This window comes from Paraburkholderia sp. SARCC-3016 (genome assembly GCF_031119615.1).
In the GTDB taxonomy this organism is placed as follows: Bacteria; Pseudomonadota; Gammaproteobacteria; order Burkholderiales; family Burkholderiaceae; genus Paraburkholderia.
The window spans coordinates 57,672-114,135 of sequence record NZ_JAVHZD010000024.1; the positions used below are offsets into that span (position 1 = coordinate 57,672).

Below are 56,464 nucleotides of genomic sequence, written 5' to 3' on the forward strand. Positions count from 1 at the left end.
GTATTGAACGCGCGTCGGCATCCCGGCGCGGGCGAGGAAGCGCTCGACCGACGGCCACCAGATATGCACGCCGTCCCGATCGCCGACGAGGCGATGCGCGTCGTTCTTGTACATGCCGAAGTCGACCATCTTCGCGCCGGCGCCGTGCGCTTCGAACGCCGCGTACATCTGCCCGACCAGCTCCGGCGACCAGATCGAATCGTTATCGCCGTACAGCCACAGGGAAGGCACACGCACCTTTTCGCCGTAGGTGCCGAATGCACGCGTCAGGTTGCCCTGCCAGTCGATGCACGCGTCCTGCCGCAGGCCGCCCGAGAAGTTGATGAGGCCGCGCACGCCCGGCGCGGCTTCGACGCCGTACGCGATCGTCGCGAGACCGCCATGCGACGTGCCCGCGATCACGATGTGTTTCGCGTCGACGTAGGGTTCCTTGGACATGAAGTCGACCGTCGAGGCGACGTCCGCCGCCTGGCTGATGCCGTTGCGCTCGACGTCGCAGCCGTCCTGCACGTAAGTGCCGCCCGACTGTGCGAAACCTTGCCGGTTCGGCGCGACGACGACGTAACCACGCCGCACGAACTCGCGCGCGAACGAAACGGGATCGCTGCGCGCCTGCGTGCGCGGGTCGCCGTGGATCTTGCCGTGATTGAAAACGACGAGCGGGAACGGGCCCGGGCCATCGGGCTTGTAGATCGTGGTTTGCAGGGTGATCTTGCCGTCCGGGCCGGCTGGAATGCCGATAATCTGTTCGTTCAGGTGGACGGTGGGCAGATAGTGGTCGTCATCGAGCGCGATTCGCGGCACGGTGGCGTTTGCAAGCGGTCCGCCGTCGACATCCACGGATGTGCCTGCCTGTGCAACCGTGGCGGCCAGTGCCACGAGGCACGCCGCAACCATCACACACCCCGTTTGGAGTTTTCTCAACATCATCCGCTGTACCTGCTTCGAAATAACGCCTGATTACTTGCCCGGTTCGGGTTATTTGTCTCTTTTGCCGCGCATGCTGCGCTGCAAAAAACAAAACAGCCCGCCCGCGTGCGGAACTTGCATTCGCACGCCAGTGAAAAAATCGCACCGAGTGAATCGGAAACCAAAGTCGACGCCACCCCACGCGCCGATGAAGAGCATCACGCGATACTTCGGAAGCATGCCGCTGCGACTCGCTTTCGCGGCATGTCTGAAGTTCCTGCGGGGCCGGTTGGGCCGGACCTCCGCGACGGACGCTCAGGACTATGGCTCGATCCTGGCACGACAATTTCCCTTTGTGCAATTCAGTAGAAACCCCTGCCGTACGAATTGCCGTTGCGGACTGTGGGAAATCAGCGTGTGAGCCGCGCCGTTGCTGGCGCTGGTAAATGTTGCGGGCTGTTTTTTTTGTCGCGGACAACCAACGATTCCGGTCAATAAAAATCAACGTTTTTTAGGGGCGATATCGGAGAGCGGCCGCGGATTTTTCAGTGACACGAAATAGATCTGACATAAGGAACGATCAAGGCGTCTGACGGCAGCAATCATCGGCGACGGACCGGAGTCGGGGTAAACGCGGTGGTGGATGTCTGCGTAACCAGTTTCAACGCGGCGGTTGGCAACCGCCGTTTGCACGGCGCGTCAGCGGTCGCTTACGTCGCCGTCGACGTAGCGCCAGCGGCCATCGTCGCCGCGCAGAAAGCGGCTCGATTCATGCAGCCGATGCGCTCGTCCGCCGGTTTTGTATCGTGCGACGAATTCGACTTCGGCGTGCGTGTCGTCGAGCGGGGTAAAGCGTTTGATCTGCAAACCAAGCCAGCGCGGCGAATCGGGCGCGCCGGGATCGACATCGAGATCGGCGGGGCACGTGTGAGGCGCCCACGTCGCGCGCAGGTAACCGGTATCGCCAAGCACATACGCGCTATAGCGCGAGCGCATCAGTTCGAGCGCGCGTGGCGCGGGCACGCCGGAATCGATATAGCGGCCGCAGCAGTCGGAAAAGCGCGGCGCTTGCGCGGATGCGTTGCCGCGTTTGCGTTTCTGCGCGGATTGCGCGGCTGTCTCGGGTTCCGCGCCGCCGCATGGACATGCCTCGGGGCGCTGCGTGGCTGCAGCATGCGGCTTTTCAGCGTTCGGATCGGCGTGCGTCGTCATCGTGTGTCAGCTCAGTGTGTTAGCTCAGTCCTCGTGCGATGAGAATCTTCTGGATATCGCTTGTGCCTTCGTAGATCTGGCACACGCGCACATCGCGATAGATGCGTTCGACCGGAAAGTCGCTCAGATACCCGTAGCCGCCATGAATCTGCAGCGCGGCCGAGCAGATCCGCTCCGCCGCTTCGGACGCAAAGAGCTTTGCCATCGCGGCTTCCGTGAGGCACGGCTGACCCGCGTCCTTCAACGATGCCGCGTGCCAGACCAGTTGCCGCGCCGCTTCGAGTTGCGTCGCCATGTCGGCGAGCCGGAACTGCACGGCCTGGTGGTCGAACAGCGGCTGGCCGAAGCTCTCGCGCTCCTTCGCGTACGCGAGCGCCGCTTCGAGCGCCGCGCGCGCCATGCCGACGCTTTGCGCGGCGATGCCGATGCGGCCGCCTTCGAGCCCCGACAGCGCAATGCGATACCCCTCGCCCACGCCGCCGATCAGGTTTACCGCCGGCACACGGCACTGTTCGAACACGATCTGCGCAGTATCGGACGAATGCTGACCGAGCTTGTCCTCGACGCGCGCGACGATATAGCCGGGCGTAGCGGTCGGCACGATAAACGCGCTGATGCCGCGCTTGCCGGCCTCGCGGTCGGTGACGGCCATCACGATCGCGACATCGCCGTTTTTGCCGCTCGTGATGAATTGCTTGACGCCGTTCAGCATGTACGCGCTGCCGCCTTCGACCGCTTGCGCCGTCGTGCGCAACGCGGACGCGTCGGAACCGGCCTGCGGTTCCGTCAGGCAGAATGCGCCGAGCATCTCGCCGCGCGCGAGCGGCGTGAGCCAGTCGCGCTTCTGCGCATCGTTGCCATAGGTGAGAAGAATGCTGCACACAGGGCAGTTGTTGACCGAAATCGCCGTCGATGTACCGCCGTCGCCCGCGGCAATTTCTTCGAGAATCAGCGCGAGCGCCAGCGCGTCGAGCCCGGCGCCGCCGTACGCTTCCGGCACGAGCACGCCATACGCGCCGAGCGCGGCAAGCTGGCGGTGCACGTCGGCTGGAAACGTGCGGTCGCGATCCCATTGCGCAGCATGCGGCATCACTTCATCGCGCACGAATTCGCGCACCGCGTCGCGAATCATCGTGTGATCCTGATCAAGCACCATGAGTGCGTTCCTCCGGTTTAGGGTCTGCCCGTTCGTCCGTTCGTCCGTTCGTGCGTCCGGTTATGCGCCAATCGATCGAAATGTCACCAGTCGAGCGCCGTGCCGTCGTATTGCCAGAACCGGCCATGAAAAGACGCGTGTGCACCGGCCGCCTGCGCGAGTACTTCGCGCATGGCGGCAACGCTATGTTCGACGGCGAGCGGTGCGCGCGGCCCGCCCATATCGGTGCGCACCCAGCTCGGGTGCAGTGCGATGCAGGTTGCCGCACGCGTTTGCAGCGACGCGATCTTCAGCACGTCGTTGACGGCCGCCTTGCTCGCGCGATAAAGCCAGCCCGTCGTGCCCGTCGCATCGGCAATGCTGCCCATGCCGCTCGACAGCACCGCAAGCACGCCGTTCGCGTCCTCGACGAGCGGCAGCAGGATCGGGATCAACTGCATCGGCCCGCGCACGTTGGTGTTCATCACGTATGCGAAGTCCTCGGCGGACGGCATGTCGATACCTTCGGTGCGCGAGCCATAAACGCCCGCATTGAGCAGCGCTGCGTCAAGCCGCTCGCCGTCGAGCTTCCAGCCGAGCGCGGCGATCTCGTCCGGCACCGTGACGTCGACCGGAAACACCTCGGCGCCGAGCCCGGCGAGCGCGCCGAGCGATGCTTCGTCGCGTGCGCTTGCGAGCACTCGCCAGCCGGCCTGCCGATACTGCCGCGCGAATTCCCAGCCGATGCCGCGCGACGCACCGACGATCAACACGGTCTTCATTCGATACGGTCTCCGTCGAGGTTCGCGAGGCGGGGCGCGCGGTCAGACGAGTTCGATACCCATCGCCGTCGCTTCGCCGCCGCCGATGCACAGGCTCGCCACGCCGCGCCTGAGCCCGCGATGCCGCAACGCGCCGAGCAGCGTGACGACAATGCGCGCACCCGACGCACCGATCGGATGACCGAGCGCGCAGGCGCCGCCGTTCACGTTGACCTTCTCGTGCGGCAAGCCGTGCTCCTTCATGGCCGCCATCGTGACGACCGCGAATGCTTCGTTGATCTCGTAGAGGTCGACGTCATTCGCGCGCCAGCCGTTTCTGTCGAACAGTTTGCGCAGCGCGCCGATCGGCGCGGTGGTGAACTTTGCCGGTTCCTGCGCGAAGGTCGTATGGCCGACCACGCGCGCAAGCGGTTTGACGCCGAGGCGCCCGGCGGTCGAGGCGCGCATCATCACGAGCGCCGCGGCGCCGTCCGAAATCGACGACGAGTTCGCCGCCGTGACCGTGCCGCTCTTGCTGAATGCGGGCTTCAACGTCGGGATCTTGTCCAGGTTGGCCTTGAACGGCTGCTCGTCGCGCTCGACCCGCGTCTCGCCTTTACGCGTGGTCACCTTGACCGGTGCAATTTCCCACGCAAACGAGCCGTCTTCGTTTGCGCGTTTGGCGCGCGTCAGCGATTCGATCGCGAACGCGTCCTGCGCTTCGCGCGTGAAATCGAACGACGCCGCGCATTCCTCGGCGAACGTGCCCATCAGACGCCCCTTGTCGTATGCATCTTCGAGGCCGTCGAGAAACATATGGTCGAGCACCTGGCCGTGACCCATGCGCATGCCGGCGCGCGCCTTGGGCAGCAGATACGGCGCGTTCGACATGCTTTCCATGCCGCCCGCGACGATCACGTCGGCCGAGCCCGCGGCCAGCATGTCGTGCGCAAACATCGCCGCGCGCATGCCCGAGCCGCACATCTTGTTGACGGTCGTGCTGCCGGTCGAAAGCGGCAGGCCCGCGCCGAGCGCGGCCTGGCGCGCCGGCGCCTGGCCCTGGCCCGCGGGCAGCACGCAGCCCATCACGGCTTCGTCGATCTGCCCGGGTTGGAGACCCGCGCGCTGCACCGCGGCCTCGATGGCGGCCGCGCCGAGCTGCGGCGCGGTCAGCGCCGCGAAGTCGCCCTGGAACGCGGCGATCGGCGTGCGTGCGGCCGCGACGATGACAATCGGATCGTTCGTGTCACTCATGTTTGAGCTCCTTGATAACGCCCTGGACGACAGCGGGTATGTCGCCGAGCCTGGCGGCGTCGGCGGCGACGACATCGTTTTCGGCCTCATGCGCGTGGTTTGCCGAGACCGCCGCGACGCAATGCGCGTAGGTCGCGTCGAGTGCCTCGGGGTGGTCGATCGTCATGCCGAGGTCGCGCACGCGGCCGTCATGCACACCGTACGCCCAGCCGTGAATGGTGAGTTCCTGGCCGCGCGCCCATGCATCGGTGACGCTGGTCGTGCGGCACACGTTGACGACCTGTTCGATCGCGTTCAGCTCGACGAGGCGCCGATGCCGCGCTTCGCCGATCGGCCATTGATCGAGCAGACCGGCGTGCTTCGCGCGCACGTCCTGCACGTGATGCAGCCAGTTGTCCGCGAGGCCGACGCGGCGGCCGAGCAGCGCCGCGCCGACGCCCGAGCAGCCGTAATGGCCGACCACGAGGATATGTTTGACCTTGAGCAGATCGACCGCGAACTGGATCACCGACAGGCAGTTCAGATCGCTATGGACGACGACGTTCGCGATGTTTCTGTGCACGAACACCTCGCCCGGCGGCAAGCCGATGATCTGATTCGCCGGCACGCGGGAGTCCGAACAGCCGATCCACAGGTATTCGGGCGTCTGCTGATGGACGAGACGCGAGAAGTAGTCGGGGTCTTCGGCGAGCTTGCGCTTCGCCCACGCGTCGTTGTTGTCGAACAGATGAGCGAGCGGGTGTGCAGCAGGGGTAGCGTTCGTATTCATGATCGGTCAAAGCCGTGGTAAAGGGTGTAATGCGCGGTGTGACGGGCGGTGTGACGGGCTGTATGAGGCGGGTTTCGCCAGCGAGCGTCAAGCGGCTCGCGCGGCCCGCGCCGTCGCATCCGTCGCGGAAATTTCGGTCGCAAAGCCGGCCGCGAACCGTTCGGGATAGCGGTTGCAAAAGCGCAGGCCGCGTTCGTAGGGATAAAAGTCGGGCAGTTCGCCTTTGAGAATGTGATCCTTATGCCGCTGCCATAACGCAGGGTCGAAAAAATCCGCGTGATGCCGGATAAACGATTGGCGCACGCGCGGGTCGCCGAGCAAAAACGTACCGTAGGTCTCCGGAAAGATATCGTGCGCGCCGACCGTATACCACGGCTCGTCCGACATTTCGTCTTCTTCGTTACGCGGTGCGGGCACCGCGCGCACATTGCAGTCGGTCAGATATTCGATTTCGTCGTAGTCGTAGAACACGACGCGGCCGTGACGCGTCACGCCGAAGTTCTTGTACAGCATGTCGCCGGGGAAGATGTTGGCCTGCATCAGTTCCTTCACCGCGTCGCCGTACTCCTTGATCGCGTGATCGATGTCGTCGTCGGTGCCGCTTTGCAGGAACAGGTTCAGCGGCACCATGCGCCGCTCGATGTACAGATGCTCGATCACGAGATTGTCGCCTTCGTATTCGAGCAGCGACGGCACTTCCTTTTGCAGTTCGCGCAGCAGCGCGTCGTCGATGCGCGACAGCGGCAGCGCGACGCTCGAATACTCGAGCGTGTCGGCCATGCGGCCCAGCCGGTCGTGACGTTTGACGAGCTGATACTTCTGCTGGATCTGCGCGCGCGTCGTGTCTTTCGGCGGCGGAAAGTGATCCTTGATCAGCTTGAATACATACGGAAACGACGGCAGCGTGAATACGAGCATCACAAGGCCCTTGATGCCGGGTGCAATCGTGAACAGATCGCTCGAATGCGACAGGTGGTGCAGCAGATCGCGATAGAACAGATTCTTGCCCTGCTTCTGCAGGCCGACCGACGTGTAAATCTCCGCTTTCGGCTTGCCCGGCATTACCGTGCCGAGAAACTCGACGAATGCGGACGGCACTTCCATGTCGACGAGAAAATACGAATGCGAGAAGCTGAAGATGATCAGCAACTGTTCGCGTTTGAGCAGCACCGTATCGAGCGCGAGCACGCCGGGCCGGACATGGTGAACCGGAATCGCGAACGGCACGAGCAGGTCGCCGTTGATGATGCGGCCGACGATATACGCTGCCTTGTTCCGGTAGAACAGCGACGACAGCACGTGAATCTGGAAGTTTGGCGCTTCGACGAACGTGCCGAACGTATCGTGAATCGACTGCAACACGCAGCCGACGTCGCGCTGCAGGTCTTCGAACGGCGGATCGAGCTGAAAATTCGTGACGATACGCTCGAGCGTTTGCGCAAAGCCGTCCTTGCCCGGGTAATACGCGCGGTAGGTGGGCTTGGCCGCCGGCTCGTCGTTTTCGATGTACTCGGTCGAGATCGCCGGGCGCACGAATATGAAGTCGTTGTTGAAATACGAGCGGTGCAGAATCTTGCAGCAGACGGAATTGAAGAACGTCTCCGCGCATTCGGGCTGACGGTGCGCGGTCAGCAGACCGATGTAGTGCAGTTTGATCTGTTGCCAGATTTCGTTGTCGATGCTTTCCGCGTCGTATTCGTCTTCGAGCAGTTCGACGCATTCCTTTACGCGCTCGTCGTATGACGTAATGCGCTCGCGCGCGAGCCGCTGGATGGCGTGCCAGTCTGCCGCTTCGAACAGCGTTTTCGCGCGGATCGCCGCATCGCGGAAAATCCGGTAATGCCGGTCGAAACCCTCGAGCATCGTCTTCGCGACGTCGAAGCCGATTTGCGAGGACAGCAGTTTAGGAAAGTGATTCATGTCGACCGTGCATTCGTTCAATGTCGTGAAGACAGCTGCAATTGTAACGTTCGGACGGGACCAAGGGCTTCTGTTCTTGCGGATCGGGTGTGCTCACGTGCGTTCGGTTGCGTTCGCGTCGCGTTCGAGCAGCGCACGCGCCTGCGCTTCATATTGCGCGAGGTCTTCGAGCGTCGCATCCAGATCTTCGCGCTGCCGCTCGAGCACCTCGCGATGTCGGGCGAGCGTCGCGAGAAATGCCTGCAATTGTGCGGACGTGTCGGTCGGCGAGTCATACAGATCGAGCAGGTCGCGAATTTCGGACAGCGTGAAGCCGAGGCGCTTGCCGCGCAACGTCAGCTTCAGACGCGTGCGGTCGCGCGTCGAATAAACTCGGCGCAAGCCGCTCGATCCTTCGCGGCTCGGTGAGAGTAAACCCTGGTCTTCGTAGAAGCGGATCGCGCGCGGTGTGACGTCGAATTCGCGCGCGAGCTCGGTGATCGTGTATTGCACGCTCATTTGTTCTGATTCCGGTGTAACGGGCGGCTTGCCATGGCTGACGCGGTTGTGGCCGAAGCCGCGGACCGTGTGCAGCCCGTTTGGGCACCATTTGCGAGCCCGTTTGCGAGCCCGGCACGATGCCGGCCTCGACGATAAAATCGACGTTTACGTTATCGTCAACCTGCGCAAAGCGCAACGGAGCCGGTACCCGGCGCCGGCGCGATGTCGCTCCAACCCCGCAATGGAAAGCCTGCCACGATGAATGAACTCGAACACCAGCTCGACTACCCTTTCGCCGATACGCTTCCCGAAGCAGGCGCCGCGCATGAAGTCGCACCGGGCGTTTACTGGGTGCGCATGCCATTGCCGTTTGCGCTCAACCACATCAACTTGTGGCTGCTGCGCGATGAGGTCGAGGGGCAGCAGGGGTGGACGATCGTCGATTGCGGCATTGCGTCCGATACGATCAGGGAGAACTGGGAGCGCGTGTTCGATACGGTGCTCGGCGGTTTGCCGGTGCTGCGCGTGATCGTTACGCATTGCCACCCCGATCACCTTGGCCTCGCGAACTGGCTATGCGAGGGCGGCGACCGTCAACGCTGGCAGGTGCGGCTGTGGATGTCGCTCGGCGAATACATGTACGGCCGCGTGATGGCGGCCGGAGAAGGGTCGAACGCGGGCGGCGAACGCGCGGCGCGACACTTCGGGCGGCACGGGCTCGTGGATCCCGAACTGCTCGACCAGCTGCGTAATCGTAAAAGCTATTACACGAGCCTTGTCCCGTCGACGCCGAGTCATTACCGGCGTATGCGCGAAGGCGACGAGATTGCGATCGGCGGCCGCACATGGCGGGTCGTGACCGGTTTCGGCCATTCCCCCGAGCACTGCGCGCTGCATAGCGAAGGAGCGGGGCTGCTGATTTCCGGGGACATGGTGTTGCCGCGCATTTCGACGAACGTGTCGGTGTTCGATATCGAACCGGAAGGCAACCCGCTTGCGCTGTACCTCGAGGCGTTGACGCGCTACGAGCCGATGGCAGCCGATACACTCGTGCTGCCGTCACACGGCAAGCCGTTTCGCGGCTTGCGTACGCGCATTGCGCAATTGCGCGATCACCATGCGGCGCGCCTTGCCGAAGTGCGCGCGGCTTGCGTCGAACGACCGCACAGCGCGGCGGATATCGTGCCGCTGATGTTCCGCCGCGCACTCGACTTGCATCAGCTGACGTTCGCGATGGGCGAGGCGCTCGCGCATCTGCATCTGCTGTGGCATGCAGGCGAACTGCGCCGCGTCAGCGGCGAAGACGGTGTGATCCGCTTTCTCGCATGATTCGGCGAAATCGCACCGCGTCGCCTGCTGTAGCGAGCGCTTTCGGAAAAGCGCTACGACAATGCGTTCCGATTGTCGATTAATCGCTCGTGCCTCGCTAACGCAAGTGCCGCGCCTGACGCTCATTCGGCCGCCGCGGCACTGCGCTCACGGCTCATGGCGCAAATACCCGACCTTCGACGGGTCGCGCATCGTGAAAGAGACGAGAAGCCCGATCGCGCACATTGCCGTGACGTACCAGTAGAAGGTTGTTTCGCTACCCGCCTGCTTGAGCCACAGCGCGACATATTCGGCAGAGCCGCCGAAGATCGCATTGGCGACCGCATACGAAAGCCCGACGCCCAGCGCGCGCACTTCAGGCGGAAACATCTCCGCCTTGATCAGACCGCTGATCGACGTGTAGAAGCTCACGATCGCGAGCGCCGCCACGACGAGCACGAACGCCATATACGGGCTCGTCACATCCTTGAGCGCATGCAGCAGCGGCACCGTGCCGATCGTTGCGAAGAAGCCGAACAGGACCATCGATTGACGGCGGCCGATGCGGTCCGATAGCGCGCCGAACAGCGGTTGCATCAGCATGAAGACGAAGAGCGCCGCGGTCATCACATTGCTTGCGGTCTTCGCATGCATGCCCGCGGTATTCACAAGGTATTTCTGCATATAGGTCGTGAACGTGTAGAAGATCAGCGAGCCGCCTGCCGTGAAACCGACTACCGTCAAAAAAGCGCGCTTATGCTTCCACATGCCGGCGAGCGTGCCCGCGTCGCTGCGCTGACGGCTCGCCGCCGTCGACGTTTCGTCGAGCGACTTGCGCAGATACAGCGCGACAAGCGCGGCGAGAGCGCCGACCACGAACGGCACGCGCCAGCCCCATGCCTTGAGCTCGTCGGTGGTCAGCGTCTGTTGCAGGATCACGAGCACGAGCAGCGCGCACAGCTGGCCGCCGATCAGCGTCACGTACTGGAACGACGCGAAAAAGCCGCGACGGCCCTGCAGGGCGACTTCACTCATGTACGTCGCGCTCGTGCCGTATTCGCCGCCCACCGAGAGCCCCTGGAACAGGCGCGCCACGAGCAGCAGCGCCGGCGCAAGCACGCCGATCTCCGCATACGGCGGCAGCACGGCAATGACGAGCGAGCCGCCGCACATCATGAACACCGACACCATCATCGCAAAGCGCCGGCCGCGCTTGTCGGCAAGGCGTCCGAAGAACCAGCCGCCGATCGGGCGCATCAGGAAGCCCGCGGCGAACACGCCCGCGGTGTTGAGCAGCTGGGTGGTCGTATCGCCCTTCGGAAAGAACGCGGGCGCGAAATACAGCGCGCAGAACGAGTAGACGTAGAAGTCGAACCACTCGACGAGATTGCCCGATGAGGCGCCGACGATGGCCATCACACGACGGCGTGTATCGCGAGCAGTGATTTCGTTTGGAATATTGAGATTGGTCATTTGTCAGTGTTCTCCTTCATGTTCCCCTGCGTATTCTGATAGGCATGAATTGTTTTTAAGACACTCTGATGGTGACTTGATTTGGCATTCTAAATGATTCGACGAAGTAGTTTGAAAAATATCTTCGCTTTACGAAACGACAGCCGGAAACGACAGCCGGACACGGTGCGATGCTGCAAGCCGAACGCGGACATGCGGACACAAAATGCATAGTCACGTCCGGTCCGGTTCGAGCGGGACGCAAAATAAAACGACGCGTTCGACGTGGTGCTCGGCGCCACGATCTATCCATATATCGACAACGGAGACTCCGATGAGAACCGATGAAACGCAACACGACAACGCTTCGTCGACGTATCAAGCCGACGCGCGGAAAGCGGGCCAGCATGAGCTGGCGGTCGCACCGCCGTCGCAAGTCGCGGACCGCTCGAACGCGACCAGCACCGCACCACCGCATGCTGTCCAGAGTGTCGGGCCGAAGAATGCCGCCAAGCCAAATCCGCTTGGCCAATACAGCGCTTACGCGAAATACGCGAGTACCATCGTCCGGCAGATATTGTTCAGCGACAGCCGGTTCAATAATTCGAAGCTCGTGATGGACTCGATGCTCAAGCCGTTGCAGACCAAAAACGGCTTTGTGCCGCCGAACATGCGGCTCGGCACACTCGGCTTGACGCGACTCAATTCGGCGACCGCGAATTTCTCGAAAGCGTTCGGTTACATCACGAGCGCCCTCGATAAGAGGAAGGCGGGAAACGATGCGAACGACGACATCGTCAGCGCGACCGCGCTGATCGGCGAGGGCCTGACGGAGACGTTCGCTGGCCTCGGCGCGGACGTCGGCAACTATCTGGTCAAGCAATGGCAAACGCAGTTGGGCGCAACGAGCAGCACGATCGGTTCGCTCGCAGCGCCGCCGTCGCCGGCACAAAGCGAGTCGCTTTCCGAAGCGGGAACGGGAACGCCGATACCGGCAAGCTCGATCGAGTCCGAAACCGATGCCGCACTGGCTCATCTTCCACCGATGTCGCCGGAGCAACACGACGCGTTGATGGCGCAAAGCGCGAACGCGTACAAGGACAAGCTCGATTCGCAGCTCGCCTCGATGCACGAGCGCGAGCTTCAGGGCATCGTCGCGCAGCTCGAAGAGACGCCACAGGCGAATCAGCCCGCGCGGCTCGCGGAGTTGTCCAGTGAGGCGCAGCGAAGGATCGAAACGGCCACTCAGCTGGCCACTGCGGCGAAGCAGGATGTCTCGGCGAGGAAGGCTCAATCGTTAGGCGACTTCATCGAACTGGAGTCGCAGATGAAGGACGTTCGCGACCAGTTGAAGTTCGGCAAATACACCGATCCGAGCGTCGCTGGTCTGACCCACGAAGAGGCAGCAAAAAGTCTCGGCGCGAAGCTGCTCGGCTACCGGCGTCTCGAAGAGGAAACCGCACAACGCTTCGAAATGCTGACCGAGGATGCTTCACCGAACCTCGAGGAGATGGTGCGACAGATCGACACGGCGAAAAGCATCGGAAGTCTCGAAGGTCTATCGGAAGGGGAACGGTGGGCCAAGCTCGACAAACTGAAAACAGCGTATCGCGAGCGCTTCATGGCGTATCAGAGTGCGATTTCGAAGCCGACCGCCGATTTGCCTGAGTGGCTGAAAATCTCGCCTGCGTTGAAGGCACAGCTTGGCCCTGCGGTGCTCAATACGGCATTCGCCGCCGCCGATTTCGGCGCGAGGATCGACGACTACATCAAGAAGGTCGCGGCTGGCTCCGCGTCGGAGGCCGACCGATGGAAGCTGGCCGGCAGCACGGTCGGGCTGGTCGGCGGCATGGCGTCGTTCATTCCGGTCGTCGGGCCGATTGTCTCGATCGCACTCGCGCTGGCGGGCATCGGCATCAGCAATACCGCGGACGGTCTCGCCGATGCGGCCGCGCGCGAAAAGGCGAACGCGCTGCGTGACGAAGCCGTTCGGGCCTATCGGAAGAAGCATCCCGGCACGGAGAACTACGTTTATGAATCGGATGTGGGCGCGGGAGCGTAGCAGGTAGTGATGCGGGTCGTGTTGTGGCCGCTTGCGAACAGTCGGCGCGACACAAGCAGTGTGCCGTACCCGATCACTTCCTGTTTATCGGGCGCCACGATTTGCAGCGCTCGTGCCCGAATATTAGGTAAGCGGACCATGGCGCAAGTTGGCGGCCTCGCGCTTTAACCGGCCGCCCGGTGACTGCCGCGCGAGACACCGCGCAAAGACGTCGTGCAAAGACGTCGTGTAAAGACGTCGCGCAGATGAGCCAGCAGTCACGACCATGCTGAAACGTCAGGTGGCGCTACCGCCGCCGAGGCCCGACATCATACCGCCGCCGAGCATCGGCGCGATCGCGCTTGCCATGGGCGCCAGTGCCTGCAACAGCTGCTGCAGTATCTGGCCCGTGTCCCCGCCGCCGCCCGACGAACATTTGCCGCCCGCACACTTGCCGTCCGAGGCAGCGGCGTTGTCGCCACCGTCGCCGCCCGAGGTACCGCCATCGCCCCCGGCACCGCTTCGCGCTTCGTCCGGCGAGAAGATGGGGGGACCATCGTCAAGTGCCTGCGCCGCGGCCGCCGCGCCCTCTCGCTGCCCCTGCATGTATGCCATGCCGGCATGAAGGTCAGTCACCCCGCCGCTCGCAAAACCGTCATTACCTGCAAAACGTTGACCCGCATGAAATAGAGTCGAGGAATCTTGAATAGGCATGAATGTATTTTCCGTTTCTGAAAGAGTGCCCTGAGTATCGTCAGAGCTGGTTTTGAATGATTCGTGAGTCTTGTGTCGCAAGTCTCTTTACATGGAAGCCTCCTGATTGCCGTTGCGGATTCAGTTCGGCTTGCGGCGCGACCGCATGCTTCATTGCATGTCGCGAGTGTTCGCGAGGTCCGGCGCACCGGCGTTCCCCTCGATCGGCATCGAACCTGCGCGCTTCATCAACTGCACCACGCAAATTACGCGTACATAGCCGGTGAAGTTCCATACATCCTCGTGTGCGAGATCCATCTCGAGCGCCCAGCGTGAAATGAGCTTTCCCACGGTGAGCGATTCTTCGCGTGCGAGTTTTTCGATGATCGTCCAGTAGACCTCTTCAAGCCTTAGACAGGTTGCGAGACCATTGACGCGCACCGACCGCTGTCGCGGCCGCGCGAGGTCTGCGCTGAAATTGCAATACTGTGTAATGGGCATTTGAACCTGCTCAGAAATTTCGAAGCTGCTCAAAGTTATCGTTTGAATGCAAAGTGGAACTTTCTGCAATCGCTGATCCAGCGACAATTGCTTAGGCATATTGATCAAATAACCAAAAAAACATTTGCCTGCTGGCGTGTTGTCTATCCTCGCGCAGTTCGCGAGACTCCGGTGATATATTTGTATGACCGCGATGCATGTGTGCACAACTAAAGTTCCGTCATGACGAAGCCGGCCTTTGCCGGCATAGGAGCTTTGATGTTCACGAAGTGGTGCAACGCAGACAACGAAAGACGCCGCCGCTATCGACGCTGTTCGACCGGCGTCGCGGTGCGCCGTCTCGCGTTCGCATGGGTCACGTTGCATGCGTGCACGACGCATGCGGGCGAACCGCCATGGCGCAATGCGCCCATGCACTACTTCGCGCGCAATTCACAACTGTCCGATGTACTCAAGGATGTCGCGAGCGCAGGTGGCTTGTCCGTCGATATCGCGAGAAGCGTGAAGGGCACGGTGAACGGCACGTTCGATGAGCCGCCCGCAAACGTATTCGCAAAGCTGACGGAGGCGTATGGCCTCGCGTGGTATTTCGACGGAAGAACGCTGCACGTGTCCGCCGGTTCGGACATCAAAACCAGAACAATTCCGTTTGCGCCGATGAAGCGCGAAGCAGTCTCGGGTCTTCTGCGCAGCCTCGATCTCGACGATCCGCACTTGCCCGTGCGCTATTCGGACACCACGGCGAAAGCGACGGGACCTTCGCGCTTTGTCGACTCGATTGCCGATGCAATCGAAAAAGCACGACAACAGGCTGCCGTCGAGACGCCTTTCGATCAGACGCAGATTCGCGTATTCCGCCTGCGATATGCGCAGGCGCAAGACATCACGTATACGAGCGGATATCGCACGCACACGATTCCTGGTGTCGCGTCGCTATTGCGCAAACTGATGGGCGACACATACGTTCCACGTCCGGCGACGCGCATGCCGCAGGTCAAGGAAGCGCGGACGCCGCGCAATGGTCCGCCGCCGTTGCCGAGCTTGCGCGGTCTCGGCTTGTCGGGCGGCGACAAGCCGGACGCGATGCTGTCGCCGGATCCCGACGCGACCACGCAGGTGGAAATGACGGTGCCGTCCGACGTGACGTCCGCACGGCGCAATATCGTGGCCGACGCACGCACCAATTCGGTCGTCGTCTACGACGTTCCCGAGATGATGCCGAACTATGAGCGCGCGATTGCGATGCTCGATCAGCCGCAGGACCTCGTCGAGATCACCGCTGTCGTCATCGACGTCGCGACCGATGCGGCGCGCGAACTCGGCATCCGGTGGGGCGGTGGAACATCGGGACAGGATGGCGCCGCACATGCGATGGTCAACGCTTATCCGTCTGTCAGCCAGTCGGCGTTCTCGGGCGTGCAAGGCGCATTGCAGGGCGTCAATCTCACTACGCTGATCGGCAACTCCGTGAACTATCTGTTCGCGCAGATTCGTGCGCTCGAGCAGAACGGCAAGGCGCATATCCTGTCGCGGCCGCAGGTGTTGACGCTGAACAACTCGGAAGCGGTGCTGTCGTCGCGCAATTCGGTGTATGTGCGCGTCGCGGGCAATCAGGATGTCGATCTGTACAACGTCGATACCGGGCTCACGCTGAAAGTGACGCCGACGGTGGAATCGGCCGACGACCTGCGTAAGAACATTCTGCTCAACGTGCAGATCGAAGACGGCGCGTTCGATTCGACGCAGTCCGTCGACGGCATTCCGCGCGTGAACAATCATTCGATCGTCACTCAGGCGATCGTCGCGGACGGCGAGAGTCTGCTGATCGGCGGCTATCAGTACGAGAAAAGCGAAACGACGCGATCGCAGGTGCCGGTGCTCGGCGACATTCCGTATGTCGGCGCACTGTTCGGCAGTACGCAGACGAGTTCGCAGCGTCTCGAACGGCTCATTCTGATCACGCCGCGCCTGAAGCGTCTGAATGGCGAGGCGCCCGGCAGCGGGCCGATCGATGTCGCCGTCGCGCAGCCGGTGCCCGCGGCGGCGAGTGCGAACGCGCATGCGTTGAACGCGGCGGTCGCGGGCGCGCTGCTGTCACAGCCGCAGCAAGCGCCGCGAACGAATCAGCCGCTATTGCCTCTCGTACCGGCGGCCGTGTCGCCTTTGCAGGGGCAAATGCGATGAACGGCAATGCGCTGATTGTCGTGACCGGCGGCATTCACGCCGGAGCGAGCGTGCTGCTGTCGGACGGGCACGAGCTGTCGATCGGCAGCGGCGAGAACGCCGATCTCGTGCTGATCGACGACGGCGTGGCCGCGCATCACGCGACGATTCGCCTCAACGGCGAAAAGCTGAAGCTTTCCGCGAGGCAGGAAGGCGTGGCGGTATTTGGACATCCGCTGCGTGCGGGCAAGTCCACCGAGTTGCGCTACGGCGGCTCGTTCACGCTGGGCGCGGCGACGCTGCAGTTCAGCGGCCGCGATGCGCTGACACCGCGCGCGACGCACAAGGCCGAACTTGCGTGGCTGCTCGCTCACGCGCCCGGGGCCTATGCGGCGAGGCGCACCGCGACGCTGCCGCTGCCCGCGAAGGCGGGTTTCAGCGTATTGGCGCTGCTGCTCGTCGGCGCGCTCGCGTGGCAAGTGGCCAGCCCGTTCCTTGCGGCAAAGGTCGCGCGCGAACCCGAGAATCCCGCGTTCCGTTTCGTGCGCACACGCGTCGATACGAAGACCGGCATGCCCGTGTACGAGGGGTACGTGCAGAGCTATGCGGATCTGTCCGCGCTCGCGATCGCTGCGCGCAGGGGCGCGCGCACGCCGGTGCTCAGAGTGATCGTGATCGATCAGTTGCGCGACCAGCTGCAGGCGTTTCTCGACCGGTACTACCGCGCATCGCAGATACAGGCTGTCCAGCCCGGGACATTCGCAGTCACGGCGCCTCCCGCGGACGGCTATCTGCAGCCCGAATCATGGGACTACGCACGGATCGCGCGACTCGCGCGCGTGGAGATCAACGGTTTGAACGCGTTGACGTTCGCCGGACAACCGGTAAGCGGCGGGCCCGTACGCGTGCCGCTGGAGTCGATCGGGATGAATCTGATGCGCTCTTCGCACGGTGCATGGCTCGTCGACCAGCAGGGCGGCATGTATTTCGCCGGGTCGCGGCTGAAGATCGGCAAGCTCACGCGCATCTCCGAATGTGTAGCGGAGGTCGTGCGCGACGACGATGGGTCGATCTACGAGTTCTTCGTCAAGGACGCGCAGCCGGGCAACAAGTGTTGAGAGACGCCTGACTGGCTTACCGCCCGCTCGCTCAGGTTTCCGTCCGCCGGGCGCTTACGCGTCGCCCGTCGAACGGTGGCACGAAGCAGTTCGCTTCGAAAACGCGTAGTCACTTTCAAGGAAAAACGAAATGGCAATTGGTGCATTGAATGGTGGTGGTTACAACCCGGCTGGCTTCGCCGCGGTGGATGCGGCAAACCGGAACGCGGACACGGCCGCGGACCGTGCCGCCCAGACGGGCGACCCCGCTGACGGCATGAAAGCGACGAAGGCCAGAAACGACGCCGAAAACAAAAACACGGCGGAAAAGAACAAGATGGATTCGATCCAGAGGCAATTCAAAGAGGCTATCGCTCCGTCGCGATAAGCGCTGACAGACCGCGCCCGCGAGGGCGCTTTGAATAAATACTCAGGCAAGAGAGAACTCAATGATTCCGCCAATACCTGGCATGAGCGCGCTGGCGCCGGATCGCCATGTCGCAGCCGTCGCGATGCCTGGACCGGAAGCGGTTACGGGAAACTGGGGCGGCGATCCGACCCGGCATGTCCGCAATCCGTTCGCTTTACGAAACGACGACTATCAAAGCGGCAATGCCGCGCTGGCGCTCGATCGCCTCGAGCAATGGGGAGATATCAGACGACAGGAAGCGAAAGAACTCGAGGACGAATTTGATGCACGGAGGATCGGTCGCATGAGCGTCGGCGACGCGCTACGTTTGCGCCAGCGTTTGAACGAGCAGGAACTGACGGTGACGTTCTGCAAGACCGCGGCCGATAGCTGTGTGCAATGCGTGAAGACTCTTTCCTCGGGAAGCTGATGCTGCGCCGCCTGCTGATTCTGCTGCCGTTGCTCGTCCTCGTTGGCTGCAGAACGTCACTGTTCGAAAACCTCGACGAGGATCAGGCCAATCGCATCGTTGCAGTGCTGAGCCATCACGGCATCGAAGGCAGCAAACAGCGCAACGCCGACAAAACGTGGACCGTCACGGTCGACGGCGACGATGCGGTCGCCGCGACCGAACTGGCCGGCGCCTATGCGCTGCCGCGCACAGGCCACGCGAATCTCGGCGAGCTGTTCAGCCGCCAGGGCCTGATTTCGAATCCCGATGAAGACCGCGTGCGTTTCATCTTCGGCGTATCGCAGGAGCTGTCGGAAACGCTCGAGAAGATCGACGGCGTGCTCGTCGCGCGCGTGCATATCGTGCAGCCGGAGCGCGACCCGGTGCTTGGTCTCGTCACGCCGCCGTCCGCGTCGGTGATGGTCCGCTATCGCACCGACTACAACCTCGAGCTGATGCGCGACAAGATCCGCGCGCTCGTGGCCGGCGGTGTCGAAGGCCTGAGCGCCGATCGCGTGAACCTTACGCTGATTCCGGTGACGCCCGTGCTGGTCGCCGGCGATGCATGCAGCGGCGTCAACGCATGCACGGCAGGACACGAGCGCGACGCACACGGCAGCGCGACGCTCGTGCTGGCCGCACTGGCGATCGGCGTCATGCTGCTCAGCGTTTCGGCATGGGTCTGGCGCAGCGGCATTCGCTCGTTTTCGCCGACATTTTTCCGGCGCAGAAGGCGCGGCCGTGCGCACGCGCCTGCCACAGGGCGCGGCGACGCGCCGCCTGCCGCACAAACCGGCCGCGGCGACGCGCCGCCTGCCGCACAAACCGAAGGAGACACGCATTGATCTGCCTGCCCGCCCTATCGATCGGCAAATGGGCCCATCACAGCTGGCTGATGCGACAGCGGCCGATTCGCGGCGAACGCGCGCTTGCCGATGCGAGCGCACGCTTGATCGTCGAGTATCCGCAACTGACGCGCATCGATTTCCGGCAGACGCTGCCATGCGTCGGAGAATTGCCGCGCGCGGCATGCGCACGGCTGTTCCGCATCAGCGCGGCGCTGGCCTGTTCGCGCTCGTTGCGGCGCGTCGTAACGGGCCCGGACCATCTGGCGTTCGCCCGAAGTGTCGCGCCGCAACTGCTTCGCACGATTCAACGACACGCGCGCGCCGGGTCGGACGATCTGCCGCTCGGCGCGCCGTTGAATTTTCTCGATCGCCACGAGATGACCGCGGCGGGATTCGCGTTGTCGCTGCGCGGACTCGGCGATGGCGGCGAAGTGCAACACACCTGGTTGCGGCTGCGCATGCCGCGCGACGTCGTCGAGTCGGCCGTGCGCTTTCACGCACGCGATGTGACCGTAGACGCCGCGCGTGCGCTGCTCGACGACGCGACGCGCTTGATGCAATCGATGCAAGCGCTGCGCCCGGTGCGAGGTGCGTCGTGCTGATCTGCAGAAAAGGAAGCTGGCGAATCGAGTCCGACGGCTACCTGTCGTCGGCCGATCTCGTCGAACTCGACGATTTGCGTGCGCTCGACGAAGACCGCGCCAACGAGGCGGCCCGCGAAGCGTCGCGCCTCGCCGCGCGCGTACGCGAGCTGAAGCGCCGCGCGTGGCGGCGTGGCTACGACGCGGGGCGTGCGGCCGCGGCGCGCGATCTGGTCGTGCCGCAGGCCGCCGCATCGCTGATCGCGCGTTGCGTGGAGGAGCGTCTCGTGCGCGTCGCTCTCGATGCACTCGTGTTGATCATCGGCAAGCTGCCGCCCGCGGCGGCACTGCCCAACCAGTTGCGTCGCTGTATTGCCGCATCGCGCTCGCAGCAGGTCATCTCGCTGCGCGTATCGAGCGCCGACTATCGCGAAGCGAAGCGGCTGGTCGCGCGGCTCGAGCAGGAAATGGCCGTGCCGCTTTTCACGGTATTGGCCGACGCGGGCTTACCGCCTCACTCATGCATCGTCGAAACGGAGCGCGGCGTGATCGATGGCAGCTTGCGCATGCAACTGGGCGCCGCGGAGCGCGGCATCCGGGACGCAATCGCCGCGATGCTCGACGAGTATCGCAATCTCGATGCAGCCGTCGACAGACAGTTCGATGTCATCGAGCGTGGGCTGCGCGACGTGATCGACGTCATAGGTGTTCCGCAGCAGAAGCAGCAGCGCGCGCAGCATGCGCACGGCGGAGGCGCGCGGTGAATCCGTGGATCGGCATGCGCCGTTTTACACAGTCCGACGCCGAACGCCGCAATGTAGCGGCGTTGCAGTTCGGCACGCCCTATGCCGTGCACGTCGGCGTGCGCCGCTACGTGTTGCAGTTCGACGAATGCCGGCAACGCTATCCGTTGAGGCTCGCAGGCCGTGCATGCGGTCATCCGTTCACGCTCGACTGCGATGCGCGCGCGTTGCTGCCCGAATTGCCGGCGCACCCGTTGCCGCGCGACGACGCGCAAACGCGCAGCCTCGTCGAAGATGCTTTGGAAGACTGGATATCGGCGCTCGAAGGCGCGTTCGGATTTTCGTTCGATCTGCAATCCGTGTCGTTCGACGCCGCGTCGCCTGCCGGTGCATATGGGCTGTCGCTCACGCATGAGAAAAGCGGACGCAGCGCTCACTTCTCGTTTCAGTGCGAAGCGGTCGATCAATGGCTGCAGCGCAGGCGGCCTGCCGCGTTACAGACGGATCGCGATTTCTATCGACGCCTGACGGTGCCGGTTCAGGCCTGCATGGCCGGTCCGTCGCTTTCCCTTTCGCGCCTGCGCAGAATCAGGCCCGGCGACGCCTTGCTCGTCGATCGGGCGTCATATCAGTTGCGTGTGCCGCTGCGCGACGGCGCGCGCCGCATTCTATTGAAACTATCTGGAGAGCAGATCGTGGTAGACCGCCCGATGATCGACGACGAGAGGAATCAACCGGAACTGACGAGCGAGTTCATTGCCGTCGATGCGCTGAGCTTTGCGCTCGACGCGGTGCTCGGTACGGTTTCGCTCTCCGTTCACGAACTCGCGCATCTGCGCGCCGGCTCGATGCTGTCGTTGCAGATTCCGGTACGCGAGCGCGCGGTCACGTTGCTATGCCAGGGCGTGCCGTTCGCGCGAGGCGAACTGATCGATATCGAGGACGCGCTTGGCGTGCGCATTACGGAGATGACGCATGCGGCGCGTCCGGACGCCGACGCATGAATTCCCAGGTCGACCCGATTTCGCTCGTCGGCCTCGTCGCGCTGCTCGGCCTCTTGCCGTTCCTCGTCGTGATGGTCACGTCGTTCACGAAATTCAGCATCGTGCTGACGCTATTGCGCTCGGCGCTAGGCGTGCAGCAGGCGCCGGGCAATACCGCGATCGCGGGCCTCGCGATGGCGGCGACGCTCGTCGTAATGGCGCCCGTGATGTCGAAGATCGGCGCCGAGCTTTCGCTCGACGAGCGCCTCGAAAGCGGCGCGATGCCCGGCATTGCCGAGACATTGAAAGCGGTGCGCGGCCCGCTCGGCGAATTCCTGTTCGCGCACTCGCGGCCGTCGGAACGCGCGTTTCTCGTGAACGCGGCCAAACGGATCGATCCCGAGCGCGACGCGCAGGAAACCGATTTTTCGCTGCTGATTCCGGCCTTTCTGATCAGCGAGATTTCGAGCGGATTCGAAGCCGGTTTCCTGCTTTACATCGCGTTCCTCGTCATCGACCTTGTCGTGGCCAACGTGCTGACCGCGATGGGGATGATGATGCTGTCGCCGAGCACCGTGTCGATTCCGCTCAAACTGTTCGTGCTGGTCTCGGTATCGGGCATATCGCGACTGATGCACGGCTTGATCGTCAGCTACATCAAATGAATTCGTTTCCGTCACTTGCGTCGCTTTCCAGCGACGCGCTGCTGCTCGTATTCTGGCTTTCGTTGCCGGCGCTCGCGGTTGCAACCGGTATTGGCTTGCTGTTGGGTCTCGTGCAGTCCGTCTTTCAGATCCAGGATCAGAGCCTTCCGTACGGCGCGAAGATCATCGGTGTCGGCATCACGCTGATCGTCACCGCCCCGTGGGCGAGCCGTGAAGTGACGCGTTTTCTCGAGCATGTCTTTACGTTTGTCGCCGCCGGCCGTGTGCATTGACGATGAACGTATTCGGCTATCTCGAAGGGCTCGCGTTCTGCTCGATCCGCCCCGCCGTTGCGCTAAGCCTCGTGCCATTCGCGTTCGGCGATTCGCTCGGCACGAAGCTGCGCGTGCCGCTCGTGCTGCTGTTCGCGGTGCTGCCGCTCAAAGTGGGTGCGCCGGCTTCGCTGATTCCGGCCGCGCTGTTCGAGGTACTGGTCGGGCTCGCGCTCGGCTTGCTGCTTGCGGTGGTCTTTCACGTTGCATCGTGCGCGGGCGCGCTACTCGATCAGCAGGGCGGCTATTCGATCGCGGCCGTCTACGACCCGAACTTCAAGCAGGAAACCGCGCTTTTCGAAACCCTGTTCACCCAGTTTGCCGCGCTCACGTTTTTCACCGGCGCGGGGCTGCGCTTCGTCTGCGGATTCTTCGCCGATGCCTGGGCGATCTGCCCGCCCGGCACAGCGCACGTGAACCTGACCGAGGTGTTCCGTCAGGTCGCCATCGACCGCGTGGCCGCCGCATTCGCCGAAGGCGTACGGCTCGCGATGCCGCTGATCGGCCTGATGGCGATGGTCGATATTTCGCTCGGCCTGATGTCGCGGCACGTGAAGCGCCTCAATCCGTTTACGACCGCACGCACGGTGAAAGCGATGGTCATCTCGTTCGCCGCGATGTCCTGTGTGCCGGTATTTATCGAGCGGCTGTCCGTCATTTTCCGGCAAAGCCTGATCCTGCGATGAGCGATAAAACCGAAGCACCGACTCCGCAGCGCCTCGTCAAGGCCATCAAGGAAGGCGATATCGCGAAGAGCGCGCACGCGACCGTCGCCGCGAGCGGCCTGATCTGGTGGCTGTTTCTTGTCGTCGAGTCGCCGCACTTCTATGAGCTTTTTCAGGCCCTGATTCGCGACGTGACCGGTCTCGACCAGACGCGCACGTTCGCGGAGCTTTTCGCGCAAGTCATGTCGTCGCTCGATGCGGCGCTGCCGGCCACGCTCGTCACGCTAGGAGCCGGTGTGCTTGCAGCCGTTGTGCCGGAAGTGGTGCAGACGCGCGGCGCCATCGCATGGAAGCGCGCGGCGCCCGATATCAAGCGCGTCGATCCGGTGTCCGGCCTGAAAAACATCTTCAGTACGCGCGTGCTCGTCGATACGCTGATCGCGCTCGTGCAATTCACGATTCTGCTTGCGATCTTCTGGTACGCGTTCGTCAAGTGGTGCGCGCAGCTGGTTCCTTCATACACGCTGCCATTGCCGATGCTGCTCGCCGATATCAGCGTGTCGGGCGCGTCGCTGCTCGCGATGATGAGCGCATCCCAGCTCGTGCCGGCAGCCGTCGATTTCGTCATGCAGCGCGTGCTGTGGAGGCGGCGCCTGCGCATGGACAAGGAAGAAATCAAGCGCGAATACCGCGACAGCGAGGGCGACCCGTACGTGAAGGGCCGGCGCCGTGCGATGCATCGCGAACTGAGCCGCTGAATATGAAAAACCGCCGCGAAACGCCATGCCAAACCGTTCGATGATGCGCCGCCCCGATATTCCCGGGCTGCTTGCCCGCCATGCCGATGTCGCCGTCGGCCTCGGCATTCTGTTCGTGCTCGTGCTGCTGATCCTTCCGGTTCCGGCATTCGTGCTCGACTTCTTTATTTGCGTGAGTTTTTGTGCAAGCTTCGTGATGCTGAGCACGACGATCTACGTGACGAAGGCCGCCGAGCTGTCGAGTTTTCCATCGCTGCTGCTCGTCACGACATTGCTGCGGCTCGCGCTGGCGATCGCATCGACGAAGATGATCCTGCTCTACGCGCATGCCGGCGACATCATCGGCGCGTTCGGCGAGATGGTGGTCGGCGGCAATGTGGCCGTCGGCATCGTCGTGTTCGTGGTGCTCTCCGCGATCCAGTTCATCGTCGTCGCGAAGGGCGCGGACCGCGTTGCCGAAGTGTCGGCGCGCTTCACGCTCGACGGTATTCCGGGCCGCCAGATGAGCATCGATGCCGATTTGCGCAACGGCCTGATCGCGCCGCGCGATGCGGGACGGATGCGCGCCGAACTCGAGCGCGAGACCTATTTTTACGGGTCGCTCGACGGCGCGATGAAATTCGTCAAGGGCGACGCGGTAGCGGGACTCGTCGTTGCACTCGTCAATATCGTCGGCGGCCTGACGGTCGGAATCGCACAGCGCGGCATGTCGTTCGGCGACGCGCTGCATACGTACACGATTCTCACGGTCGGCGACGGGCTCGTTTCGCAGATCCCGTCGCTGATCGTATCGATCGCTGCGGGTCTGCTCGTCACGCGCGTTTCGTCGGGCGGCCCGCCGACCAATCTTGGCGGCGATATCTTCCGCCAGCTGTCGCTGCACCCGAAAGCGCTCGCCATGGCCGGCGTCGGCTGTTTCGCACTGGGCGCGATCCCGGGCTTTCCGCATCTGCAGTTCGCCCTGGCGGGCGGCGCGCTGATCGGACTGTCGGTGCTGATGATGCGACAGGCGGCAAGCCGCGAGCGCATGCAGCGGCCGTTCATGCCGGCGATGACGCGCGACGGCGGCAACTATACGCAGCGGATTCTCGATGACGTGGAACTCGGCACGAGCGCAATACTGCGGCTGCGCATGGGAAACAAGGCATACGAGGCGCTGCGTCCGGGGCTCTTCGATACGCAGCTCGGCAGGGTGCGCCGCGATCTGATGACGCGGCTCGGCTTGCCGTTTCCAGGCCTTGCGCTGCAGCGCGATGCGCGGCTCGACGAAGCGCGCTACATCGTCGATATCGACGAAGTGCCGTTCGCGAGCGGGACGCTGGTGGCGAACCACGTGCTCGTGAGCGGCGACGACACGCAGATCACGATGGAAGGCGTCGCCGGATATAGTCCGGGCGCGCCGAAGGCCGTCTGGGTGAGCGCGGCCGACGCGGCGGCGCTCGCCGATGCGCAGCTCGGCAAGGCAAGCGTCGAAGAGGCGCTATGCGCGCATCTGGCCGACGTCTGCGAGCAGAACGCGGCCGCGTGCATCGGCACTCAGGAGGCACGCTTTCTGATGAACCAGATCAGCATCGAGTTTCGCGAGCTCGCGAGCCAGGTCGACCAGCTGGTGGGCCCCGTGTTGCTGGCGACTGTGCTGCGCCGGCTGCTCGAAGAGCATGTGCCGATTCGCAATCTGCGCGCGATTACGGAGGCGTGCATCCGGATTCCGGACGGCGAGCGCACGATCGACCGGATGGTGCGCGAAGCGCGTATCGCGCTCGGGTCCCGGCTTGCGCGCCGGCATGCGGACCTCGATACCTGGCGAATCGATGCGGCGGTGATGGACCCGTCGTGGGAGGCGGAACTCGAAGACCAGATTCGCGGCGGCCCGGATGGCGAACCTTACTGCATGCCCGGCGTAGGCGAACTCGAACACTTGCAGCGCGCGTTTGCCGATGCCTATGAGCAGGGCATTCGTCTGCTCGTGACGACAGCGGTCCTGCGGCCGCATTTGCGCCGGCATTTGAAGACGTTCGGCATCCGTATTGAAACGCTCGCGATCGAAGAGATTCCGCTCGATACGTTCAGCGTGCATGCGGTATCGACGTTGTCACGAGACTGAGCGGTAGGAACATGAAGCATCTCCAGCATCCTGCTCCCGTGCCTGCCGACGAACCCATGCTTTACGGACGTGTCGCCGAAGCGCGCGGCGTGGTCGTGCGGGCGGTCGGCGTATCGTTGCGGATCGGCGAAATGGTGCGTCTCGTGCGGCCCGATACGCTCGATATGCAGATCGGCGAAGTAGTCGGCTTCACCGACGATGGCGCGCTCGTGATGCCGCTCGACGGTCTCGCGGGTTTATCGAATATCACCCAAGTGCATGGATGCGGCCTCGCGTGGGGCAGATTCGATCCGCTCGATCTGCTGGGCCGCACCGTCGATGGACTCGGACGGCCGCTCGATCGTGGCCCTGCGTTGCGCGAGGCGAGTGCCGCCGCGCAAGGCGGCGCGCCGCTCGCCAGCATCAATCCGCTCGAGCGGCCCGTCATTGCGAAGCCGTTTGTGACGGGCGTGCGTGCGATCGATGCGCTGCTCACGTGCGGCGTCGGGCAGCGTGTCGGCATTTTCGCGCCGGCCGGCGGCGGCAAAAGCACGCTGATGGGAATGATCGCGAACGGCGCCGATGTCGATGCGATCGTCGTCGCGCTGATCGGCGAGCGCGGGCGTGAAGTCTCCGAGTTCATTCACGATCATTTGTCGCAGCGGCGCGATACGTCGATCGTCGTTGCGTCGACGTCGGAGCGGCCCGCGGCGGAACGGCTCAAGGCTGCCGAACTCGCCTGCGAAGTCGCGAGCGGATTGCGCGCGAGCGGGCGCCGCGTGCTGCTGCTGTTCGACTCGTTGACGCGCTATGCGCGCGCCTTGCGCGAAGTCGGCCTCGCGGTCGGCGAGCCGCCCGTGCGGCGCGGCTATCCGCCGCGCGTGTTCGCCGAGCTGCCGAAGCTCATCGAATCGGCGGGTTTGACGCAGGAAGGCAGTGTGACCGCGTTTTTCACCGTGCTCGCCGAAGACGAAGAGTCGTCCGATCCGATCGCCGAAGAAGCGCGCTCGCTGCTCGACGGGCATATCCAGTTGTCGAGCAAGCTCGGCGGCGCCGGGCACTATCCGGCCGTCGACATCCTGAAGAGCAAGAGCCGCGTGATGACGCGTGTGACCGACGTGGCGCATCGCCAGCATGCGGACCGCGTGCGCGGATGGATGAGCCGTTATCAGGAACTGGAACTGCTGCTGCAGATCGGCGAATACCAGCGCGGCAGCGACGCGGCGAGTGATCTCGCCATCGACCGGTATCCGGAGATCGTGCGCTTTCTGCGGCAGCGTTACGACGAGCATTGCGAGGCGGAGGCGACGCGCTCGATGCTTCGCGCGCTATGCGGTGCCGCGCCGGTGCGATGAGCGACGCGAAGCGCAACGCGGAACTATGGCACCTGCTTGCCCGGGTGCGGGCGTTGCGGCTCGAGCGCCGGCGGCGTGCGCTCAATGCGGCGCGCGACGGGTTGCATCAGGCCGATGCGCGGCTCGAACAGCGCCGCGAAGAAATCAGGCGTCATGACGCGCAGCGCGAATCGATCCTGCAATCGTGCGGCCACGATAAACGCGGCGGGCGGCTGTGGCGTGATGCGTTGCGCTGGCACGACGATCGCACGCCGGAACTGCATCGCGCACTTGCGTACGCGATTCGCGAGCGGTCGGTTGCCGCCGATCAGGTGACGAAGGCTTCGACGCAACTGCAGCGGGAGACGATCGGGCGCGACGATGCGTTCGAGCGTGCGCGGCGCTTCAAGGCGGCGTTGCTCGATCGCGACTGATCGATGCAGCCATCGCATGCGATGCGTGCCGTTGCAGAGCGTGCCGGATCGGTCTTTCTCTGAAAGGAGCAGCCGGCCGGTGCCACGGTCGCCCCGGCCGGCACGGGCGAGGAAAGGAAAGGGAAGCGCACCAGCCAGTCTGCCCCTTCTTCCCGCCCGATTGATGCATGGGTAGCCGATGCGGATTTATACGACCTGTTGACCCGTCTTCTGGTCGATGATCTTGTCATCCTTAGGTACCGCCTTCTGCGCGGTGTTCGCGGTGTTTCTCATCTGTGCGATTTCGCCATTGTCGGTGACCTCGCGGAACGAGACCTTTGCCTTGTCGCTCGGGCTCAGATGTTCGCCCACAAAGACCTGCTGGCTCCCTTTGGGTTCGTAGATGACGCGATTCATATGAGGCGGCGCGCTACCGCTCGATTGCTTCGTTTCCGGGTCCATGGTCACGCGCATATCTTTCGTGTCGAGGCTCAGCGGCTTCGAGAAGTCGGCCTTCGATTCCTTGCCGTTGACCTTGATAATGCCGTGCGGATCGCCCCAGCCGGTGAATTCGACGTCATTGCCGCCGACCTTCATTTTGGTCGTAGCCTTGTCTTTGCTGAGTTCGCTATGCGTATTGCCGATGTCGACGTTGAGCTTGTTGCCGTTCTGCGAGACGACCGGCGCTACCCTGTTCCGATCGTCGCTATCGTGGCGCGTGCCCTTGCGGAAGTCGTTATGGTAGTGGTCCGGCACGTTGTTGAAGCCCTTCGGTCCGGACTGCTGGAACGAGGTATACGACGTTTTCACCGTCGTGCCCTGCGGCGTGCGGGAAATTTCGCGCTGGTACTGAGTCATCGATGTATTGCGTTGCGCGGTGCCGTACGGGCTGAATGGCTGCGTGTTACCGAAGGGCATCTGCTGCGGATAGATACCGGGTCGATTGTGCGCACCGAATGAACCTGACGAGCCGAACGGCGAAATGAACGGCGAATTGAAGGGCGAATTGAACGGCGAACCGAACGAACCGAACGAACCGAACGAACCGAACGAAGAGCGGGACGTGTTTGCCGACTTCGCCGCATTCCATAAGTTGTTGTTGTTGTTGTTGCTGTTGTACGACTGAACCGTACGCATATCGATCGTTGCTTGCATGTGCGAATCCTCTAACAGGACAATGCGTTGAATGAAGAACTTATGATGTGCAGGATGCGCCGGCGCGCACGCGCGCGCACCGTCGATTCCGCATGCAGAGTCTAGGGTCGAAGCAACGCACAAGGGCACTACATACGTAGTGCTACGGGATCGCACACGCATTTACAGATTCGCTGCAAAAAAACAGGCCCGCGTGTTACAAGCGGGCCTGCGTTATCGCTGCGCGAAGCGGATGCGCTACTGCACATTCACCGCCGTAAGGTTCTGTCGCCCGAACGCGCTCACCTGATAGCCGCTTACGTTGCTCGTCGTAATTGCGGTGGCAGTGGGGTAGCCGAGCGGAATCCATAACGCGGCATCGTGAATGATCTGCTGCGCCGCTTCATACGCTTTCGTACGCTTCGACTGATCGGACGTGCGCCTGCCCTGGTCGATGAGCTTGTCGAGGTCCTGATCGCAGAAGCGCGAGAAGTTAATGCCCGACTTCACGCCGTTGCAGCTGAAAAGCGGCGTCAGATAATCGTCGGGGTCGCCGTTGTCGCCGGCCCAGCCCATGAATAGCGTGTCGTGCTGGCCCTGCTTCGCATCGCGAATCAGTTCGCCCCATTCGATCACCCGGACGTCGGCTTTCACGCCGATCTTCGCAAAGTCCGCCTGCAACAGTTCCGCGCCGGCCTTCGGGTTTGGATTCAGCGAACTGCCCGTGGGGCGTACCCAGATCGTCGTCGAAAAGCCGTTCGGATAGCCGGCGTCGGCCAGCAGTTTCTTTGCTTTCGCAATGTCATAGGGCCACGGCTTCACGGCCTTGTCGTAGCTCCATGTATTCGGCGGATACGGATTGACCGCGGGCATCGCGGTGTCGTTGAACACCACTTTCAGGTAGGTTGCGCGATCGAACGCCATGTTCAGCGCCGCGCGTACTTTCTGGTTATCGAGCGGCTTCTTCTCGGTGTTCAGCGCGACGAAGGCGGTCATGAACGCCGGCGTCTGCACGACCTTCAGCGACTTGTCCTTTTTCGCCGCGGCAATATCCTCCGGTTTCGGCGACAGCGCGATCTGGCATTCGCCGGCCTTCACCTTCTGCGCACGCACGGCCGCGTCGGGCGTAATCGCGTAGATCAGGCGGTCGACCTTCGGCTTCGGCCCCCAGTAATTCGGATTCACGTCGTAGCGGATCACCGCGTCCTTCGTATAGCTCTTCAGCATGAACGGGCCGGTGCCGATCGGCTTCGCGTTCAGGTCGGTCGGCTTGCCGGCTTTGAGCAGCTGGTCCGCGTACTCGGCCGAATAGATCGAGGAAAAGCCCATCGACAGCACCGACAGAAACGGGGCGTCGGGTTCGCTCAGTTCGATTTTGACGGTCTGGTTGTCGACCTTCGTGATCGACTTGACGAGCTTCGTCAGCCCCATCGATTGGGCGTGCGGAAAGCCGTTTGCACCCACGACCTTGTGCCACGGGTTGCTGTCGTCGAGCATGCGGCTGAATGTGAAGACGACGTCGTCGGCGTCGAGCGGCCGCGTCGGCTTGAAGTAGCTGGTGGTCTGGAATTGCACGTTCGGGCGCAGATGGAACGTGTACGTGAGTCCGTCGGCGCTGATCTCCCATTTGTCGGCAAGGCTCGGCACGACTTTCCTCGACGCCTCGTCAAACCCGACGAGCGTGTTGAAGATCACGTCGGCCGAGGCATTGGTCGTGACGAGCGAATTGAACTGGACGACGTCGAAGCCGTCGGGGCTCGCTTCGGTGCAGACGGTCAGCGGCTTCGCGACTGCGAGCGTGGGCGAAGCGAGCAGCACGGTGGCGGATACGGCAACAGCGACGGCGGCAGCAGAGGCAGCGGACGGCATTAAACGCATGACATCTCCCGGAACGGTCGTAATCAGGTAACGCGGCTTGCAGGTTTATTACGTGGTTCGGCGAACGGCGAAAACGTCGCGAATCGCGCAAGCTTATCGAACGGTCGTTGCGGCGACAACCACGCTTTGAGCGGCGCGTATTGGACACACCGGTATCGTCGCATGGCGCGCGCTTTACTGCCCTGAAGCATAGCGCTGCAGGTAGCCGATGCCTTCGATTGCGCGCGAGCCGTACCACGACACCTGTTCGCCGTCGATCAGTTCGATGCGCTTGCCCGTCGGTTTGCCGGCCGCCTGGAGCGCTTGCGCGAGCGCGTCGCAATGCGATTGCGTGAAGCGGTAAGGTTCGGTCGACAGCAGTATGCGGTCGACGTCGTCGAGCCACGGCGCGTCGAGCTCGAAGGCCGGATAACGCCGGGCGCCCGCAGGGCCGCCATCGACGGCCGGCAGCGTCTGCCAGTTCACGAGACGCAGCACCGCGGAGATGTACGTATCGCGCGCGACGGTCATCCATGGGTCGCGCCAGATCGCATACAGCACACGTTGCGACGGCCAGTCGCGCGCTCCGATCGCATCGAGCTGTTCGTTCAACGCCTGGCCAAGGCGGCGCGCCGCATCCTCGCGCCGGAAGATCGTGCCGAGCAACGCGAATAGCGCGAGATTATGTTCGGGCGCGAGCGGATGCGTGACGATGATATGCGGGACGAACGCGCGCAAGGCATCGACGGTCGTCCGTTCGTTTTCGTCGATATTGACGATCGCATGCGTCGGCTTCAGCGCCCGCACGGCATCGATGCGCACGGACTTCGTGCCGCCCACTTTGGGCACCGCGCGCACACGTTCTCGCGGATGCACGCAAAAGCCGGTGCGGCCGACAATCTGTCGATCGAGGCCGAGCGCGAACAGCAGTTCAGTGATGCTCGGGACCAGCGAGACGATGCGTGCATCGTCGCCCGCCGGGGTGTGTCCGATTCCGGCTGCATCGACTGTCTGCTCGTTCATGGCCGGTTCCGTCGATGGTGGGGGGGCGAGGTGCGCCTCGCGTTTATCGCTCGTGGCTCGTGGCGTGTCGCTTGCCGCTTGCCGCTTGTCGCTTGTCGCGCGCCGCCGGCTTTGGCGGCGGCGTTGCGACTGTCATTGCCGCAGTCGGTGCCGTTGCTGCTGCCGCGGCCTCCGGCCGTGACGTCGCTAGCCGGCTCCGGAGCGCGGCTTGTGCGGCGCCTTCTTCATCGCCGCATCGTAAAGCCAGCGCGGCAACGCATGCAACATCATCGCGACGAAGCGCATCTGCCACGGCAGCACGACGTAGCGCTTCTTCCGTTCGATCGCATGGGCGGCTTCGCGCGCGAATCGCTCGACATCCATCAGGAACGGCATGGAGTACGGGTTGTGTGCCGTCATCGGTGTGCGAATGAAGCCGGGCGCGATCGTCACGACCGAGACGCCGCGTGGCCGCATCTCGACGCGCAGGGCTTCGAGATACGTGCGCGCCGCGGCTTTCGATGCGCTATAGGCGCCCGAACCGGGCAGGCCACGTACGCCCGCGACGCTCGAGATACCGACGAGCGTGCCTTTGTGCGCAGCGGCCATTTCGGCCGCGAACGGCTCGAAGGTGGCGACCATGCCGTAATAGTTGGTATCCATCACGTCGCGAAACGCCTGCAGATCGCCGAGACCGGTGACCGTGCCGCGGCTTACGCCGGCATTCGCGATCACGATATCGGGGCAGCCATGCTTCGCGAAAAAGTCTTGCGTGGCAGCCGCGAGCGCGTCCGCATCGCGGACGTCGGCGGCATAGATCAGGATGGAGTGCTCGGGATGGGCGTCGCGGAAACGCTCGAGCGCGTCCTTGCGCCGTGCGACGAGGCCGAGAATCGCGCCGCGCCGCACGTATTCGGCTGCGAGCGCGAGGCCGATGCCGCTCGATGCGCCGGTAATGAAGACCTTTTGTGGTGAGCCCATATACCGGCGCCTCCGAGGATCGCCCCGGTGATTACATCTTCTTCGCGCGAACCTGGCCGACGAGGTAGTCGAGCACCTGGATCGTGCCGGGCAGGCTGTCGGTTTGCGCCGGGCCCGTTTCATACTTGCCCTGAATCGCGAGCGTCGGCACGCCGTCGATCTTGTAGTCTTCGAGCAGCTTCTTGTCGCGCTGCAGCGCCGTTTGCGTCGAGAACGAGTTGTACGCGTCCATATACTTCTTCGGGTCGACGCCATTCTTCGCGAGGAATTTCGCCTGATCTTCCGGCGTCAGCAGGTAGTCCTTGTTGACGTGGATTTCGTGGAAGATCTTCGGCGTCAATTCCTGCGCGAGGCCGAGCGCGTCGACGGCGTGGTACATCTTCGAATGCGGGATGAAGTCGTCGCGGAAGGCGACCGGCACGCGCTTGAATACGACGTCGGGGCCCTGCTTCTTGATCCAGTCTTCGAGGTACGGGTCGAACTCGTTGCAGTGCGGGCAGCCGTACCACATGAACTCGATCACTTCGATCTTGCCGGCCGGCACTTCGACCGGCTGCGGCGACGACAACACCGTGTAGTCCTTGCCGGAGACCGGCGCGGTGGGGCTGGCGCTTGCCGCGCCAGCGATGAGACCGAACGAGAGGCAAAGAAGGCTAAGCAGCTTTTTCATGTCTTGTGATCCCAATCGGGAAGTAGCGGTGACGGTTGAACGGAGGCGTCAGGGGCCTGTCACCGTGAGCGCTGAGACGGACGGCAGGCTTTCGCCGTGATGAGACTACGCGTGCGCGCCGAAGGTTCAAGCCGTTCAGGCCGGGTTGGCCGGGTTGGCCTGATTCGAGCGGCGCGCACGCAATAAGCGATAAAGCGGGTTACAGCGGTTACGGCGGGTTACTGCTTCGTAAAGCGGATCACGGCAGTGTCGATGCCCGCGTCGGAGAGGCGCTGACGCGTGCTGTTCATGTCTTCGAACTTGGCGAACGGCCCGATCCGTACGCGATAGTACGTGATACCGCCCGCATCGCGCTGCGTCACCTTCGATTCGAAACCCTGGAACGCAAGCCGTGCGCGCTGCTGTTCGGCGTCCGCGGCGGTCTTGTACGCGCCGACCTGCAGCAGATAGCCGGTGTTCGCGTCGGCCGCGGACGGCGGCGCCGATGTGCCGGGCTTGGCCGGCGGCGGGACATTCGCAACCGTGGCGCCCGGTGTGGCGTTCGGCGCGCTGCTCGCAGGCTTCTTTGCGCCCGCAACCGCGGCCGCCGACGGGTTGCTGCCGGCCACGCCCGGTGCGGCCGCCGAAGCGCCGCCCGCCGCGGGCGGCACTTCGACGATCTGCGGTTCTTCGAGGATGCCCGACGATTGCGTCTGATTGTTGGTCTGGCCAGGCGCCGTGTTCGGCGGCGCGGGCTGGGCCGCTTGCGGCACCGGCTGGCCTGGGCTCTTGCCCTGCAGCGCCCGGTTCGGATCGTATTGCGGCTGGCTTGCGCCGGCATCGGATGCGGCAGGCGGCGCCACTTTCGCGACGAACGGCGTCGGCGCGCGCGTGATGTACAGCGCGACCACCACCGCGATCGCCAGACCGACGATCAGGCCCAGCACGATGCCGAGAAACGTTCCCCCGGATTGCTTCGACTGCTTCGTTGTGCGGCGTGGCTTTGCCATTGTCTGAATCACCTGCAAAAGGAAAACTTGAATGACCGTCGATTATAGCGACCGCGGCGATGCCGGCTGTCTGTGCCGCCGCGCCGCCGCGTGGCAACGGTCGCGCGTTATGGGCGCGCGTTATGGTCGCATAAGCGGCTTGCGCGGGCGAGTCGAATTTACATCTTCGAGGGGGCCGACACGCCGATGATCGCAAGCCCGTTTGCCAGCACCTGGCGCGTGGCTGCGAGCAGCGCAATGCGCGCGTTGCGCACTGCTTCGTCGTCGACCAGAACGCGCTCGGCATTGTAGAACGAGTGAAATTCACCCGCGAGGTCGCGCAGATAGAACGCGACCGCGTGCGGCGCGAGTTCGTCTGCTGCTTGCGTGAGCAGGTCGGGGAACTCGGCGAGCTTCTGCAACAGGGCCATCGCGCGTTCGCTCGAGAGCGGCGCGAGATCGGCCGACGGCAGCAGCGCTTCGTCGGCGACAAAGCGCGACTTCCATTCGCCGAGCACCGAGCAGATTCGCGCGTGCGCGTACTGCACGTAGTAGACGGGGTTTTCGTCGTTCTGCTTGAGCGCGAGATCGATGTCGAACACGAACTGCGTGTCGGCCTTGCGCGAGATCAGGAAGAAGCGCACCGCATCGCGGCCGCGGCGAATCGTCTCTTCGTCGATCAGATCCGGTGCGGCTTCCTGGCCAGGCGTCGCGCCGCCCGACCATTCGATCAGGTCGCGCACCGTCACGTAGCTGCCCGCGCGCTTCGAAATCTTCACTTCCTGGCCGTCGCGCATCACCGTGACCATCTTGTGCAGCACGTAGTCGGGGTAGCCCTTCGGAATGCCGATGCCGAGACCCTGCAGGCCGGCGCGCACGCGCGCGACGGTGCCGTGGTGATCCGAGCCCTGGACGTTGATTACCTTCGTGAAGCCGCGCTGCCACTTCGTGACGTGGTAGGCGACATCGGGCACGAAGTACGTGTACGTGCCGTCTTTCTTGCGCATCACGCGGTCTTTGTCGTCGCCGTCGTCGGTGGTGCGCAGCCACAGCGCGCCGTCTTCCTCGAAGGTCTTGCCGGCCGCCACGAGCGCCTCGACCGTCTGCGCGACGCGGCCTTCCTTGTACAGCGACGATTCGAGGTAATACTGATCGAACTCGACGCCGAACGCCTGCAGGTCCATGTCCTGTTCGTGGCGCAGATACGCGACCGCGAAGCGGCGGATCGCGTCGAGATTTTCGATGTCGCCCGCGCCTGTGACCGGCTCGCCGTCGCGTGCCGAAACGGTCTCGCCGTTCAGGTAGTCGCGTGCGATATCGGCGATGTATTCGCCGGCGTATGAATTCTCCGGCCAGCCCGCGTCGCCGGGTTTCAGGCCGCGCGCGCGCGCCTGCGTCGAGATGGCGAGCGTCTGGATCTGCACGCCTGCATCGTTGTAGTAGAACTCGCGATGCACGTTCCAGCCCTGCGACTCGAGCAGGCTCGACAGCGCGTCGCCGAGCGCCGCCTGGCGGCCGTGGCCGACGTGCAGCGGCCCGGTCGGGTTCGCGGACACAAATTCGACGAGCACGCGCTTTCCTGCTTCGCGCTGCGAACGGCCGAACGCTTCGTTCTGCGCGAACACCTCGCGTACGACAGCTTGCTTCGCGGCGGCCGCGATACGCAGATTGATGAAGCCAGGCCCCGCGACTTCGGCGCTATCGACGAGGCCTGATGCCTGCGGATGCGCGAGCACCGCATCGACGATCTGCTGCGCAAGCTGGCGCGGATTGGCGCGCAGCGGCTTGGCCAGCTGCATCGCGACGTTGCATGCGATGTCGCCGTGCGCGGCGACCTTCGGGCGTTCGAGGGTGATCGTCGGCGTGACGAATGCGGCCTCGGCGGCGCCTTCGCTGGCCGTTGCGATCTGCTTCACGGTGTCGGCGAGCAGGGTTTCGAGAATATGTTTATGTGCAGGCAGCATGCTTGTTGCGTGTCCAGTGAGGCAGTCGGGTCAGACGAGATTGCGTTGGATGCGTGTACGCGCACCACGGCGCGCTCATTCCATCAGGACGGATTTTAGCAGGTGCTAATATGTCCAATTAGGTGCCCGGTCGGGACGAGGCGCGCCGGCGCGGCTGTTATAGCGTACGAGAAGCGCCTCGTGGCATCGCGCAATAGCCTGCGCAAGTACCGGCAGGTGCGCCGCGCAGCGCCGCTTTGCCAGTCGCCGCCGAGGGAGAGATCAACAAAACGAAAAGGGAACAGTCATGCTGATTACTTTCAAGTGTCGTGCCGCGCCGGACGTGATGATGTTGGAGAATCTGGCCCAATATCTCGTCGGCATCGTCGGCAAGCAGCTCGGTCAACGCGGCGTCATCACGCATGACGAACTCGGCGACGCGATTACGAAGCTCGAAGCGGCCATCGTCACCGACAAAAAGGAGCGTGCCGAACATGACGGCCACTTCCATGAAGGCGAAGAAGGGCACGACCCGCACGAAATCCCGATCGGACTCGCGCAACGCGCTTATCCGTTTCTCGACATGCTGCGCGCGGCGCAGAAAGAGAACGCGGATATCGTCTGGGGGATCTGAGCCGCGCCGGTTGCGGCGCATCGCGAATGCGCCGTGTGCTGCGTTCGCAGCGTTGCTTGTGTCATAGAAAAGCCCGCCTTGCAGCATATTGCGGCGCGGCAGTCGGCGCGGATGCCCCTTGCTTCGCCTTGTGTTTCGGCTTTTTCACATGCTGTTGCGTCGGCGGCGAATACGAGCTCGCCGAACTCGCCCCGCCTTGTGCAAACGCCGGCGCAGCAGCGGCGGCAAGCGAAACGGCCATCCACATCAGCGACAGCTTCTTCATACGATTTTCTCCGGGACGGTTGCCAGTAAAATGCCGCGCGTTGTTGCCGACGCGTTCGGCGTCATCAAGCAGCCGCAGTTTACAAAGCCGAAAACCCGATCGCCGGAAATATTCGGTGTTTGCGCGCCGATATAGTGGACGCGCGAGTGCGAGTCAAAGCAGAGGCGCCAGTGCGCGCTGCGCATCGGCCTTCGAGAGCGCCATACGCCGTGCGTAGTCGTCCAGCTGATCTTCGCCGATCTTGCCGACCGAGAAGTACGTGCTGTCCGGGTGCGCGAGATAGAAGCCCGATACGCTCGCGGCAGGCAGCATCGCGAGCGACTCGGTCACGCTCATGCCGATCTCGCCGGCCTGCAGCACCTCGAACATGTCGCGCTTGACCAGATGGTCGGGGCACGCGGGGTAGCCGGGCGCGGGACGAATGCCGCGGTATTTCTCGTCGATCATCTCGTCGTTCGACAGCGATTCGGCCGACGCGTAACCCCACAGGTCGCGCCGCACGCGCGCATGCATCGCTTCGGCGAACGCTTCGGCGAAGCGGTCCGCCAGCGCCTTCAGCATGATCGCGCTGTAGTCGTCGTGGTCCTTTTCGAACTGCTTTTCCTTCACGTCGACGCCAAGCCCCGCCGTGACCGCGAACAGGCCGATATAGTCGGCCACGCCCGAGTCTTTCGGCGCGATGAAGTCCGCGAGCGACCGGTTCGGCCGCATCACGCCGTCGACCACGGGACGCTCGCTCTGCTGGCGCAGATTGCGCCACGTGAGCGCGATTTCGCTGCGCGATTCGTCGGTGTAGATTTCGATGTCGTCGTCGTTGACGGTGTTGGCCGGCAGCAGCGCGATCACGCCGTTCGCAGTCAGCCAGCGGCCCTGTATGAGCCGCGCGAGCATCGATTTCGCGTCCGAAAACACGCGCCGCGCCGATTCGCCGACGATCTCGTCGTTCAGAATGGCCGGGTACTTCCCGGCCAGATCCCAGGTCTGGAAGAACGGCGTCCAGTCGATGTAGTTCGCGAGTTCGTTCAGATCGTAATTCCTGAACACGCGGCGTCCGATGAACTTCGGTTTGACCGGATGGTACGCGCTCCAGTCGATCTTCGTTCTGTTCGCGCGCGCCTGGGCGAGCGTGACCATCGGCTGCGCTTTCCGGTTCGCGTGCTGTTGACGGATGCGGTCGTAATCGGACTTCAGTTCGTCGAGATACTTCGCGGCGCCTTCATCGGACAGCAGGCTCGATGCAACCGACACGGAACGCGAGGCATCGGGCACATAGACGACCGGTCCTTCGTAGTTCGGCGCAATCTTGACGGCCGTATGCACGCGCGAGGTCGTCGCGCCGCCGATCAGCAGCGGAATCTTCCTGATGCGGAAGTAGTCGTCGCGCTGCATCTCCGACGCGACGTAGGCCATCTCTTCGAGGCTCGGCGTAATGAGCCCGGACAGCCCGACGATGTCCGCGCCTTCCACTTTCGCCTTCGCGAGAATGTCGTTGCACGGGACCATCACGCCCATGTTGACCACTTCGAAGTTGTTGCACTGGAGCACGACCGACACGATGTTCTTGCCGATGTCGTGCACGTCGCCCTTCACGGTGGCGATGACGATCTTGCCTTTCGCGCGCACGTCGCCGCCGGCCGCGGCCAGCTGCTTCTTTTCTTCCTCGATGAACGGAATCAGGTGCGCGACAGCCTGCTTCATCACGCGCGCCGACTTCACGACCTGCGGCAGGAACATCTTGCCCTGACCGAACAGGTCGCCGACGATATTCATGCCGTCCATCAGCGGCCCTTCGATCACGTTGATCGGCCGGCCGCCGTTCGCGGCGATCTGCGCGCGTGCCTCTTCGGTATCGTCGACGATGAAATTCGTGATGCCGTGCACGAGCGCGTGCGCAAGGCGCTTTTCGACTGGCTGATTGCGCCACTCGAGGTTTTCTTCCTTCTTCGCGGCGCCGGTCTTGAACTTGTCGGCGATCTCGAGCAGCCGGTCGGTCGCATCGTCGCGGCGGTTCAGCACGACGTCTTCGACGCGCTCGCGCAACTCGGCGTCGAGGTCCGCATAGACGCCGAGCTGCCCCGCGTTGACGATGCCCATATCCATCCCGGCCTGAATCGCGTGATAGAGGAACACCGTGTGAATCGCTTCGCGCACCGGGTCGTTGCCGCGGAATGAGAACGACACGTTCGACACGCCGCCGCTCACCTTCGCATAGGGCAGGTTCTGCTTGATCCAGCGCGTCGCATTGATGAAATCGACCGCGTAGTTGTTGTGTTCTTCGATGCCGGTCGCGACGGCAAAGATGTTCGGGTCGAAGATGATGTCTTCGGGCGGAAAGCCGACTTCGTTGACGAGCACGTCATACGAACGCTTGCAGATTTCGGTCTTGCGCTCGAACGTGTCGGCCTGGCCTTTTTCGTCGAATGCCATGACGACGGCCGCGGCGCCGTAACGCCGGATCAGCCTTGCATGATGAACGAACGCTTCCTTGCCTTCCTTCAGCGAAATCGAGTTGACGATCGCTTTGCCCTGCACGCACTTCAGGCCCGCTTCGATGACTTCCCACTTCGACGAGTCGATCATGATCGGCACGCGCGCGATGTCAGGTTCCGACGCGATCAGATTCATGAAGCGCACCATCGCCGCCTTCGAATCGAGCATCGCCTCGTCCATGTTGATGTCGATGACCTGCGCGCCGTTCTCGACCTGCTGGCGCGCGACCGCGAGCGCTTCGTCGAACTGCCCGTTGAGAATCATCCGGGCGAAGGCCTTCGAGCCCGTTACGTTGGTACGTTCGCCGACATTGATGAAAAGCGTTCCGGACGTGACGTTGAACGGTTCGAGGCCCGAAAGGCGCAGCGTATGGTCGGTCATGGCTTGCAGGAGTGCGTGAGTTGGCGTCGTAGGCGAAGAAGGTTCGGGGCGATGCGGTTGGCTCGCTCGGTTCAGGCCGCGTCGCGGTACTGCGTCGGCCACTTGCGCGGCTTGACTTCGCTGAGCGCCCTGGCGATCGCGGCGATATGCTCGGGCGTCGTGCCGCAGCAGCCGCCCGCGATATTCACGAGGCCCGCTTCGGCGAATTCCTTCAGGAGCCCGGACGTATCCGCGGGCAGCTCGTCGAAGCCCGTGTCGCTCATCGGATTCGGCAGGCCCGCGTTCGGGTAGCACGACACATACGTATCGCAGAGCTTCGACAGTTCGGCGATGTATGGGCGCATCAACGCTGCGCCGAGCGCGCAGTTCAGGCCGAACGTGAGCGGCTTCGCATGGCGCAGCGAATTCCAGAACGCTTCGACCGTCTGGCCCGACAGAATGCGGCCCGAGGCGTCGGTGACGGTGCCCGAAATCATGATCGGCAGCCGCTCGCCCGTGTTTTCGAACAGTTCGTCGAGCGCAAACAGCGCGGCCTTCGCATTGAGCGTGTCGAAGATCGTTTCGACGAGGAACAGGTCGGCGCCGCCGTCGAGCAGCGCCTTCGCCTGCTGGTAGTACGCGGCGCGCAGTTCGTCGAAGGTCACGTTGCGCGCGGCCGGATCGTTGACGTCGGGCGAAATGCTCGCCGTCTTCGGTGTCGGTCCGATCGCGCCGGCGACAAAGCGCGGCTTCTGCGGCGTCGAATACTTGTCGCACGCGGCGCGTGCGAGCTTTGCCGACGCCATATTCATTTCTTCGACGAGATCTTCCATGCCGTAGTCGGCCTGCGCGACCGTCGTTGCGCCGAACGTGTTCGTTTCGACGATATCGGCGCCCGCGGCCAGGTACTGTTCATGGATCTCGCTGATCACCTGCGGTTGTGTGATCGACAGCAATTCATTGTTGCCTTTGATATCGCGTGCGAAGTCCTTGAAGCGCTCGCCGCGATACTGCGCTTCACCGAGCTTGTAACGCTGGATCATCGTCCCCATCGCGCCGTCGAGAATCAGGATGCGCGACTTGAGCAATGAAGGCAGCGCCGTGCCGCGTGTATACGCGGCATCGCTGTTCGAAGCAGACGAAGTAACGGGAAGGGCAGGCTTGTTCATGGCGGAAGGGCCCTCAAGGGCATTCAGCGGTCTCAACCGCTTTTTTTCAGGAAACTCAACATTGTAGCCCGCGTGCGGCGTGGCCGCCCGGCGACGCGCGAAGCGTTTCCATTGGCGCGCGCAATGTGCCGGAAACGACGATCGGTATCGAGTGCCGGCGTCAGCAATGAAAAACCCCGTCCGGCATGCCGGACGGGGTTCGTGAAGTGCCTGGAGTTGCCTGGCGTGTCGCCGCAGCGGACCTTAGTGCAACACGACCGGCTGGTGCATCAAGCTGTCGAACTGGCCGAGGAACTCGTCGACTTCATCGAGCGACGGTTCTTCTTCGATCAGCTTTTGCACATGCTCGCGGAAGCTTGCCGCCATTGCTCCATCGATGTAAATCTCACGCTGAGTGTTCTTGTCGACAATTTCATAACCGCCCGACTTCATCGCGAGATGGCCGTCCTGTGGTGGGAATTCGACGACACAGTAGTTGGGGCTGTTGTAGATCATTTGCATGGCGACACTCCTTATTTCCGTTGGCTCCTGGCCAGTCCTGCGCCGTACTTGGAGCGTTTGGCGTGGAATTCAAGGGGTGGGTCCGGTGTGACGCTTGTAATTTCTCCGGACCTTGTTGTTAGACTCGCGACCGCAAAAACGTTTCGAGCAACGCCGCAAAACGCTGTGATTGCTCGATGGGCGCGAGATGAGCGGCGTCCAGTACCTCGAATCGCGCCCCCTGGATAGCATCGGCTATGACCTGTGTAGCAGCAGGAGGCGTGCCCGTGTCATGACGCCCCGCTACGGTGAGCGTGGGCGTCTGTATTTGCACCAGTCTATCGCGCACGTCGAATTCGCGCAGCGCCGCGCTCGCGAGCGCGAAGCCCTCTATGGACGTGTGGATATAGACGTCGCGAATCTGTTCGACCACTTCGGGATGAGCGCGCTGAAAGTCCGACGTAAGCCAACGTTCGAGCGATGCAGGCGCAAGCGCCGCGACGCCGTCGCGCCGGGCCGTTTCGATGCGCTGATCCCAGATGCTGCGCGATTCGGGCGCGGTAAAGGCGAATGTATCGGCCAGCGTCAACGTATCGACGCGCGATGCGTGATCGATCGCGAACTGCTGAGCGATCGCGCCGCCCAGCGACATACCGACCACATGTGTGCTTTTTGCGCCCAGCTTATCGAGCAGCGCGGCAAGGTCGTTCGACAGGTCGGCAATGGTGAACGGAGTCGTGGGCGCGGAAGATTCGCCGTGTCCGCGGATGTCGTAACGCAATACCGTGTAGTCGTTGCGGAAATAGCCGGCAAGCTGATCCCAGATCGACAGATCGCCGCCCAGCTGATGAATGAAGGTGAGCCACGGGCCGCCGCCCTCATTGCTCAGCACATAGCGTGTCTCGATGCCGTTGACGTTCACTTGCATGCCTGCTCCTTATGTAAGGGTGATGCGGTGACCGATGCGCCCGGGTGTCTATGGTCTCTCGTAGTTGGTATTCGGGTCCGCAGCCGATGGCGTTGCAGGTTGCGGGCCCGGGTTCTGATCGTTCGCATTCGTCGCGCCCTCGTTCGGTGCAGCGGTCTCCCCATGCCACAGCAATTCGACCTGCGTGCCGTTGGGCTCGGTCTGTACGAAACGCACGGGTAACCAGCCGAGCGACGGGGCAAGCCACACGTCGATGCGGCGTCGATCGCCCGCGCGGCGCGGCAGGCGCGTGAAGTGCCGTGCCTCGACAAAGCCTTGTTGCGTGCGCACGGTTTCGTCGCCGATCGTTTCGATCGGCCATATTTCGCCGCTATCGTTATCGGTCACATAGAACTCGCGCGTGACGCCGGGCTGGTACGCGTCGGGCGCGCCGCGCACGAGGCTCGCGAGCTGCATGATCATGCTGAAACGGTCCTGCGCGCCGTCCTGCAACGCGAGCGTCTTCGGCGTGCGCGTGAACGCGATCTGCCGGGTTTCGCGATTGAACACGGTCACGTCCTGGCCGCGCCGTCCGTGCGTTTCGATGTACTGGTCCGGCGCGAGACCGAACGCGTCGACCCGGCCATGGCTTTCGTAGCTGTACGTGCCGACGAACGGTAGCGGCACGGAGATGACGAGCCGATAGGTGTGCCCGTCGCTTTCCCAATGGATCGTGCCCGGCTGGTTGCGTACGCCGTTGTAGAACGTGTCGTATTCGAGATCGCCCGACGGCGGGACGGAAAACTTGACGCCTGGTGTCGCATGCGCGGCGTTGCCGCTGCCGCTGTCCGTGCCGTTTGCCGCACTGGCCGCTTGTGCCGGCGAACCTGCTTGCGGGCCGGATGCGGCCGCCGCGCTTGCTGCTGTGCCTGCCGCTGCGCTCGCTGCCGTGCTCGCTGCCGTGCTCGCCGCAGCGTCTGCAACTGGGCTGGCAGTCTCGCTCGTCGCTTCGTCGGGCTTCGGCTGAGCCTTTTCGGCCATCGTGCTCTGCGTGACCGGCGCTCGCGGTGCAGGCTGCTTTTTCGGTTTCCGCTCGGGTCGAATCGCGGTCAGCGCGTGCGGCTGCGGGGCCTGCTCGGGCAGTTTCTGCCGCGCGGCCGGCGTGGCGGGCGGCGTGGGTGCGCCGGCCGGCTGCTGTTCGATACGTTCGGGTTTCAGCAGCGCAACCTGCACGGGTACATGCTGCTGATCCGCTGGCTTGAAAGTGTCGCGATGCCGCTCGAACCACTGCGCGGCGATCCAATGCGCAATTGCGACGACGACGAGCACGGCAATCCAGCGCCAACGAAGCGAGCGTGGCGAATGAGCGCGCGGTGGGCGACCGGAGCGGCGTGCGACGGACGGAGACGACATCGAAACGGTGAGATTCTGCCGGCAAAAATGAATGATTCAGGCGAGGGACAGCATTCGTCGTTCAAGGTTCGACCGCACGGCTCCCGCTCGCGTTCCGCGCATGCAATCAACGCGGCGTCGAACTGTACCCGAGTTCATACGACAGCTTTTGCGCGCATTCGCGTAATGCTGCGTCGACTTCCCCGTCCCAGCGGATATCGAACGCGCCCTCATGACCGAGCGCGATAAGTCCGAGCGCAAGATCGCCGGTCGAATCGAAGACGGGCACGCAAAACGCGTGAATGGTCGGCAGCAGCATTCCTTCCACGCGTGCCGCGCCATGCGTGCGTACGTCTTCGAGCAACTGCTCGACCTCGCCGATGTCGCGCGGGCCGCCAGTCTGTGACGAGCGGCGCGTCTCCGCAAGTTCGCGTTCGATCATCGCGGCCGTCTTGCTGCGCGGCAGATACGCGGCGAACAACAGACCCGTCGCCGAACCGAGCAGCGGCATCACGTCGCCGAGCTTCAGCGACGCCTTCGCCGGGTAACTCGATTCCATCCAGTGCACGACGGTCGGCCCCTGATTGCCCCATACCGCGATACCCACGGTCATATCGAGCCGGTCGCGCAGCGCTGCAAGCGCGATGCGCGCGAGTTTCACGCCGTCGACTCTTGCCAGACGCGCGAGACCCAGTTGCAGCGCAAAGCCGCCCAGTTCGTATCGCCCCGACAGCGGATCTTGCGCGACCACGCCAAGTCGCAAGAAACTGACGAGATAGCGATGCGCTTTCGCCGGACTCATGCCCGCGCGCTGCGCGAGATCGCGCAGCATCATCGCGCGCGGCTCGTGCGTCAGCACCTCGAGCAGACGAAAGCCGACTTCGATCGATTGAATGCCCGAGCGCAGCTTTTCTTCGCCGCGTTCATGCGCGTCGCCGGTGTCGTCGTCGACGCCTGAATCGTGCAGGTCGTTTGAGTCGTCCATTGGAATATTGGAGTGGTCCGAGGCGTGATCGGATCGGCGGGCTGCGGGTGACATGGCGATATGCGCAATTCGAAAAGTGGAGGGCCGCGCGTTGTCATGACGTCAATGCGACGTCGACGCGACGTCGACGCACCATCGACGCACCATCGACGCGACGTCCGCGGCAACGTCAACGCGGTGCACGCGATGACGATGCAAGTGGGCGGCGCCGATTCACCATCGTAGAATACATTCCTCCTACCGTCATCCACATGCTTTATTGCCTATGAAACTTGCCACGCTGAAGGACGGCACGCGCGACGGTCAGCTGATCGTCGTGTCCCGCGACCTGCAAACCGCCGCGGTCGCCGACGGGATCGTCGCGACGCTGCAACGCGCGCTCGACGACTGGCCTTTCTACGCGCCGCAACTGCGCGACCTGTACGACGCGCTGAACCAGGGCCGCGCCCGCCATGCATTCGCGTTCGATGCGAACGACTGCATGGCGCCGCTGCCGCGCGCGTTTCAGTGGGCCGATGCGTCGTCGTATGTGAACCACGTCGAACTCGTGCGCCGCGCACGCGGCGCCGAGATGCCGCCCGAGTTCTGGACCGATCCGCTGATGTATCAGGGCGGCAGCGACGACTTCATCGGGCCCAGAGACGACATCGTCTGCGCGTCGGAGGAATTCGGCATCGACTTCGAGGCTGAAGTGGCGGTGGTGACCGGCGATGTGCCGATGGGCGTCAAACCCGAGCAGGCATTGAAGAGCGTGCGTCTTGTCACGCTCGTCAACGATGTGTCGCTGCGCAATCTGATTCCGGCGGAACTCGCGAAAGGCTTTGGTTTTTTCCAGAGCAAACCGGCCACGTCGTTCGCACCGGTCGCCGTGACGCCCGACGAACTCGGCGAGCATTGGCGCGAAGGCCGCGTGCATCGCCCGATGATCGTGCATTGGAACGGCAAGAAGGTCGGACAACCCGACGCGGGTGTCGATATGGTGTTTCACTTCGGGCAACTGATCGCTCACGCGGCGAAGACGCGCAATCTGCGCGCGGGAACGATCGTCGGCTCGGGCACGGTGTCGAACAAGGATGCGAAGCGCGGTTATTGCTGTATCGCCGAGAAGCGCTGCCTCGAGATGATCGAACACGGCGCGGCGCAAACCGGATTCATGAAGTACGGCGATACGGTGAAGATCGACATGTTCGACGAAGCGGGCAAATCGATCTTCGGTGCGATCGAGCAGTCAGTCGCACCGTTCGATCCGGCACATTGATCGGACGCGCGGCGCGGGCGGGTGGTGTGTAGCGTGTAATGCCGGTACAACTGGCGGTATCACTGGGGCATAGCCATGTCGAACGGATCGCGTGTCAGTCATCCCGGGTTTTACGAGCGCTATGAGTCGCTGCGCGTGCAGCGGCATCCGCACGGCATCGTCGAAATCGTGATGAGCGGCGAGGGCGCGAACCGCAGCAAGCTCGCGACCGCGAATGCGCTGATGCATCGCGAACTGGCCGAAATCTGGCGCGACGTCGACCGCGATCCCGATGCGCGGGTCGCCTTGATTCGCGGCGACGGCAAGGGCTTTTCGGCGGGCGGCGATCTCGAACTCGTCGAGCAGATGGCCGGCGATTTCGCGGTGCGCACGCGCGTGTGGCGCGAGGCGCGCGATCTCGTCTACAACGTCATCAACTGCGGCAAGCCGATCGTGTCGGCCATGCACGGACCGGCGGTCGGCGCGGGGCTCGTGGCCGGGCTGCTCGCCGATATTTCGATCGCGGCGAAGTCCGCGCGCATTATCGACGGCCACACGCGCCTCGGCGTCGCGGCCGGCGATCACGCGGCGATCGTCTGGCCGCTTCTGTGCGGAATGGCAAAGGCCAAGTACTACCTGTTGCTGTGCGAGCCGGTGAGCGGCGAGGAGGCGGAGCGCATCGGGCTCGTGTCGCTCGCGGTCGATGAACGCGATCTGCTGCCGAAGGCGTTCGAAATCGCGCAAAGGCTGTCGAAGGGCTCGCAAACGGCGATTCGCTGGACCAAGTACGCATTGAACAATTGGCTGCGCTCGGCCGGGCCGACGTTCGATACGTCGCTTGCGCTCGAATTCATGGGATTTGCCGGGCCTGATGTGCACGAGGGCGTGACATCGCTGCGCGAGCGCCGTGCTCCCGATTTTCCGGGCAGCGAGACGTGAGCCGATGCGCTCAGCACGCCGCGGTGGGGAGCGGTATTTGCTGGCCGCTTATGTCGCCGCGCGAATCTTCGACGCCTTTAGCTTTACTCCGGGACGTTCGACGCATACTTTCGCAGTACTACGTCCAGCGCCGACGCGGAGGTATGATCCGACGGGCCTTCTTCGCTGCAGCCGCCGTCTCCGTCGCGGCTCCCGGGCTGGAGCCGCACATCAGGATGGACATTTACCCGAGGTTCACGAGGTTGACTCAGTTTGACCGCGTTTGACCGCGTTTGATTTTTCCCGCGCTTCGTTTTCATAGCGCCCGTTACGCTGCGAGGAGATCAGCATGACCGACACCCCCGGCTCCACGCCGCCGTTTCCCGGATTTCCCGGCTTCCCGCCCGCCGAAATGCTCGACCGGATGTGGGGGATGATGCGCCTCACGCCGTTCGGTGCGGCGTTTCCGGGCACGCAGCCGGGCGCGGCGCAAGGATTCGTGCCCTCGCTGTCGATGATGTCCGACATGATGGCGCCGCTCACGAACGTCGAGGAACTCGACAAGCGCATCACCGACATGCGCGCGGTCGAGCAATGGTTGAAGCTGAACCTGAACATGCTGCAATCGGCGATTCAGGCGCTCGAGGTGCAGCGCGCGACGCTGGCGACGCTGCGTGCCTTCGGCGCGTTCGCGCAGCAGTCTATGACGCAGCCGGTCGCGGACGCGCCGCCGCGCGAAACGTCGACACGGGAGCGTGCCGAAGAGGAGCGCGCGGCGGCCGGCTCGCGCGCGGGTTGGCGCGAAGATGAAGCCGCCGCAACCGGGCAATCGGCGCAGGAAGCCGGACAGGCGTCTGGCGAGAGCGTACCGCCGCCCGGGTTCGACGCATCGGGATGGTGGAACCTGCTGCAATCGCAGTTCAACCAGATCGCGCAGTTTGCGATGGCGCAACCGGGCATGGCGGCAGGTGCGGCCGCCGGTGAGGGTAACGAGAGCGGCGACCGCGAGGCGGGTGCGGACGCCGCTGCCGGTGCGGACCGCGCCAGTCACGGCCGCCCGGAACATGGCGCCGGCGCCGAAGCAGGCGCCACGGGGGCACGCGTCCGGCAGCCCGATGCGAAACGCCCGGCTGCGAGGCGTGCACCGGCGGGCAAAACGGCCAAAGAGGGGAAGGGAACGGGCGCCGTCGCCTCGCGCAAGACCCCGAATCAACCCGAATAGGCCACGATCGAACGCAGAGACGGCGATGGGCCGCGGCGCGAGGGTGTCCGAAACGCACCGTTCCGGAGTCGGCCGGCCCGTTCGCCCTCGCGCCCCTTGTTCCAGATCAACGATTGCCGCATCCGGCGGGCCGCCGGGCCTTTTCGGGCGCGGCCATTGAAGGTGCGCATGCTATTATTCGAGATGTTTTTCAGCCCGCGAGCCCGCGTCGAAAACCTCAAATACAGCGGCTTGCAGCGCGCCGGCCTCCCGGTGCGAGGGCTCACTGCGGCGTTGCGCCGCATGCTGGCTTGACCTCAGGCACAGGGTCTCCCTCACCCACGGTTGGCCGCGTTTGTGAAATCCACATTTCGCAAGCGCTTAAAAACGCCGCTGGTACTTCTTTGCCACAGATTCTTCTGGGCGACCGATTACCGCGTAAAATTGAATGCTGCGCTGGCGAAAGCGCGGATTCCGTTCGTCAGCAGCAAAAGTAGCAATAAGTAGTTAGACAGACACAAACAGACGTCGCTTTGCGCAGAACAGGGGTGGGACTATGAACACCATGCTTTATCCGGAACTGTATAGATCGCTCGAATCCGTCCGATGGGACATGGAAAAAGACATTCCCTGGGACAAATTCGATGCGTCGCTGCTCACCGACGAGCAGGCCGCAACGATCAAGATGAACGCGATCACGGAATGGTCCGCGCTGCCCGCCACCGAAATGTTCCTGCGCGACAATCATCACGACAGCGATTTCTCAGCCTTCATGAGCGTGTGGTTCTTTGAAGAGCAAAAGCACTCGCTGGTATTGATGGAATATCTGCGCCGCTTTAAACCCGACCTGGTCCCCACCGAAGAAGAGCTGCATGCGGTGCGCTTCGAATTCGATCCCGCGCCGCCCCTCGAAACGCTGATGCTGCATTTCTGCGGCGAAATCCGTCTGAATCACTGGTACCGCCGCGCGGCCGAATGGCATACCGAACCGGTCATCAAGCACATCTACGAAACCATCTCGCGTGACGAAGCCCGTCATGGCGGCGCGTACTTGCGTTACATGAAGAAGGCCATGGGCAATTTCGGCGACGTCGCGCGTGCGGCGTTCGCGAAGATCGGCGTGCTCATGGCGTCGGCGCGCCGCACCGAAAAGCCGCTTCACCCCACGAACCTGCACGTGAATCAGGCGCTGTTCCCGCGCGATACGATCCAGTCGCGCCTGCCCGATCCCGAGTGGCTCGAGCGCTGGCTCGACGAACAGATCCGCTTCGACGACGGCTGGGAGAAGAAGGTCGTCGAACGGATCCTGCACAACCTGTCGATCCTGTTCGAGCGCACGTTCAATACGGCACAGGAACTGAACCGCTATCGCAAGGAAGTCACCTTGCGCCTGCAGGGCGGGAGCGATCAGGGTTCGGCTCAGCAGCCCGCCTAATGCGCTGATCTTTCCGCGCATTTTCCAGAAAGATCATCGACGGCCCGGCAGGCGCAAGCCCGTCGGGCCGTGTTGCATGTTCGCCGACACGTGTATCGTTGCGGCAATCCACGCTACTTCCTCTTTCGCCATGGCCGCTTCTTTCGAACGCAAACTCGTTACGCGCGACGCGCTCGCGCGAATCCGTCCCACGCTGCAAGGACCGGTGGTCTTCACCAATGGCGTATTCGACATCCTGCACCGCGGCCATGTCACGTATCTCGCGGATGCGAAGGCGCTTGGCGCGAATCTGATCGTCGGCGTGAACAGCGATGCATCGGTGCGCATGCTCGGCAAGGGCGACGACCGTCCGATCAATCGCGAAGACGACCGCATGGCGCTGCTTGCTGCGCTCGAGTGCGTCGACTGGGTTGTGCAGTTCGACGAGCGCACGCCGATCGAGCTGATCGAAGCCTTGCGTCCGGACATACTCGTGAAGGGCGGCGACTACGATATGGACGCTTTGCCCGAATCGGCGCTCGTGCGGAGTTGGGGCGGACGCGCGCTGGCGATTCCGTTCGAGCACGATCGCTCGACGACGGCGCTGCTAAAGAAGGTCCGCGCGCACCAGAAGTAGTCGACGCACCGCTACTGCGCCAGTGCCGACGCCGCGATCGGCGCGACCGGCGCGGGGCCGCCGACGACGGCCTGGTCCGCGGCGTCGGTGGCCGACATCGGTTGCACACGCAACCCTTCCGGATGAATTTGCCGGTTCAGATGAAACGGCTCGCGTACCCCGGCCGCCGGCGTGGGGCCGAACAGACCGCGTACCGCGGCGAACGCCAGCAAATTGGCAATGACGAGCAAGGCGATCAGCCAGCGCAGCATGGTTGGACTCTCCGTCGTGTGGTGTCGGTCATCGTTATTGGCAGCTTGTTCCTATTCTTTCTGATTCGCGAACGGCAGTTGCGTCATGTCGTGTGCGTCACTGCGGCGTGCGGGTCGCCGGCGTACGAGCCGCGCCGGCGTCATCGGCGGCGATCAGCGCGAGCCCCGCGAGCACGAGCGAATCATGCCGCGTATGCGGCACCTGCAGCGAGCCTTCCACTTCTGCGGCCGCGCCGCCGCCGACCACGAGCCGTACCGGCGTCTGCCATTCATCCTGCAGCTCGCGCCACATGCGTTCGATCAACGCGGCCTGCGCGAGCACGCAGCCGGCTGCGATCGCGTCGCGCGTGTTGGTGGCGAAGCATAGCGCGGGCGGCTCCGGTACTGCGGCGGATGCGTCAAGTGCCGGATGGTCGCCCGCGAGTGCGGCTTGCACGCCCGGCGTGCCGAGCGTCGGCAATTGCGCCGTGTGCTCGCCGAGCGCGCGCATCATCAGCAACCAGCCCGGCGCAATGAGCCCGCCCGTGAACGTGCCGTCCTTGCGCAATGCTTCGAGCGTCGTCGCCGTGCCGAAGGTCGCGATCAGCAGGTGCTCGTCCGGGAAGGCCGCACGCGCGCCGATCATTCCGGCCCAGCGGTCGCTGCCGAGCGACTCCGGCGTCGAGTAGCCGTTGCGCACGCCGCATTGCTCTGACGTAGCGCGGATCGTCGTGCGCGGCAGGCCGGGCCAGGTTGCATCGAGCAAGGTATCGATGCGCCGCGCGACCGCGATGCCCGCGACGTTCGATACCCACGCACCGCGTGGCATCGGCAATACGCTCCAGTCGGGTTCGTGCCCGGCGACGAGCGGATCGCCCACGCCCTTCACGAGCAGACCCGCATGCGCGAACGCGCCGCTCGCCGTCTGTGCGCCGTTTCCATCGACGAGCGCCCATTTGACACGGCTATTGCCCGCGTCGATCAGCAGAAACGGCGCGCCGCTCACACTGCACCCCGCTCGGCGAGGCGCAGCGTCACGTCGCCGGTCGCGATCGCGGTGCGGCCTGCAGGCGTGTCGAGCAGCAACTGTCCGCGCTCGTCCACACCCGACGCGACCCCGCGCGCGGATTCGACGCCCTGTTCGAACAGCAGCACCTGCCGGCCCGCATACGCGTGACAGGCGTTCCAGCGCGGCTGGAACGGCGCAAAGCCTTCCGCCGCGAAACGCTTGAGCGCGGGCTCGAGCGCGTTCAGTTCGGCCGCGAGCGTATCGGTGAGATTCGCGTTCGGCAACGCGCGCGACAGCGCGGTCGGTGTCGCGCCGCGCGCTTCGGGCGGCACGTTCGCGTTGAGTTCGCCGACCTTCGCGGCGAGTTCGTCGGCGCCTTTCACGTTGGTGCCGATGCCGATCACGACCGCACTGGCGTCGTCGGTGCTCCACGCGGTCTCGATCAGAATGCCGGCCAGCTTGTCGCCCTCGAGCAGTACGTCGTTCGGCCACTTCAGCGCGATCTGGCCCGGCCCGGCGACCGGCAGCGACCGCAGCCCGTCGACGAGCGCAACGCCGACCGCGAGGCTCAGACCCGCGAGCCCTTCGAGCGGACGCGGCAGCACGCACGCGACCGAAAACAGCAGCGCGTTGCCGGGCTCGGCATACCACGGCCGGCCGCGCCGGCCACGGCCGGCCGTCTGCAGATACGCGACGCGGACGATCGGCCGCTCGAGCGCATCGGCTCTACGTGGCAGGGTTTTCACATGCGCCATCAGGTCGGCGTTGGTGGAGCCGGTCTCTTCGACGATTTCGATCGGCCAGTCGTGCGCGGCCGGGCCGAATAACGTGATCGCGCGCTTGCGGTCGATGCGCCAGTCGTCGGCTGGTGCGGCGTCGCTGGAGGTGGGTGTAGTCATGCCGCGTATTGTAGCCACTCGCACCGGTCGGAATGCGTCATCCGCGCGCCGCCAGCGCGGCGGAAAGGCGCTGAAAGACACGGTCCGTCCGATTGCCGTGCCGACTGGGCATGGACACCGCCGAGGTACCGCATGGAGGCGCGTGCCCGGCCGCGGCGGCCGGGCCGTCCGCCGCTTTGCCGCGGCCTTTGCGCGAATATTTCCGCAGCGTACAGAACCTCCGCCGCGTTGGGCCTGACAAGCCAGCAAGGCTCGCGGGCGGCTCGTTCGATACAATGCCCGTTAATCCGATAACGACCTTCCAGCGCCTTGAACTACGACACTCCGCCCGGCCTCGAAGTCGCGGCAGGCAGACAGGGCAAGATCGTCCGGCTGTCTGGCCAGTGGACCGCGCTCGCCCTCGCGCGCGACCGCTCGCAGGAGCGCGCGCTGCCGCGCCTGCGCGAGCTGATCGGCACCGAGAAGGTCGCGCAATGGGACCTGTCGCGCATCGACCGGCTCGATCACGTCGGCGGCCAGGCGCTGTGGCGCATCTGGGGCTACCGTCTGCCCGCCGATCTCGTCGCGCTCAATGCGACGCAGCGCGACATCTTCGACCGCATCGCGCTGCTCGATCGCGAGCGCGAGAATCCGGAGCACGTGCAACGCTATGACCCGTTCACGCGGCTCGGTCTCGGCCTCTTCTCGTTCGTCGAACATCTGCAGGGCGGCATCGCGATGTTCGGGCGCGTGGTGCTCGACCTTCTGTCGATCGCGCGCAACCCGAAGATCATGCCGTGGAAGGAAATTTCCGCGAATGTCTACTATGCGGGCGCAAGGGCGCTGCCGATCACTGCGCTCGTTGCCTTTCTGATCGGCATCGTGCTCAGCTATCTGTCCGCGCAGCAGTTGCGTCTGTTCGGCGCGAACCAGTTCATCGTCAATATCCTCGGTCTCGGCGTGATTCGCGAGCTGGGGCCGGTGCTCGCGGCGATTCTCGTCGCGGGGCGCTCGGGTTCGTCGATCACCGCGCAGATCGGCGTGATGCGCGTGACCGAGGAACTCGACGCGATGCGCGTGATGGGCATTCCGCATGGCCTGCGTCTGATCCTGCCGCGCGTGATCGCGCTTGCGGTGGCGATGCCGCTGCTCGTGATGTGGACGAATATCGTCGCGCTGTTCGGCGGCGCGCTGGCCGCGAAGCTCGTGCTGCAGATCGACCTGTCGTACTTCGCGCGCTCGCTGCCGTCCGTCGTGCCGGTCGCGAACCTGTGGATCGGCCTCGGCAAGGGGGCCGCGTTCGGCGTGCTGATCGCGCTGGTCGGCTGCCATTTCGGCTTTCGCATCAAGGCGAATTCGCAAAGCCTCGGCGAAGGCACGACGACTTCGGTCGTCACCTCCATCACGGTCGTGATTCTCGCGGATGCCGTGTTCGCGATTCTCTTTCAGAACCTGGGGCTCTCATGATTGCGCCGCTTACCCATGCCGTACGTGACCAGCCGCTGCCCGAGATCGCCGAAACCGTCATCGAGGTGCGCAACCTGACGAAGCGCTACGGCCGCAATATCGTGCACGACCATCTGAACTTCGACGCGCGGCGCGGCGAAATCGTGTCGATCGTCGGCGGCTCGGGGTCCGGCAAGACCACGCTGATGCGGCAGATTCTCGGGCTCGAGCGGCCGACCTCGGGCACGATCAAGGTGTTCGGCGAGGACACGTCGAAGATCGATCCCGAGGAAGCGCGCCTGATGCGCAGCCGGATGGGCATGCTGTTCCAGCAGGGCGCGCTCTTTTCGTCGCTGTCGGTGTTCGACAATATCGCGCAGCCGTTGCGCGAACTCGGCAAGGTGCCCGAAGAACTGCTGCGCGACATCGTCATGCTGAAGCTCGAAATGGTCGGCCTGCCGTGCAAGAACGCATCGAAGATGCCGGCCGCGCTGTCGGGCGGCATGATCAAGCGCGTCGGCATTGCGCGCGCGATCGCGCTCGAGCCGGAGCTGCTGTTTCTCGACGAACCGACCGCGGGACTCGATCCGCAGGCATCCGATGAATTCGTCGAGCTGATCGGCGCGCTGCATCGCGCGCTCGGCCTCACCGTCGTGATGGTGACGCACGATCTCGACACGATGGTGGCGCTATCGTCGCGCGTCGCGGTGCTGGCCGACCGCAAGGTGCTCGTCGCGGCGCCGGTCGAGGAAGTGGCGGGCGTCGATCATCCGTTCATCCGCGAGTATTTTCTCGGCCTGCGCGGGCGGCTCGCGCTGCAGGGGTTGTCGCCCGAGCGCCGCGCGAAGCTGCCGGCGACGGCGCTCGAACCCGCGTGCGATGCGATCGCGCTCAAAACCGCGATGTAAGCGGAGAACCTGGGGAACCTGACGATGGAAAACAAATCCCATGCCTTCTGGGCCGGGCTCTTCACCGTGGCGCTCGCGCTGGCGATCGGCGTGGCGGCGTTCCTGTTCAACGTCGACCGGTCGGTGCGCGTGCCCTACGATCTGATCGCGCGAACCAATGTAACGGGGCTTTATCCGGACGCGGCGGTGCGTTTTCGCGGGCTCGACATCGGCAAGGTGCAATCGCTGAAGTTCGACCGGAACCATCCGGGGCAAATCGTGATTCGTATTCTCGTCGACACGCGCGCACCGATCACGCATTCCACTTTCGGCACGCTTGCGCTGCAGGGTGTGACCGGCATCGCCTTCGTGCAACTCGACGATACGGGCAAAGACCAGACGCCGCTTGCATCGTCGAGCAAGGACGTCGCGCAGTTGCCGCTGCATCCGGGCCTTTTCGACCAGCTGCAAAAACGCGGCGACGTGCTGCTGCGCGAACTCGAGCGCGTGGCCGGCGATGTCGACGAATTGCTGTCGCCCGACATGCGCAAGCAGATTGCGGCCACCGTCGTCAGTTTGCAGCAGGCGGCCGACGGCGTGACCGCGCTGACGCAGCAGATCGCACCGACGGCCGGCAAGCTGCCCGGCACCGTCGATCAGCTCAACCAGACGCTGGCGTCGACGAATCAGCTGATCACGAGCCTGAACAAATCGGACGGTCCGCTCGAAACCAATCTGAACAAGGTCGGCACGGCGGCGCAACAGGCCGGCGATGCGTTGACCGCCATGAATGCGTCGTTGCAGGAAATGTCGTCGCGCGTGGGCTACGACACGCTGCCGAAGGTGAACTCGCTCGCCGACGATGTGCGCACGGCGGTGCGCTCGGTCGACAGGGCGGCGAACACGTTCAGCGAAAGCCCGCGCAGCATTCTGTTCGGCGCGCCGAGCGAGGCGCCGGGCCCGGGCGAGAACGGCTTCTCGTGGCCCGCTGCCGCCGCGCAATCGGCGCAGAAATGATCTGAAAGGAACCCACATGTCACGCACGAACCATCGCCTGGTACGATCCGTCGCTCCGATGATGTCCGCGCCCGTCAGGCACGCGCCGGCGACGGCTCGCGTGCCAGCGCCGATGCCCGCCGTGACCGCGGCGCTTGCCGCCGGTTTTCTGCTCGCCGGATGCGCGGGCAATCCCGCGGCGATTTCAGACATCCGCTACGATCTCGGACCGCCCGCGCAGGTGGCCAGCGCCGGTCCGCTGCCGACCGTGAAAGTGCTCGACGTGACGGCGCCCGAGATGCTCGGCTCGGACAAGGTGATCTACCGGCTCAGCTACGCGGATGCGCAGCGTACGGCCACGTACGCGAACAGCCACTGGACGATGCCGCCCGCGATGTTGCTGACGCAACGGTTGCGCGGCGCGCTGTCGTCGCG

At 63.8% G+C, this 56,464-nt stretch carries 55 protein-coding genes (2 of these 55 only partly in view); 27 read left to right on the forward strand and 28 right to left on the reverse strand.

Features of this window, described 5'->3' with window-relative positions; all coding sequences use genetic code 11:
- The 8 genes from QYH69_RS23310 to QYH69_RS23345 all read right to left on the reverse strand — a co-directional run.
- Positions 1-930, reverse strand: the 5' portion of a protein-coding gene (locus tag QYH69_RS23310; RefSeq protein WP_308834104.1) for a prolyl oligopeptidase family serine peptidase. The gene continues 375 nt to the left of window position 1, outside the view; 930 of the gene's 1,305 nt are visible here — the first part of the coding sequence; its start codon is at positions 928-930; its stop codon lies beyond the left edge, outside the window.
- A gap of 678 nt (positions 931-1,608) precedes the next feature.
- Positions 1,609-2,121 (reverse strand): YchJ family protein, encoded by a 513-nt coding sequence (locus tag QYH69_RS23315; protein ID WP_308834105.1) that lies wholly within the window; start codon positions 2,119-2,121, stop codon positions 1,609-1,611.
- Positions 2,122-2,140: 19 nt separating this feature from the next.
- Positions 2,141-3,277 (reverse strand): acyl-CoA dehydrogenase family protein, encoded by a 1,137-nt coding sequence (locus tag QYH69_RS23320; protein WP_308834106.1) that lies wholly within the window; start codon positions 3,275-3,277, stop codon positions 2,141-2,143.
- Positions 3,278-3,360: 83 nt separating this feature from the next.
- On the reverse strand, positions 3,361-4,038 hold the full coding sequence (locus QYH69_RS23325; protein WP_308834107.1) for an SDR family oxidoreductase: 678 nt from the start codon (positions 4,036-4,038) through the stop codon (positions 3,361-3,363).
- A 42-nt stretch (positions 4,039-4,080) separates the two neighbouring features.
- Complete coding sequence (locus QYH69_RS23330; RefSeq protein WP_308834108.1) at positions 4,081-5,271, reverse strand: acetyl-CoA C-acetyltransferase; 1,191 nt, start codon at positions 5,269-5,271, stop codon at positions 4,081-4,083.
- Positions 5,264-6,040 (reverse strand): carbonate dehydratase, encoded by a 777-nt coding sequence (gene can, locus QYH69_RS23335; RefSeq protein WP_308834109.1) that lies wholly within the window; start codon positions 6,038-6,040, stop codon positions 5,264-5,266. Before can ends, QYH69_RS23330 begins: the two co-directional genes overlap by 8 nt.
- Positions 6,041-6,127: 87 nt before the next feature.
- A complete protein-coding gene (gene aceK, locus QYH69_RS23340; RefSeq protein WP_308834110.1) occupies positions 6,128-7,960 on the reverse strand; it encodes a bifunctional isocitrate dehydrogenase kinase/phosphatase in 1,833 nt (610 codons plus the stop codon).
- 93 nt (positions 7,961-8,053) lie between these two features.
- Entirely contained in the window at positions 8,054-8,458 is a 405-nt protein-coding gene (locus QYH69_RS23345; protein WP_308834111.1) for a MerR family DNA-binding transcriptional regulator, read from the reverse strand.
- A gap of 240 nt (positions 8,459-8,698) precedes the next feature.
- On the opposite strand from QYH69_RS23345, the gene QYH69_RS23350 reads away from it, so the two are divergent.
- Positions 8,699-9,769 (forward strand): MBL fold metallo-hydrolase, encoded by a 1,071-nt coding sequence (locus QYH69_RS23350; RefSeq protein ID WP_308834112.1) that lies wholly within the window; start codon positions 8,699-8,701, stop codon positions 9,767-9,769.
- A 147-nt stretch (positions 9,770-9,916) separates the two neighbouring features.
- Here the strand turns inward: QYH69_RS23350 and QYH69_RS23355 are convergent, their stop codons facing one another.
- The gene (locus tag QYH69_RS23355) at positions 9,917-11,221 is read right to left on the reverse strand and encodes an MFS family transporter (RefSeq protein ID WP_308834113.1); all 1,305 of its coding nucleotides are present in this window, start codon (positions 11,219-11,221) and stop codon (positions 9,917-9,919) included.
- A gap of 313 nt (positions 11,222-11,534) precedes the next feature.
- Between QYH69_RS23355 and QYH69_RS23360 the strand changes: the two genes are divergently transcribed.
- Positions 11,535-13,262, forward strand: coding sequence for a hypothetical protein (locus QYH69_RS23360; protein WP_308834114.1), 1,728 nt, complete (start codon positions 11,535-11,537; stop codon positions 13,260-13,262).
- A 276-nt stretch (positions 13,263-13,538) separates the two neighbouring features.
- Here QYH69_RS23360 and QYH69_RS23365 read toward each other — a convergent pair whose 3' ends face one another.
- Both QYH69_RS23365 and QYH69_RS23370 read right to left on the reverse strand, forming a co-directional pair.
- Positions 13,539-13,877, reverse strand: coding sequence for a hypothetical protein (locus QYH69_RS23365; protein ID WP_308834115.1), 339 nt, complete (start codon positions 13,875-13,877; stop codon positions 13,539-13,541).
- 228 nt (positions 13,878-14,105) lie between these two features.
- Positions 14,106-14,435 carry a ribbon-helix-helix domain-containing protein gene (locus QYH69_RS23370; protein WP_308834116.1) on the reverse strand — a complete coding sequence of 110 codons (330 nt, stop codon included), beginning with the start codon at positions 14,433-14,435 and terminating at the stop codon, positions 14,106-14,108.
- Between the two features lie 258 nt (positions 14,436-14,693).
- Here QYH69_RS23370 and sctC point away from each other — a divergent pair, with 258 nt between their 5' ends.
- From sctC to QYH69_RS23445, 15 genes are all read left to right on the forward strand, one after another.
- Positions 14,694-16,619, forward strand: coding sequence for a type III secretion system outer membrane ring subunit SctC (sctC, locus tag QYH69_RS23375; protein ID WP_308834117.1), 1,926 nt, complete (start codon positions 14,694-14,696; stop codon positions 16,617-16,619).
- Positions 16,616-17,716, forward strand: coding sequence for an FHA domain-containing protein (locus QYH69_RS23380; RefSeq protein ID WP_308834118.1), 1,101 nt, complete (start codon positions 16,616-16,618; stop codon positions 17,714-17,716). The genes sctC and QYH69_RS23380 overlap by 4 nt, the downstream gene beginning before the upstream one ends.
- Before the next feature lie 130 nt (positions 17,717-17,846).
- A complete protein-coding gene (locus QYH69_RS23385) occupies positions 17,847-18,083 on the forward strand; it encodes a hypothetical protein (RefSeq protein ID WP_308834119.1) in 237 nt (78 codons plus the stop codon).
- Between the two features lie 82 nt (positions 18,084-18,165).
- Positions 18,166-18,534, forward strand: coding sequence for a hypothetical protein (locus QYH69_RS23390; RefSeq protein ID WP_308834120.1), 369 nt, complete (start codon positions 18,166-18,168; stop codon positions 18,532-18,534).
- A complete protein-coding gene (gene sctJ / locus QYH69_RS23395; protein ID WP_308834121.1) occupies positions 18,504-19,400 on the forward strand; it encodes a type III secretion system inner membrane ring lipoprotein SctJ in 897 nt (298 codons plus the stop codon). The genes QYH69_RS23390 and sctJ overlap by 31 nt, the downstream gene beginning before the upstream one ends.
- Positions 19,397-20,005 (forward strand): hypothetical protein, encoded by a 609-nt coding sequence (locus tag QYH69_RS23400; protein ID WP_308834122.1) that lies wholly within the window; start codon positions 19,397-19,399, stop codon positions 20,003-20,005. Before sctJ ends, QYH69_RS23400 begins: the two co-directional genes overlap by 4 nt.
- Positions 19,999-20,748 carry a FliH/SctL family protein gene (locus QYH69_RS23405; protein ID WP_308834123.1) on the forward strand — a complete coding sequence of 250 codons (750 nt, stop codon included), beginning with the start codon at positions 19,999-20,001 and terminating at the stop codon, positions 20,746-20,748. The genes QYH69_RS23400 and QYH69_RS23405 overlap by 7 nt, the downstream gene beginning before the upstream one ends.
- Positions 20,745-21,731 carry a FliM/FliN family flagellar motor switch protein gene (locus QYH69_RS23410; protein ID WP_308834124.1) on the forward strand — a complete coding sequence of 329 codons (987 nt, stop codon included), beginning with the start codon at positions 20,745-20,747 and terminating at the stop codon, positions 21,729-21,731. Before QYH69_RS23405 ends, QYH69_RS23410 begins: the two co-directional genes overlap by 4 nt.
- On the forward strand, positions 21,728-22,375 hold the full coding sequence (sctR, locus tag QYH69_RS23415) for a type III secretion system export apparatus subunit SctR (RefSeq protein WP_308834125.1): 648 nt from the start codon (positions 21,728-21,730) through the stop codon (positions 22,373-22,375). Before QYH69_RS23410 ends, sctR begins: the two co-directional genes overlap by 4 nt.
- On the forward strand, positions 22,372-22,647 hold the full coding sequence (sctS, locus tag QYH69_RS23420) for a type III secretion system export apparatus subunit SctS (protein ID WP_075155612.1): 276 nt from the start codon (positions 22,372-22,374) through the stop codon (positions 22,645-22,647). The genes sctR and sctS overlap by 4 nt, the downstream gene beginning before the upstream one ends.
- 2 nt (positions 22,648-22,649) lie before the next feature.
- The gene (locus tag QYH69_RS23425; protein WP_308834173.1) at positions 22,650-23,372 is read left to right on the forward strand and encodes a flagellar biosynthetic protein FliR; all 723 of its coding nucleotides are present in this window, start codon (positions 22,650-22,652) and stop codon (positions 23,370-23,372) included.
- Positions 23,369-24,109, forward strand: a complete 741-nt coding sequence (locus QYH69_RS23430; protein WP_308834126.1) for an EscU/YscU/HrcU family type III secretion system export apparatus switch protein — start codon at positions 23,369-23,371, stop codon at positions 24,107-24,109. Before QYH69_RS23425 ends, QYH69_RS23430 begins: the two co-directional genes overlap by 4 nt.
- A 25-nt stretch (positions 24,110-24,134) precedes the next feature.
- On the forward strand, positions 24,135-26,213 hold the full coding sequence (locus tag QYH69_RS23435; protein WP_308834127.1) for a flagellar biosynthesis protein FlhA: 2,079 nt from the start codon (positions 24,135-24,137) through the stop codon (positions 26,211-26,213).
- An 11-nt stretch (positions 26,214-26,224) separates the two neighbouring features.
- Positions 26,225-27,547 (forward strand): FliI/YscN family ATPase, encoded by a 1,323-nt coding sequence (locus QYH69_RS23440; protein ID WP_308834128.1) that lies wholly within the window; start codon positions 26,225-26,227, stop codon positions 27,545-27,547.
- Positions 27,544-27,960 (forward strand): hypothetical protein, encoded by a 417-nt coding sequence (locus QYH69_RS23445; protein WP_308834129.1) that lies wholly within the window; start codon positions 27,544-27,546, stop codon positions 27,958-27,960. The genes QYH69_RS23440 and QYH69_RS23445 overlap by 4 nt, the downstream gene beginning before the upstream one ends.
- A 186-nt stretch (positions 27,961-28,146) precedes the next feature.
- On the opposite strand, the gene QYH69_RS23450 is transcribed toward QYH69_RS23445, so the two are convergent.
- From QYH69_RS23450 to argS, 7 genes are all read right to left on the reverse strand, one after another.
- A complete protein-coding gene (locus tag QYH69_RS23450) occupies positions 28,147-29,094 on the reverse strand; it encodes a hypothetical protein (RefSeq protein ID WP_308834130.1) in 948 nt (315 codons plus the stop codon).
- A 237-nt stretch (positions 29,095-29,331) separates the two neighbouring features.
- Complete coding sequence (locus QYH69_RS23455; RefSeq protein WP_308834174.1) at positions 29,332-30,942, reverse strand: ABC transporter substrate-binding protein; 1,611 nt, start codon at positions 30,940-30,942, stop codon at positions 29,332-29,334.
- Positions 30,943-31,125: 183 nt separating this feature from the next.
- Entirely contained in the window at positions 31,126-31,953 is an 828-nt protein-coding gene (locus QYH69_RS23460; RefSeq protein WP_308834131.1) for a helical backbone metal receptor, read from the reverse strand.
- A 186-nt stretch (positions 31,954-32,139) separates the two neighbouring features.
- Positions 32,140-32,913, reverse strand: coding sequence for an SDR family oxidoreductase (locus QYH69_RS23465; RefSeq protein ID WP_308834132.1), 774 nt, complete (start codon positions 32,911-32,913; stop codon positions 32,140-32,142).
- Positions 32,914-32,944: 31 nt separating this feature from the next.
- Entirely contained in the window at positions 32,945-33,583 is a 639-nt protein-coding gene (locus QYH69_RS23470) for a thiol:disulfide interchange protein DsbA/DsbL (protein ID WP_308834133.1), read from the reverse strand.
- A gap of 218 nt (positions 33,584-33,801) precedes the next feature.
- The gene (locus tag QYH69_RS23475) at positions 33,802-34,590 is read right to left on the reverse strand and encodes an SPOR domain-containing protein (RefSeq protein WP_308834134.1); all 789 of its coding nucleotides are present in this window, start codon (positions 34,588-34,590) and stop codon (positions 33,802-33,804) included.
- Between the two features lie 140 nt (positions 34,591-34,730).
- Positions 34,731-36,515: an arginine--tRNA ligase gene (gene argS, locus QYH69_RS23480; RefSeq protein ID WP_308834135.1), complete on the reverse strand. Its 1,785-nt coding sequence runs from the start codon at positions 36,513-36,515 to the stop codon at positions 34,731-34,733.
- 286 nt (positions 36,516-36,801) lie between these two features.
- On the opposite strand from argS, the gene QYH69_RS23485 reads away from it, so the two are divergent.
- The gene (locus QYH69_RS23485) at positions 36,802-37,128 is read left to right on the forward strand and encodes a DUF1840 domain-containing protein (RefSeq protein ID WP_075155624.1); all 327 of its coding nucleotides are present in this window, start codon (positions 36,802-36,804) and stop codon (positions 37,126-37,128) included.
- A 61-nt stretch (positions 37,129-37,189) separates the two neighbouring features.
- Here QYH69_RS23485 and QYH69_RS23490 read toward each other — a convergent pair whose 3' ends face one another.
- From QYH69_RS23490 to QYH69_RS23520, 7 genes are all read right to left on the reverse strand, one after another.
- A complete protein-coding gene (locus QYH69_RS23490; RefSeq protein WP_308834136.1) occupies positions 37,190-37,393 on the reverse strand; it encodes an acid-shock protein in 204 nt (67 codons plus the stop codon).
- A gap of 153 nt (positions 37,394-37,546) precedes the next feature.
- Positions 37,547-40,264, reverse strand: coding sequence for a methionine synthase (gene metH, locus QYH69_RS23495; protein WP_308834137.1), 2,718 nt, complete (start codon positions 40,262-40,264; stop codon positions 37,547-37,549).
- 71 nt (positions 40,265-40,335) lie between these two features.
- Positions 40,336-41,412, reverse strand: a complete 1,077-nt coding sequence (locus QYH69_RS23500; RefSeq protein WP_308834138.1) for a homocysteine S-methyltransferase family protein — start codon at positions 41,410-41,412, stop codon at positions 40,336-40,338.
- A 243-nt stretch (positions 41,413-41,655) separates the two neighbouring features.
- Positions 41,656-41,913, reverse strand: coding sequence for a DUF3567 domain-containing protein (locus QYH69_RS23505; protein WP_075155627.1), 258 nt, complete (start codon positions 41,911-41,913; stop codon positions 41,656-41,658).
- A 118-nt stretch (positions 41,914-42,031) separates the two neighbouring features.
- The gene (locus QYH69_RS23510; RefSeq protein WP_308834139.1) at positions 42,032-42,820 is read right to left on the reverse strand and encodes an alpha/beta fold hydrolase; all 789 of its coding nucleotides are present in this window, start codon (positions 42,818-42,820) and stop codon (positions 42,032-42,034) included.
- 48 nt (positions 42,821-42,868) lie between these two features.
- On the reverse strand, positions 42,869-44,212 hold the full coding sequence (locus tag QYH69_RS23515) for a DUF3108 domain-containing protein (protein WP_308834140.1): 1,344 nt from the start codon (positions 44,210-44,212) through the stop codon (positions 42,869-42,871).
- Between the two features lie 106 nt (positions 44,213-44,318).
- Positions 44,319-45,176 carry an IclR family transcriptional regulator gene (locus tag QYH69_RS23520; RefSeq protein WP_308834141.1) on the reverse strand — a complete coding sequence of 286 codons (858 nt, stop codon included), beginning with the start codon at positions 45,174-45,176 and terminating at the stop codon, positions 44,319-44,321.
- A gap of 265 nt (positions 45,177-45,441) precedes the next feature.
- Here QYH69_RS23520 and QYH69_RS23525 point away from each other — a divergent pair, with 265 nt between their 5' ends.
- From QYH69_RS23525 to rfaE2, 5 genes are all read left to right on the forward strand, one after another.
- On the forward strand, positions 45,442-46,434 hold the full coding sequence (locus tag QYH69_RS23525; protein ID WP_308834142.1) for a fumarylacetoacetate hydrolase family protein: 993 nt from the start codon (positions 45,442-45,444) through the stop codon (positions 46,432-46,434).
- Positions 46,435-46,509: 75 nt separating this feature from the next.
- Positions 46,510-47,352 (forward strand): enoyl-CoA hydratase/isomerase family protein, encoded by an 843-nt coding sequence (locus tag QYH69_RS23530; RefSeq protein WP_308834143.1) that lies wholly within the window; start codon positions 46,510-46,512, stop codon positions 47,350-47,352.
- A gap of 328 nt (positions 47,353-47,680) precedes the next feature.
- Positions 47,681-48,553, forward strand: coding sequence for a PhaM family polyhydroxyalkanoate granule multifunctional regulatory protein (locus QYH69_RS23535; RefSeq protein ID WP_308834144.1), 873 nt, complete (start codon positions 47,681-47,683; stop codon positions 48,551-48,553).
- Positions 48,554-49,088: 535 nt separating this feature from the next.
- On the forward strand, positions 49,089-49,967 hold the full coding sequence (locus QYH69_RS23540) for a ferritin-like domain-containing protein (protein WP_308834145.1): 879 nt from the start codon (positions 49,089-49,091) through the stop codon (positions 49,965-49,967).
- Positions 49,968-50,097: 130 nt separating this feature from the next.
- On the forward strand, positions 50,098-50,583 hold the full coding sequence (gene rfaE2, locus QYH69_RS23545) for a D-glycero-beta-D-manno-heptose 1-phosphate adenylyltransferase (RefSeq protein WP_308834146.1): 486 nt from the start codon (positions 50,098-50,100) through the stop codon (positions 50,581-50,583).
- Between the two features lie 11 nt (positions 50,584-50,594).
- Here the strand turns inward: rfaE2 and QYH69_RS23550 are convergent, their stop codons facing one another.
- The 3 genes from QYH69_RS23550 to QYH69_RS23560 form a co-directional block, all read right to left on the reverse strand.
- The gene (locus QYH69_RS23550) at positions 50,595-50,834 is read right to left on the reverse strand and encodes a hypothetical protein (protein WP_308834147.1); all 240 of its coding nucleotides are present in this window, start codon (positions 50,832-50,834) and stop codon (positions 50,595-50,597) included.
- Positions 50,835-50,931: 97 nt separating this feature from the next.
- On the reverse strand, positions 50,932-51,819 hold the full coding sequence (locus QYH69_RS23555; protein ID WP_308834148.1) for a type III pantothenate kinase: 888 nt from the start codon (positions 51,817-51,819) through the stop codon (positions 50,932-50,934).
- Positions 51,816-52,721 (reverse strand): biotin--[acetyl-CoA-carboxylase] ligase, encoded by a 906-nt coding sequence (locus tag QYH69_RS23560; protein WP_308834149.1) that lies wholly within the window; start codon positions 52,719-52,721, stop codon positions 51,816-51,818. Before QYH69_RS23560 ends, QYH69_RS23555 begins: the two co-directional genes overlap by 4 nt.
- A gap of 309 nt (positions 52,722-53,030) precedes the next feature.
- Between QYH69_RS23560 and QYH69_RS23565 the strand changes: the two genes are divergently transcribed.
- The 4 genes in view from QYH69_RS23565 to QYH69_RS23580 are tightly spaced (at most 24 nt apart) and all read left to right on the forward strand, a layout consistent with a single transcriptional unit that may run on beyond the window.
- The gene (locus tag QYH69_RS23565) at positions 53,031-54,167 is read left to right on the forward strand and encodes an ABC transporter permease (protein WP_308834150.1); all 1,137 of its coding nucleotides are present in this window, start codon (positions 53,031-53,033) and stop codon (positions 54,165-54,167) included.
- Complete coding sequence (locus QYH69_RS23570; protein WP_308834151.1) at positions 54,164-55,054, forward strand: ABC transporter ATP-binding protein; 891 nt, start codon at positions 54,164-54,166, stop codon at positions 55,052-55,054. The genes QYH69_RS23565 and QYH69_RS23570 overlap by 4 nt, the downstream gene beginning before the upstream one ends.
- 24 nt (positions 55,055-55,078) lie before the next feature.
- The gene (locus QYH69_RS23575; protein ID WP_308834152.1) at positions 55,079-56,050 is read left to right on the forward strand and encodes an MlaD family protein; all 972 of its coding nucleotides are present in this window, start codon (positions 55,079-55,081) and stop codon (positions 56,048-56,050) included.
- Between the two features lie 16 nt (positions 56,051-56,066).
- Positions 56,067-56,464, forward strand: the 5' portion of a protein-coding gene (locus QYH69_RS23580; RefSeq protein ID WP_308834153.1) for an ABC-type transport auxiliary lipoprotein family protein. It continues 292 nt past the right edge of the window; the window shows 398 of its 690 coding nt (coding positions 1-398); it begins with the start codon at positions 56,067-56,069; the stop codon falls past the right edge of the window.

Coding starts and splice junctions, on each gene's coding strand:
- sctC (WP_308834117.1), top strand. CDS start 14,694: ATGTTCACGAAGTGGTGCAACGCAGACAACGAAAGACGCCGCCGCTAT.
- QYH69_RS23325 (WP_308834107.1), bottom strand. CDS start 4,038: ATGAAGACCGTGTTGATCGTCGGTGCGTCGCGCGGCATCGGCTGGGAA.
- rfaE2 (WP_308834146.1), top strand. CDS start 50,098: ATGGCCGCTTCTTTCGAACGCAAACTCGTTACGCGCGACGCGCTCGCG.
- QYH69_RS23525 (WP_308834142.1), top strand. CDS start 45,442: ATGAAACTTGCCACGCTGAAGGACGGCACGCGCGACGGTCAGCTGATC.
- QYH69_RS23535 (WP_308834144.1), top strand. CDS start 47,681: ATGACCGACACCCCCGGCTCCACGCCGCCGTTTCCCGGATTTCCCGGC.
- QYH69_RS23380 (WP_308834118.1), top strand. CDS start 16,616: ATGAACGGCAATGCGCTGATTGTCGTGACCGGCGGCATTCACGCCGGA.
- QYH69_RS23350 (WP_308834112.1), top strand. CDS start 8,699: ATGAATGAACTCGAACACCAGCTCGACTACCCTTTCGCCGATACGCTT.
- argS (WP_308834135.1), bottom strand. CDS start 36,515: ATGCTGCCTGCACATAAACATATTCTCGAAACCCTGCTCGCCGACACC.
- QYH69_RS23390 (WP_308834120.1), top strand. CDS start 18,166: ATGAGCGCGCTGGCGCCGGATCGCCATGTCGCAGCCGTCGCGATGCCT.
- QYH69_RS23550 (WP_308834147.1), bottom strand. CDS start 50,834: ATGCTGCGCTGGCTGATCGCCTTGCTCGTCATTGCCAATTTGCTGGCG.
- QYH69_RS23370 (WP_308834116.1), bottom strand. CDS start 14,435: ATGCCCATTACACAGTATTGCAATTTCAGCGCAGACCTCGCGCGGCCG.
- QYH69_RS23520 (WP_308834141.1), bottom strand. CDS start 45,176: ATGGACGACTCAAACGACCTGCACGATTCAGGCGTCGACGACGACACC.
- QYH69_RS23360 (WP_308834114.1), top strand. CDS start 11,535: ATGAGAACCGATGAAACGCAACACGACAACGCTTCGTCGACGTATCAA.
- QYH69_RS23540 (WP_308834145.1), top strand. CDS start 49,089: ATGAACACCATGCTTTATCCGGAACTGTATAGATCGCTCGAATCCGTC.
- QYH69_RS23345 (WP_308834111.1), bottom strand. CDS start 8,458: ATGAGCGTGCAATACACGATCACCGAGCTCGCGCGCGAATTCGACGTC.
- QYH69_RS23425 (WP_308834173.1), top strand. CDS start 22,650: ATGAACGTATTCGGCTATCTCGAAGGGCTCGCGTTCTGCTCGATCCGC.
- QYH69_RS23385 (WP_308834119.1), top strand. CDS start 17,847: ATGGCAATTGGTGCATTGAATGGTGGTGGTTACAACCCGGCTGGCTTC.
- QYH69_RS23530 (WP_308834143.1), top strand. CDS start 46,510: ATGTCGAACGGATCGCGTGTCAGTCATCCCGGGTTTTACGAGCGCTAT.
- QYH69_RS23435 (WP_308834127.1), top strand. CDS start 24,135: ATGCCAAACCGTTCGATGATGCGCCGCCCCGATATTCCCGGGCTGCTT.
- aceK (WP_308834110.1), bottom strand. CDS start 7,960: ATGAATCACTTTCCTAAACTGCTGTCCTCGCAAATCGGCTTCGACGTC.
- QYH69_RS23455 (WP_308834174.1), bottom strand. CDS start 30,942: ATGCCGTCCGCTGCCTCTGCTGCCGCCGTCGCTGTTGCCGTATCCGCC.
- QYH69_RS23355 (WP_308834113.1), bottom strand. CDS start 11,221: ATGACCAATCTCAATATTCCAAACGAAATCACTGCTCGCGATACACGC.
- QYH69_RS23500 (WP_308834138.1), bottom strand. CDS start 41,412: ATGAACAAGCCTGCCCTTCCCGTTACTTCGTCTGCTTCGAACAGCGAT.
- QYH69_RS23485 (WP_075155624.1), top strand. CDS start 36,802: ATGCTGATTACTTTCAAGTGTCGTGCCGCGCCGGACGTGATGATGTTG.
- QYH69_RS23445 (WP_308834129.1), top strand. CDS start 27,544: ATGAGCGACGCGAAGCGCAACGCGGAACTATGGCACCTGCTTGCCCGG.
- QYH69_RS23505 (WP_075155627.1), bottom strand. CDS start 41,913: ATGCAAATGATCTACAACAGCCCCAACTACTGTGTCGTCGAATTCCCA.
- QYH69_RS23470 (WP_308834133.1), bottom strand. CDS start 33,583: ATGAAAAAGCTGCTTAGCCTTCTTTGCCTCTCGTTCGGTCTCATCGCT.
- QYH69_RS23575 (WP_308834152.1), top strand. CDS start 55,079: ATGGAAAACAAATCCCATGCCTTCTGGGCCGGGCTCTTCACCGTGGCG.
- QYH69_RS23315 (WP_308834105.1), bottom strand. CDS start 2,121: ATGACGACGCACGCCGATCCGAACGCTGAAAAGCCGCATGCTGCAGCC.
- QYH69_RS23510 (WP_308834139.1), bottom strand. CDS start 42,820: ATGCAAGTGAACGTCAACGGCATCGAGACACGCTATGTGCTGAGCAAT.
- QYH69_RS23450 (WP_308834130.1), bottom strand. CDS start 29,094: ATGCAAGCAACGATCGATATGCGTACGGTTCAGTCGTACAACAGCAAC.
- QYH69_RS23570 (WP_308834151.1), top strand. CDS start 54,164: ATGATTGCGCCGCTTACCCATGCCGTACGTGACCAGCCGCTGCCCGAG.
- QYH69_RS23515 (WP_308834140.1), bottom strand. CDS start 44,212: ATGTCGTCTCCGTCCGTCGCACGCCGCTCCGGTCGCCCACCGCGCGCT.
- QYH69_RS23330 (WP_308834108.1), bottom strand. CDS start 5,271: ATGAGTGACACGAACGATCCGATTGTCATCGTCGCGGCCGCACGCACG.
- QYH69_RS23490 (WP_308834136.1), bottom strand. CDS start 37,393: ATGAAGAAGCTGTCGCTGATGTGGATGGCCGTTTCGCTTGCCGCCGCT.
- QYH69_RS23430 (WP_308834126.1), top strand. CDS start 23,369: ATGAGCGATAAAACCGAAGCACCGACTCCGCAGCGCCTCGTCAAGGCC.
- sctR (WP_308834125.1), top strand. CDS start 21,728: ATGAATTCCCAGGTCGACCCGATTTCGCTCGTCGGCCTCGTCGCGCTG.
- can (WP_308834109.1), bottom strand. CDS start 6,040: ATGAATACGAACGCTACCCCTGCTGCACACCCGCTCGCTCATCTGTTC.
- QYH69_RS23320 (WP_308834106.1), bottom strand. CDS start 3,277: ATGGTGCTTGATCAGGATCACACGATGATTCGCGACGCGGTGCGCGAA.
- QYH69_RS23440 (WP_308834128.1), top strand. CDS start 26,225: ATGAAGCATCTCCAGCATCCTGCTCCCGTGCCTGCCGACGAACCCATG.
- QYH69_RS23460 (WP_308834131.1), bottom strand. CDS start 31,953: ATGAACGAGCAGACAGTCGATGCAGCCGGAATCGGACACACCCCGGCG.
- sctS (WP_075155612.1), top strand. CDS start 22,372: ATGAATTCGTTTCCGTCACTTGCGTCGCTTTCCAGCGACGCGCTGCTG.
- metH (WP_308834137.1), bottom strand. CDS start 40,264: ATGACCGACCATACGCTGCGCCTTTCGGGCCTCGAACCGTTCAACGTC.
- sctJ (WP_308834121.1), top strand. CDS start 18,504: ATGCGTGAAGACTCTTTCCTCGGGAAGCTGATGCTGCGCCGCCTGCTG.
- QYH69_RS23465 (WP_308834132.1), bottom strand. CDS start 32,913: ATGGGCTCACCACAAAAGGTCTTCATTACCGGCGCATCGAGCGGCATC.
- QYH69_RS23560 (WP_308834149.1), bottom strand. CDS start 52,721: ATGACTACACCCACCTCCAGCGACGCCGCACCAGCCGACGACTGGCGC.